Origin of the sequence: Pantoea agglomerans NBRC 102470 (assembly GCF_001598475.1) — a bacterium.
GTDB lineage: Bacteria > Pseudomonadota > Gammaproteobacteria > Enterobacterales > Enterobacteriaceae > Pantoea > Pantoea agglomerans.
Genome location: NZ_BCZA01000002.1, coordinates 113,298 through 170,968, shown reverse-complemented (window position 1 = coordinate 170,968; position 57,671 = coordinate 113,298). Strand labels below are relative to the sequence as shown.

The following is a 57,671-nucleotide window of genomic DNA, read 5'->3' as shown; positions in this document are numbered from 1 at the left end:
TATCTATCAGGTCTGGCCGCAGCAATATTCGATTCCGGGCTTTACCTATCGCGCCCGCAGCGGTAAATCGACCTACTACCGGCTGGAAACCTTCCTGATGGAAGGCAGCCAGGGTAATGACTTAATGGATTACAGCAAAGAGCAGGTGATCATCGACATACTGGATCAGTATGAGCGACACCTGAACTTCATCCATCTCAACCGTGAAGCGCCGGGCAGCAACATCAGCTTCCCAAGCGCTTAAATCAGGGCCCGTCAGTGAGCAATTGCTGGCGGGCTATTTTTTCGCTACCGTCGTCATGAACAATACCGCTTCACCTGCCGAAATCGACTATCTTTAGGGCTTTGCTGGCCTGATGCCTGAAAAGCGTAGACAGGGAGTCATATGGGAAAAATATTCAGTACGTTTCTGCCGCTCTATACCACTACGCTTCTGATGCTGCTGGGTTCCGGTTTACTGACTACCTACGTCTCGTTACGGCTGGCCAGTGAGCAGGTTAATGGTGCGCTGATCGGCGCGATTATTGCGGCCAACTATATCGGGCTGGTGATTGGCGGCAAAGTGGGGCACAACCTGATTGCCCGCGTCGGCCATATCCGTGCCTACGTGGCCTGTGCCGGGATCATTACCGCCTCGGTTGTAGGTCATGGGCTGACGGACTTTATTCCGCTGTGGGTCTTTCTGCGTCTGATTATCGGGCTCTGCATGATGTGCCAGTACATGGTGCTGGAGAGCTGGCTCAACGATCAGGCGGAATCTTCCCAGCGCGGCATGATTTTCGGCCTCTATATGGTCGCCACCTACCTTGGACTCAGTGGCGGACAGGTGATACTGAGCCTGCAATCGGGGTTTGGCGTGAGCACGCTGCTGATTGTGGCGCTCTGTTTCGCGCTCTGTCTGGTGCCGATTGCACTGACCACCCGCACTCACGTCCGGCCCATGACACCGGCGCCGATGGAGCTGGGCTATTTTATCCGCACCATTCCCAAACTGCTCGGCACCACCCTGGTGACCGGCATGGCGATTGGCGCGTTCTATGGCCTGGCACCGGTTTATGGCAGCAGCAAAGGCTTCACCACCAGCCAGACCGGTTATTTTATGAGTCTCACGATTTTTGCCGGGCTGGTGTCGCAGTTTCCGCTAAGCTGGCTCTCTGACCGCTACGACCGCCAGCGGCTGTTATTCATCATTGCCATGCTCTTTGCCGTGGCCTGCGTGCCGCTGGTGGTGCTGCCGCATCTGACCTTCCACTGGATGATTGGCATCGCCTTTGCCGCCAGCATGATGCAGTTTGCGCTCTATCCGTTGCAGGTGGCGCTGGCCAACGATCAGGTCGCCGCCGATCGTCGTGTCTCGTTAACCGCCTGTCTGCTGATGGCGTTTGGTATTGGCGCCAGTATCGGCCCGCTGGTGGTCGGTGCGCTGATGCAGCCGCTGGGCAGCAATATGCTCTATCTCTTCTTTATGCTCTGTGCGCTGGTGATTGGCGGACTGAGTTATGTGCGTGCGCCGGGTCCGCTTCCGACTACCGAAGTACCGTTGCCGCATGTGGTGATGCCTGACAGTCTGGCGACCTCGCCACTGGGTGCCGCGCTGATCCCGACGCTGGAAGAGGAGGTGATTCATGCGTCGATGGGCGGTCAGGAGCCGGAAGAGGAGAGTGCTGAGTTCGATGACACAGCTGACGAAGAGGATTTGCCCGATGACCTTCCTGAGGATCAGCGGCACAAATAGCAGCGGCAAAGCACCGCTGACTGCACCATTAAAGCAGGATGTCCGGATCTGACACACTCTTGTCCGGTTGCTGGCTCGACATTCGGGTCAGCAACCGCGAAGCTGGCGCATACCGCTTTTTTAAGGAGTCACACCATGCTGGAACTTCGCCCCAATTGTGAACGCTGCGACGTTGATCTGCCGCCATCTTCTCTGGCGGCACGCATCTGCTCGTTTGAATGCACGTTCTGCGCTGACTGTGCTGAGCATCTCACTCATCTTTGCCCCAACTGCGGCGGTGAGCTGGTGCGCCGTCCGGTGCGTCCGGCAGAGAAACTGCAGAAATATCCGGCTAAAATGCGTAGCTGATCCCAAATGACTACAGATATGGTTGGGGCAGAATAGCCTGTCGCGCCTGATCGCTTTATGATGTATTTCGTCCCTGACAGAGCTACCACCTTTACTGAGTGCCGGAGATAAGCGCCGGGAGGGACGTACCTTTCATCTCTCTTTAATCGCTTCGTCCGACCCCTTGCACCCTTTCAGCCAGCCTCCTTTGCATTCTGCTTGCCAGCGCGTCATGCCATTACAGGGTCAGCCCTGACTATACTCAGAAGATGGTTTCAGCAGACAAAGGCCGGGTGCAGCGATGTATTACCAATCCCTGAATGGCGCAGCGTGGCGACGGATCTGGGTGGTCGGCGATCTGCATGGCTGCCGCCGCGAACTGGATGCGCTGTTGCAACAGCACCAGTTTGACCCGCAGCAGGACTTACTGATTTCGGTAGGTGACATCATCGATCGCGGTCCCGACAGCCTGGGTTGTCTGGCGCTGCTGGAGGAGCCCTGGTTTCGCTGCGTGCGGGGGAATCATGAGGAGATGGCGCTTTCAGCATTACAGGGGCAGGAAATGGCGCTCTGGCAGATGAACGGTGGCGACTGGTTTTTTCGGCTGCGTGGTGCAGCGTTGATTGCGGCGCGTCACGCCTTGCAGCGTTGCCGCGAGTTGCCGCTGATTCTCCATCTGCAGCTCGATGAGCGAATTATTGTGATTGCTCATGCTGATTATCCGGCCCGGGAATATGCGTTGAATAAGCCACTCGACTGGCAGCAGGTGGTCTGGAGCCGTCAGCGGCTGGAGGCGATGGAGTCAGGCGAACGGGCGGGCATCCGTGGCGCTGACGCCTTTTACTTCGGACACACGCCGCTGAAACAGCCGCTGACGATTGCCAATCTGCATTACATCGATACCGGCGCAGTGTTTGGCAATCATCTGACGATGCTGCAAATAAAGTGACTCAGCGGAACAGGCGTCCGTCGCGCACAAGCTCCCGCGGATAGCTGTTCTTGATACGGCTGCCGACTTTTTTAGCCAGCCCCAGCGGCTGCTGCTGATAAGTGACAATCATCTCATTACGGGTAGGTTCCGTTTCCGGGTAGATATCCCGGCCGCGATACCACTCTTCCGCCTCTGCTGCGGTGAGCTCAAAAGTCTGCGCCGCATCCGGTTTTGCCAGCGCAATTACCGCTTCATGCTGCCAGCGATAGCCTTTAGCAAAGGTTTCTGCCAGCTTCAGGCCGATGCGCGAGAACCGCACTTTGCCCAGCAGCGGGGTGACGGCCTTCGGGAACAGCCAGATCTCTTTATCACGCTGCCACAGCTCCAGCGACGCATCCCATTTAAGAGAGACAGCGGCGGCGGCCTGGGCTATCTCACTTTCCAGCTTGCGGCTGAGGTGGGAGAAGGGCAGTTTACCCACTTTGTAGCCCGGCAGCGGTAAGGGCTCGACCGACGCGGTTTTACGCAGCCGCGCAACGAAAAAGCCTTCGCTGTCGAACATCTGCGGGAAGACATGCAGATAGCCCTCGGGCGTCGCGGCCTGTCCGGCACCCTCAAACAGCCCATCGAGCGCTACAACCTCAACAGCGTCCGGATAGCGCTCCAGCAGCCAGGCAATGACCTGCTGATTCTCAATCTGATTCAGGGTACAGGTGGAGTAAACCAGCGTGCCGCCGGGTTTGAGTGCATGAAAGGCACTGTCGAGCAGATCGCGCTGGGTCGCGGCGATCTCATGCGTACTTGCCAGCGTCCAGTTTTTCAGCGCATCAGCATCTTTGCGAATCACCCCTTCGCCGGAGCAGGGAGCGTCGAGCAGGATGGCGTCGAACTGTTCCGGCAGGGCTGGCCCGAAGACCCGCGCGTCAAAGTGCGTTAAGGCACTGTTGCTGACGCCGCAGCGGCTGATATTGGCGTGCAATACTTTTACCCGGCTGGAGGAGAATTCGTTAGCCAGGATAACGCCCTGATTGCCCATCCGCGCAGCAATCTGGGTCGTTTTAGAACCCGGTGCCGCCGCCATATCCATCACGGCGCTGACCTCTGGCTGAGCATCAAACAGGGCAGTGACCGGCAGCATGGAGCTGGCCTCCTGAATGTAGAACAGGCCACTGAGATGCTCAGCCACGCTGCCCAGCGGCAGGCTCTCATCTTCCCGACTGATCCAGAATCCCTCTTCGCACCACGGCACCGGCGTCAGCTGCCAGTCATAACGCGCGGTCTGACTCAGAAAGTCAGCCACGCTGATCTTCAGGGTATTGACGCGAATACTGCGGCGCAGGGGTTGCTGACTATACGCAATAAATTGCGCGAAGCTCGCCTCATCGGGCAGGCTCTGGCGCATTAACGAGAGAAAATCGGCGGGGAAAAGCGAAGAAGCATCTGACACGGGCACATTCCAGTTAAGGCAAAGGCGGCAGTGTACCATGAGGAAAGGAAACGGGCAGCCAGGCTGCCCGTTTGAGGGAGTGAATAAGGCGTATGATCTCTGAGCCGGTGCTGACTTTAAACGCCTAAAAGGGCAGAACAGTCTGCCCGTTTGAGATAGCGTTTAGTGCGGAGACGGGATCGCCGTTCCCCAGTTACGCCAATCTTTCGGCGCTTCATCCTGCAGCAGGAAGTGTTTATCCGGATTCGCCTGTGGCGCCAGCGGCACCGTCGGCGGCGTCGCAAACTGAATGCCACCGCGAATAAACTGCTGGAAGGTCCCGGTTTTCACTACGCCACCCACCAGACCGAAGTCCAGGTTATAGCCGGATGCCAGCCAGAACACCGAGTTATTACGCACCAGATGCTGGTACTTCTTACTGATGCGCAGGGCGATCTGCACACGATCCGCCATATTACCCAGTGAAGTGCCGGTCACGGTACCCACTTCCACACCACGGAACAGCACCGGCGTACCCAGCGACAGTGAACCGGCCTCAGTGGCATCAACATAAATGTTCAGGCCATTAAGGTAGCGGGAATCGGTAATGGTGCTCTCCTGCAGCTCAAACGTGCGCGCGGCGCCGCCTTTGCCTGGATCCACGTTGACGTAAGGCTGCAACAGGGTTTCCAGATGATTCACGCCGGTAGCGGAAATCTCCGGTGAGACCACCGAGAAACGGCTGCCGAGACGGGCGAAATCGTTCACATACTCCGGATAGAGTACCGCTTTCGCCACCACCTGATTGTTATCTTTGCTTAACGACAGTGACTCCACCTGGCCGACATTAATACCCAGATAACGAATCGGCATCCCGGCAGAGAGTTTGCTGGCGTCATAGGTGTGCAGCGTAATCTGGCTACCCACCGCGCGGGCGGCGGTTTCAGACGGATAGAGGACGCGTTTGGCCCCTTTGGCCGACTGTGCACCACTCATATTGTCGAAACTGATTGCGCCTTTCAGCGCGCGATTGAGCGGGGAAGCCTGCACCGTCAGGCCGCTGCCGTTAAGGCTGACGCGTGCGCCACCCTCAGCCCAGAACACGCTTTCGCTGGTCAGCAACTTGCGATATTCCGGTTGGATATGTACCGCAATATCAAAGGCGTCAGCGCGCGGCGTGACTTTGACAATCTCACCCACCTGAAATTTGCGGTAAAGCACGACAGAGCCGGCCTGCACGTCAGGCAGACTGGTGGCGGTCAGCATCAGCGTGGTAGAAGGGCCATCGCCGGTAATGCCTTCTTCCGCTTTTTCAGCATCGGCAAACAGCGGATAGGCACTTTTTGGCTCACCCTTTTTGCCCGGATCCAGCCGGATACCGCCATCCACCCATTCACGGGCGCTGGCACCTAATACCTGCATGCCATCAAGACCGAACTTCACATCCAGCCGACTGTTGACGATAAATTTGCTGTCGCCATGCACCAGATTGCGATTTTCAGGATTGACCGCCACCACGAAATTCACGCCATTTTCATCCAGCGTACGCGACATCACCTGACCAATCTGCATGCCGTGCAGCATCAGCGGCTGGCCCTGATCGATACCATAGCTCTCTGGCGCGCTGAGTTTTACCGTCAGCACATTGGGCTTCTGCAGCAGAGTCTCATTGGACGCCAGCACGGTGTAGTGCTGCTGCGGCTCGCCTTCACCTGGCACCAGTTCCAGCGTGTTGCCGGTCAGTAGCGCGCTGAGGCTGGTATCCGTCAGGCTGATTTTCGGGCTGTGCATCTCAATGCGGGTGCCGCTGCGCATCAGACCGACAACAGAGGGATCGATCGTCAGCTCGCCGGTGACCTTGCCGCCATCCTGCAGGTTCAGTTTGGTCAGCGTGCCGACTTCCAGTCCCTGATACATCAGCGGGGTGCTGCCCGCCTTGAGATTGTTGCCGTTAGGCAGATCCAGCGTGATCTGCACGCCGCGCTGACTATGCGCCAGATCGGGATAGAGCCGGTAATTCTGCTCAGCTTTGGCCGTTTCCGCACCCTGTGGTGAGTCAAACGCGATCGCGCCATTGACCAGCGCCGCCAGACTCTCCAGCTGCACTTTAGCCCCGCTCAGGCTGACGTCAGCATTCATGCCTGACACATTCCAGAAACGGCTGTTGGTTTTCACCAGATTGATAAAGCGACGGTCAATCAGCACATCAATCGACACGCCATCGGATTTGCTGTTAATGCTGTAGTCATAGACCCGGCCAACCGGAATTTTGCGGTAATAGACCAGCGAGCCGGTGTTGAGCGAGCCGAGATCGGGCGCATGCAGATGGATCATCAATTCGCCGGTATTCACCCGATATTTGGGCTGCGTATCCAGCGCGGTAAATGACTCGCTGGGTTTACCTTTACCTGGCATCATCCCGATGTAGTTACCACCGACCAGCGCATCCAGCCCCGACACACCCGCCAGCGAGGCTTTAGGCGTCACCAGCCAGAACTGCGTATCTTCACGCAGCGCATCGCGCATGTCGCTCTTGATGCTGGCTTTAATCTGAATGCTGCGATAATCATCACTGAGATTAATGCCCTGCACGGTGCCCACTTCCACGCCCTGATAGCGGATCGGGGTGCGACCCGGCACGATACCATCCGCCGTCTGGAAATTGATGGTGATGGTGGTGCCGCGCTCCTGATAATTGGTCCAGAGCAGCCAGCAGGCGATCAGCATCGCAATAATCGGCAGCAGCCAGAAGGGCGAAATTTTGCGCTTATTACGCAGCGTTGCGTTAGTCGGTGTAGTCGGCGTTTCCTGTTGCATGTGCATCCCAGAGCAGGCGGCTGTCCAGCCACTCAACAGACATAATGGTCAGGATGACGGCCGCGCCAAAAAACAGCGCCGCCGGTCCCATGGTAAAAGCCAGCAGCTGATCACGGTTGACCAGCGACATGGTTAACGAAATGACAAACAGATCGAGCATTGACCAGCGGCCAACCCAGGTGACAAACCGCAGCAAGCGGATGCGGGTTCTCAGCCCCTGTTCACAGCGAAAATGAATGCTGAGCAGCAGAGTCAGCATCACCAGCACCTTGATAAACGGCACCAGAATACTGGCGATAAAAACAATCGCCGCCACCGGAATATTGCCTTCGCCCAGCCCCAGGATACCGGAGAAGATGGTGTCCTCACGCCGTGAGCCATTAAGATAGACCACGGAGATCGGCATCAGATTTGCGGGGATCAACAGCACAATCGATGCGATGAGCGCGGCCCAGGATTTCTGCAGGCTGTGGCGGCGTCGGAAGTCGAGCGGCGTGTGGCAGCGCGGGCAGCGGCCCCGTTCATCGGGTATGCTGGTGTTGTGACAGTTCAGGCAGACCTGCATATCGTCACGGGCCATATTGCCAGGCGTCTGTGGGTAGAAATGCTCCCACAGCTGCTCCATATTCAGATGGATCAGTGTCAGCACGCTCAGCATCGTCAGGGCGATGTAAGCCGCCAGCCCGTAGCCAATCTCCAGCGAAGCATAGTCCTGCACTTTAATTGACGCCACGGCGATGCCGATCAGATAGATATCGAGCATCACCCACTCTTTCAGCTTCTCCAGCATCAGCAGCACGGGACGCAGGTTCATGCCCAGCCGGTGGCCGATACCGAGATAACAGATACCCGCCACCAGCGTCACCGGCGCGCCGATGGTGCAGAACGCCACCATTGAGGCCGTCAGTACATCACCCTGCTGGGTCATCTGGATGATGCCTTCCAGTACGCTGGCATTGATGCGCATGCCAAGCAGCCGGATATCTACCAGCGGCAGGGAGAAAGCAAAGGGCATTAACACAATCATGGTGGCGGCCATCGCCATAAGACGGGTCATTGGCCAGTCGCGACCACTGAGAATTTCGGCGTTACAGCGTGGGCAATGTGCCGACTGATGCGATTTCACATCCGGTAAGGAAAAAAGGGTATCGCATTGCGGGCAACGCTGATAACGTGCGTGAGGCAATGTCTGGCTGATAGCGTGAATTTTCATAGGGTGATGCAATCTTCGCTCTTCAGAAGTAACAGATATCGGTCATAAAGACATTGTCTGTGTGCCTGTCTCGGGCATCACGCTTCGATCCACAGAATGCTAAGGGTATAGCAACTAACGCTATGATTCACCTTGTGGCTCTGGATATTTAAAACTTATTTTTAACGAACGGTCTTTAATGCCCCGTTCAGATGTCATTGGTAACGGTTAAATAATGAACAAAACTGCCTTTTACGCCGATTTGAATCGCGATATGCGCGCCTTACTGGCGGGAGAAACGGCGTTCCTCGCCGCGATGGGAAACTTTAGCGCGCTGCTGTACGAACGTCTCGATGGCGTGAACTGGGCAGGTTTCTACCTGCTGACGGAAGCGGATACGCTGGTGCTGGGCCCGTTCCAGGGCAAAATCGCCTGTGTGCGCATTCCGGTCGGTAAAGGTGTGTGTGGCACGGCGCTGGCAGAAGAAAAAGTGCAACGCGTAGATGATGTGCATGCCTTCCCGGGCCACATCGCCTGTGACGCTGCCAGCAATGCTGAGATTGTGATTCCTCTGAAAGTGAATGGCACTGTGGTTGGGGTGCTGGACATCGACAGCGTGGCGTACAATCGCTTTGACAGCGACGACGAATCGGGGCTGGTCACACTGACTGATGGGCTTTGTGAAGTGCTTGCGAACAGCGACTTAGAAAAATATCTGCAGCTGACGCGCAGCTAATCGACTGGATCACATGGCATTTAGCGATGTTGTCATTATAATGTCGCCTGTTCATGCCTGCGCTGGTCGGCAAACCCGTTGTAATCAGGAAATTTCATGGAAAATCAACCTAAGTTGAATAGCAGTAAAGAAGTCATCACTTTTCTGGCGGAGCGCTTTCCGCACTGCTTTAGCGCTGAAGGTGAAGCGCGTCCGCTCAAAATCGGTATCTTTCAGGATCTGGTCGAGCGTGTTCAGGGCGAAATGGGTCTGAGCAAAACACAGCTGCGTTCCGCGCTGCGTCTCTATACGTCAAGCTGGCGTTATCTGTACGGCATCAAAGCCGGTGCTATCCGTGTCGATCTCGACGGTAACGCCTGTGGCGTGCTGGATGAGCAACACGTTGAGCATGCACGCAAGCAGCTGGAAGAAGCGAAAGCACGCGTCCAGGCGCAACGTGACCAGCAGCGCGCCGCGCGTCGTGAAGCAGGCGAAAGCGAAGAGGGCGCGGCACCGCGTCGTCCACGCAAGCCGGCGGCACGTAAGCCTGCAGAAGGCGAAGCCGCGCGTAAACCGCGTCCGCAGACCACTGCACCGCGTGCGACCGCCTCACAGCATCGCAAGCCAGCCCCACGTCCGGAGCAGGAAGCCCGACCCATCACTGATACCTCAACTTTGCAACCCGGCCAGAGTATTAAAGTTAAAGCAGGCAAAAGTGCGATGGACGCTACCGTTCTTGAAGTATCAAAAGACGGCGTTCGGGTCCAGCTCGCTTCCGGCATGGCAATGATTGTGCGCGCAGAACACTTGCAGTTCTGAAACGGAGGCTAACCCCGGCATGAACACCCTTTTTAAAGTTGGACTTATTGCGGGCCTGCTATTAGCAGGCCCAACCTTCGGCGCGGAGAACATTACCCGCGCCGATCAGATTCCCCAGCTTCACGAAGATCCGCAGGATCCGACGGTCAGTGAGCGCGTAACCTCGCGCTTTACCCGTTCCCACTATCGCCAGTTCGACCTGGATCAGAACTTTTCAGCGAAAATTTTTGATCGCTATCTGAACATGCTCGACTACAGCCACAACGTGCTGCTGGCGTCAGATGTGGCGCAGTTTGCCAGCAAAAAAACCACCGTCGGCGATGAGCTGCGCAGTGGCAAGCTGGATCTCTTTTACGATATTTATAATCTGGCGCAGAAACGCCGTTTTGAGCGCTATCAATATGCGCTGACGGTGCTGGCTCGTCCGATGAATTTCAGCGGCAATGACACTATCGACATTGACCGCGCGAAAGCACCCTGGCCGAAAGATCAGTCTGAACTGAATGCGCTGTGGGATGCCAAGGTCAAATACGATCAGCTGAGTCTGAAGCTGGCGGGCAAAGATGATAACGAGATCCGCGACGTTCTGACCAAGCGTTACAACTTTGCTATCCGTCGTCTGGCCCAGAGCAACGGTGAAGATGTTTTCCAGCTGGTGATGAACGCTTTTGCCCGCGAAATCGATCCGCACACCAGCTATCTGTCGCCGCGTAACACCGAGCAGTTCAACACCGAAATGAGCCTTTCCCTGGAAGGCATCGGTGCGGTTCTGCAGATGGATGACGACTATACGGTGATCAACTCGATGGTCGCAGGCGGCCCGGCCGCGAAAAGCAAAGCCATTACCGTTGGCGATCGCATCGTCGGTGTTGGTCAGCCAGGCAAGCCGATGGAAGATGTGATCGGCTGGCGTCTGGATGATGTCGTGGCAAAAATTAAAGGACCAAAGGGCAGCAAAGTGCGCCTGGAAGTTCTGCCAGCCGGTAAGGGCACCAAAACCCGTACTGTGACGCTGACGCGTGAGAAAATCCGTCTGGAAGATCGCGCGGTTAAATTGACCATCAAAAATGTCGGCAAGCAGAAAGTGGGCGTGCTCGATATTCCTGGTTTCTATGTCGGCCTCACCGACGACGTGAAAGTACAACTGCAGAAACTGCAGAAACAGAACGTCGACAGTGTGGTGATCGATCTGCGTACCAACGGCGGCGGCGCGCTGACCGAAGCAGTCTCGCTTTCCGGTCTGTTTATTCCGAGTGGTCCGGTGGTTCAGGTACGCGACAACAATGGTCGGGTTCGTGAAGACAGCGATAATGACGGCGTTGTCTACTACAAAGGACCGCTGGTGGTGCTGGTCGATCGCTTCAGCGCCTCAGCCTCTGAGATCTTCGCTGCCGCGATGCAGGATTACGGTCGCGCGGTGATTGTTGGCGAGCCAACCTTTGGTAAAGGCACCGTTCAGCAGTATCGCTCCCTGAACCGCATCTACGATCAGATGCTGCGTCCGGAGTGGCCTGCGTTAGGCTCCGTTTCTTACACCATTCAGAAGTTCTATCGCATTAACGGCGGCAGTACACAGCGTAAAGGCGTCACGCCGGATCTGCTGATGCCAACCGGCGTTGAAGCGGCGGAAACCGGTGAGAAATTTGAAGACAACGCACTGCCGTGGGACAGCATCAAAGCGGCGACCTATGTCAAAACCGGTGATGTGAAACCGCTGGTGGCGCAGCTGACTAAGCAGCATGCTGATCGCATCGCTCAGGATCGCGAGTTCCAGTACATCATGAAGGACATTGCCCGTTACAATGCCCTGAAAGATAAGCGCAACATCGTGTCGCTTAACCTCGCTCAGCGCGAGAAAGAGAACCACGAAGATGATGCGTCTCGTCTGGAGCGGATCAATGCGCGCTATCAGGCCGAAGGCAAAAAACCGCTGAAAAACCTGGATGAGTTGCCGAAAGATTATAAAGAGCCGGATCCGTATCTTGATGAGACGGTGAAGATCGCTAACGATCTTGCGCAGCTGGAGAAATCCCAGCCAGAGGCGCCAGCGGCTAAATAATTCGCTGTTGGCAGAAAAAGCACCGCTCAGCGGTGCTTTTTTTTTGTACTCAGAAAAGTTTCCAGTAAGCAATGATTAGCGCTTGTGAAGATGCCTGAAGGCTAGGCTCCTCATCAGGCGTGTCATAATGTAAAGTTATGTCTTTTTAGGCACTTAAACGTTAAGGTTGCTTGAAAAGCAGCCCAATGCCCATAGGATATGGATCCGCGTATAGGCGCGTGAACTACTGAGGAAGATTAACAAAAATGATGCGTATTGCTCTTTTCCTGATGACCAACCTGGCTGTGATGTTGGTATTCGGGCTGATTCTCAGCCTGACAGGGATCCAGTCAAGCAGTGTTCAGGGCCTGATGATCATGGCAGGCCTGTTTGGCTTCGGCGGTGCGTTTGTTTCACTGCTGATGTCGAAGTGGATGGCACTGCGATCGGTTGGCGGTGAAGTGATTGAACAGCCACGCAACGAAACCGAGCGCTGGCTGGTGGATACAATTGGCCGTCAGGCACAACAGGCGGGTATTGCGATGCCACAGGTGGCGATCTATCACGCACCTGACATCAACGCCTTTGCAACTGGCGCACGGCGTAACGCCTCACTGGTTGCTGTCTCAACCGGTCTGCTGCAGAACATGAGCCGTGATGAAGCGGAAGCGGTGCTGGCACACGAAGTGTCACACATCGCCAACGGCGACATGATCACCATGACGCTGATTCAGGGTGTGGTGAACACCTTTGTGATTTTCGTTTCACGTATTCTGGCGCAGATCGCGGCGGGCTTTATGTCCGGCAACCGTGATGGTGAGGAGAGCAGCAACGGCAACCCGCTGGTCTACTTTGCGGTGTCGATGGTGCTGGAACTGGTGTTTGGTATTCTCGCCAGCATCATCACCATGTGGTTCTCGCGTCACCGTGAGTTCCATGCCGATGCCGGTTCAGCGAAGCTGGTAGGTCGTGAGAAGATGATTGCGGCGCTACAGCGCCTGAAAACCAGCTACGAACCGCAGGAGCCGAGCAGCATGATGGCGTTCTGTATCAACGGTAAGGGCAAATCGTTCAGCGAGCTGTTTATGTCGCATCCGCCTTTAGATAAGCGTATTGAAGCACTGCGTAGCGGTCAGTATCTGAAGTAGCGTTCAGCAGAGCAAAAAAGGCGACCCTGGGTCGCCTTTTCTGTTTAGAAATCATAATCAGACTGAATCTGACAGCAATATCTTAGCTCAACATGCAGGGAACCCGGGCAGAGGAGGAAAGCGTCCCGCGCCATGGATGGTGCGGGCCGACCGTCATGGATGACAGAAGTCTTTCCGATCTGACCGGGTTCCCTGTGAAGGCTCGGCCTTACAGCGAATCGGGTCACACTCTGTCAGGTGGTCGCCTTTTCTGTTTCTGCCATCAGGCGCGGGTCTGCGTCATCCGCGACACACTGACCAGTGCGGCCACGGCGGCAAAGCTGCCCGCCAGCAGCAGCGAAGCGTGCGTCCCGCGTTCATCAAACAGATTAAACATCAGCGCGACCAGTGCAGCACCCATACTCTGGCCCAGCAGGCGCGCGGTGCCCAGCATGCCGCTGGCACCGCCGCTGCGATGACGCGGAGCGGAAGTGACAATAGTGTGGTTGTTGGGTGACTGAAACAGCCCAAAACCGGCACCGCAGAGCATCATGCGCCAGATTATATCGCCATCACCCGGGTTGGCCGGCAGCCAGGCGAGCAGAAACAACCCCAGGGCGAAAATGGCCAGCCCGATGCCGCCCAGCAACCCTGCATGCACCCGTTCAATCAGCCGGCCGGCAATCGGCGCAAATACCATGGTTGCCAGCGGCCAGGGCGTCAGCAGTAAACCGGTTGCCACCTCATCACGCTGCAGGACGTTTTGCAGAAAGAAGGGCAGCGACACCATCGCCAGCATCTGCGCGCAGAACGAACAGACCGACGTTCCCATCGACAGGCTGAAAATCGGGATACGCAGCAGATCAACCGGCAGCAGCGGCACCGCCATGTTTAACTGACGACGAATAAAGAACCAGCCCACAACCAGCAGAGCAATGACCTCCGATAGCACCAGCAGATGACTCTGTCCCTGTGCAAACCCGCTCAGCGCAGAGATGATCAGACCAAAGAACAGGGCGTTCATGATCGCGCTGGGAACATCAAATTTCTGCGCCGTCGCTTTCTGCGGATTATCAGGCAGCGTGCGCAGCGCCAGCCAGAGCGCAATGGCACCCAGCGGGACGTTAATCAGAAACAGCCACTTCCAGCTTGCCACCGAAAGAATCGCTGCGGCAACCGTCGGGCCTGCCGCGGTTGAAACCGCCACGACCAGCGAGTTGATCGCCATGCCGCGTCCCAGATGACGCTGCGGATAGATAATGCGTATCAGCGCGGTATTCACACTCATCAGCGCTGCACCCCCTAACCCCTGCAGCACGCGGGCGAAAGTCAGCATGGTCAGGGTGGTGGAGAAGGCGCAGAACAGCGAAGTGGCAATAAACAGCGCCAGGCCCGCCTGATAGACGCGGCGATAACCCAGCATGTCGCCCAGAAAGGAGAGCGACAGCAGCGAGACGATAATCGCAATCTGATAGGCGTTCACTATCCAGATCGACTGCGCCGGGCTGGCATTCAGTTCGCGCGAGATAGTGGGCAGGGCGACATTGGCTATCGCGCCATCCAACACCGCCATGGTCAGACCCAGCGCGATGGTGACGATTGCCATATAGCGCTGACGCGCGGGTAATCCATCCTGAGGAGGGGAGAGTGTCATAAGTTAATTACTAAAGAGGGTGAATATCATCATGCTAATGAAATTAACGCTGAAATACAGCGATCGGATGGATAAAAACTGTCTTTAAATATGACGTAATGGTTAAAGCATTGCTGCCTTCGTATGCCTCACTCTATACTGACAGTCCGTTCCATTTTTTTTGAAACAGGTTTAACAAGGTGCGCGATGTCCTCTGCTGAAAATGATAAACAGCCCGATTCCGTCTCTTCGGTACTTAAAGTGTTCGGCATTCTGCAGGCGCTGGGTGAAGAGCGCGATCACGGTATTACTGAGCTCGCGCAGCGCGTGATGATGTCAAAAAGCACCGTTTACCGTTTCCTGCAGACCATGAAGTCGCTGGGTTATGTCACGCAGGAAGGTGAGAGCGAGAAGTACTCACTGACACTGAAGCTGTTTGAACTGGGCGCTAAAGCGCTGCAGAACGTCGATTTAATCCGTAGTGCGGATGTGCAGATGCGTGAGCTTTCGCGTCTGACCAAAGAGACCATTCACCTGGGGGCGCTGGAAGAGGACAGTATTGTCTACATCCACAAAATCGACTCCCTCTACAACCTGCGTATGTATTCGCGCATTGGCCGTCGTAATCCGCTGCATACCACCGCAATTGGGAAAGTTCTGCTCGCCTGGCGCGATCGCAGCGAGGTTGAGGAGATCCTGCGGGATGTCGAATTCAAACGGAGCACGGCCAATACGCTGTTAAGCGCGGAGGCGTTAATTACGGCGCTGGATCAGGTAAGAACGCAGGGCTATGGTGAAGATAACGAAGAGCAGGAAGAGGGTTTACGCTGCCTTGCCGTGCCGGTATTTGACCGTTTTGGCGTGGTGATTGCTGGACTGAGCATCTCTTTTCCCACCATTCGCTTTTCAGAAGATGCCCGCCAGGATTACGTGGCCATGCTGCATCGGGCGGCGCGCTCGCTCTCCTCAGAGATGGGCTATCACGACTATCCGTTCTGAAAACAGCGGGCCATGTGGCCCGCTGTTTTGTTAATTATCGATCACTTCTCCGCTTTTCTTCAGCAACGGACAATCAGTCACGCCCACCACGCCACTGTCAGTATGCAGATACTGCGCACTGATCACACCGCGAGCGGTCAGATAGCTGCACTGCAGGCCAAGGCCGGCTGCATTTTTAGTACTGCCGGTTAATACGCCATAGCCGGTAAACAGCATCGCCAGCCAGATCACCGCCAGCAAGCCTACCGTACGAATAAACAGTTTCATTATGTCTCCTTGTGAAAGATAACTCAGCGCTCCACCTGGTGCCGCCGGTTATGATGATATCAGCATGCCTCGCTTTTCTGGTGGGATCGATCAGAGATAACTGAAACGGCAAATTCTGCATTGATGTTAACCCCATTATCTTTTGCGATGGCGACAGGTAGAATGGGCGGTTGCCATGTTCTGGCGTTTCCACTGAGTTTTACGAGGCAGTTATGAATGAGTTAGCCGCAAATTCGGGCCCACTGGTCAGCTATGGCTTGCTGGTCATTATTTTGATTGTGGCGTTTATCGCCTGGTTCTTTGTCAACCGCGCCAGTGTGCGCGCCGGTGAGCAAATCCGTTTACTGGAGTCTTTGCTGGAAGAGCAGAAGAAACAGAATCAGCTGCTGCGCCGTCTGATTGAGATGCAGCCAGGGGCAGAGAGTAAAAAAACCGATGACGATCGCGAGAAACGCGACTTTATCCGGTTGATTCCGGAACGATAATCACAGCAGAGAGGCGGGATGGTCTGGAAAAATCCGTGGTATGACAGCAGCAAAGCGCATCACACGCCCGAGGGATTCTGCAATCCTGAACCGGAACGGCGCAAGCCGGGCGATCTGCAGCGCTGGCGCAGGGATCGCAAAGCGCAGGGGCTGCCGCTGCCACCGCAGCAGGGCTACAGGGCTTTCACCGAACAGTGGTGGCAGCCCGCTGATATCAGCGGCAGTGACGATCGCATCTGGTGGCTGGGACATGCCGCCGTGCTGCTGCGGCTGAACCAGCAATATATCCTGATCGATCCCGCACTCTCGTCACGCGCCTCGCCACTCTCTTTTGCCGGGCCGCAGCGAAAAACGCCCGCACCGCTTAGCATCGCTGATCTGCCGCGTCTGGATGTCGTGCTTATTTCACATAACCATTACGATCATCTTGATCGGCCGACGGTTAAAGCGATCGTCCGGCGTTTTCCGCAGGCGACCTTCATTGTGCCGCTGGGCCTGGAAAAATGGTGCAGGGCGCGGGGCGTGAAACAGGTCCATCAGCTCGACTGGTGGCAACAGTTTACTGTCGGCGACCTCTGTTTTGATGCGGTGCCGGCACGTCACTGGAGTATGCGAACGCCGCGCGATCGAAACCGTTCGCTCTGGTGCGGCTGGGTCGTGCGTTCTGCCTCCGTGCGCTTCTGGTTCTCGGGCGACAGCGGCTACAGCGATAGCCTGCCGGAGATTGCTGCCCGACTCGGCCCGTTCAGCCTGGCGGCTTTGCCGATTGGCGCTTATGCACCTGAATGGTTCATGGCGGGCCAACATATGAATCCCGATCAGGCGGTGGCGCTATGGCAGGCAGCAGGCAGGCCGCTGACGCTGCCCATCCACTGGGGCGTGTTCGAACTGGCCGATGAGTCGCTTGATGCACCACCCAAAGAACTGGCGGATGCGCTGCTGCGGGCAAACGAGCAAAAGAGCGGTTTCGCACCGTGGCGAATAGGCGAAAGCCGCGGGCTGAATAAGGATACCCAGGAATTATCCTAAAACCTCAGAGTTAAAACAAAAACCCGTTTTTATTATCTGATATCAATTTTTCAAATCAAAAGTTAAATTCTTAATAAGTAAAATCGGGCTCAATGCTTTTATTTGGAGCAGGACGACTGTCTGGCTCCTGCTTTTGGTGCAAAAAAAGTGTTATCTGTACGAAATAAAAGGCGCTGTACAGGATTGACGCCGGATTATAGATATTTTCAACTTTTCGCGCTTCGCTTATTCATTCTGTTATTGCCATATTTGTGAAATATTAATTTCTTATGGTATCCATTGGGTTAGACCCGGCAACAGAGGCCGGAGAGGGGTCTGGCCAGAGAGCGTGCTTAATTTGCATCGGCATTTGTAAGCGCCGCAGAACAGGCAATGTGAGCCTTCTGGCAATTATGTGCGCAGGCTGGCTGAGGCCCTTAAAAATGGCTTGCCATTGTTTTTAGGATATGTGATAACAAATCCTGAGTTAAACGAGGTACAGTTCTGTTTATGCATGGCATCTTCTGTAAAGAAGTCTGTAAAGAAGAACGAGTAAAGACGTTGACGTTGAATACCGCTTCCTTGCCGAACCTTAATTAGTGCCTCATGCAGTAATGTCTCTGGTTTTTCTGTACGACAGCCTTCGGGCTAAATAAACATCTAAAGGAATTTGCAAAATGGCAAAGATTAAAGGTCAGGTTAAGTGGTTCAACGAGTCTAAAGGTTTTGGTTTTATCACCCCTGCTGACGGTAGCAAAGATGTGTTCGTTCACTTCTCCGCTATTCAGGGCAATGGTTTCAAAACCCTGGCTGAAGGCCAGAGCGTTGAGTTCGAAATTCAGGACGGCCAGAAAGGCCCGGCAGCCGTTAACGTTACGGCTATCTGATTCAACTCCGCCTCGGTGCATTGCACCCTGACATGAAATCTCAAAGCCCTGGCTTCTCAGCCGGGGCTTTCTTTATGCTTCCGATGCGTAAACGTTAAGGTTACACTGCGCCGCGTTATCTGATGCCGGAGCACCCTATGTCCCTGATTTGCCCTCTTTGTCACTCTCCTCTCGCCTTTACTGCGCGCAGCTGGTGCTGCGAGAATCGCCATCAGTTTGATCAGGCGAAAGAAGGGTATGTCAATCTGCTGCCCGTTCAGCATAAACGGTCGCGTGAACCGGGTGACAGTGCAGAGATGATGCAGGCACGACGCGAATTTCTTGAGGCAGGCTACTACCAGCCGCTGCGTGATCGGGTCGTCAGCCTGCTTGCGCCCGCGCTGAGCCAGCCGGAGTGCAAAATCCTGGATATCGGCTGTGGCGAAGGTTACTACACCGCTGCACTGGCTGACGCAGCAGGCGAGGCCGGGCAGGTCTATGGGCTGGATGTCGCCAGAATGGCGATTCGGCTGGCAGCAAAGCGCTATCCGGCGGTGCGCTTCTGCGTCGCCTCCAGCCAGCGCTTACCCTTTGCCGATCACGCGCTGGATGCGGTTGTCCGAATCTACGCACCCTGCAATGAAGCGGAACTGGCCCGCGTGCTGAAGCCGGGTGGTCTGGTACTGACCGTGACACCGGGCCCGCATCATCTGCAGCAGTTCAAGGCACTGATTTACCGCGAAGTGCAGTTGCATGTGCCGGAGCAGAAAGCGTATCCCGGATTCCGGCAGGTGGCGCAGCATGCGCTGCGTTACCCGATGGCATTAACCGGCACAGCCGCGACGACCCTGCTTCAGATGACGCCGTTCGCCTGGCGGGCGCGTGAAGAGGTCTGGCAGACCCTGCAGCAGAGCGAGCAGTTCAGCTGCGACGCAGACTTTACCCTGACTGTGTGGCAGCGCGACTAGCGCGCCTCGACCAGGGTGTTATAGATGCGCTCCAGATCGTCGAGTTGCTGCACCGCGATCAGCAGCCGACGCTGTTCCAGCTGAATCACCAGAATGCCATCCTCAGAGAGATTCATGCCCTGAATTCGCCGGTAATCGATCCAGACACCGGCGTAAAACAACCCCTCACTTTTCATCAGCAGCGTTGGCTTTCGCAGCCAGAATAGCCAGAACGCCAGAAAACTCAGCACCATCAGCAGTGAGGTGGTGAGCTGCGGGCCGTGATGGCTGACGTTGTTCCACAGCAGGATCAGCAGCAGGCCGATGAAAATCAGGCTATCCAGCTTATGCTGCCTGCGCAGCGTAACCCGTAAGCGGGTCGGACCGTGGCGACGCGGCAGAATCGCCTCATGATAAACGGCAAACCCCATCAGGGCGGCAATACAACACGCAATCAGCGCGTCGGTTAATGACATCACAGCTACCTCAAACAGGGTGAGCTCAGCCGGTTGTGGCTCAGCTCACCACGCTTAAAAGCCGGAAGCGCAGGCTCCCGGCCGGGTGAAATTACAGACCGAGCAGGCCGATCCAGTAACCAAAGATACCGATAGCAAAGAAGCCGACGATAATCCACAGCGCGTTCACTTTACGGCGTAACAGCCACATACAGCCAAAGGTCAGCAGCAGCGGCACCACGCCCGGCATCAGCTGATCGAGGATCGACTGTACGGTGGTGACGGTGGTTTTACCGGTTGAGTCGGTAATACGTGACACCACCAGCGGGATGTTAACGTGTGTCCACTTGTTGACCAGCGCCCCCATGACAAACAGGCCGAGAATCGATGCGCCCTCCGTGAGTTTCTGCAGGAAACCGCCGCCCATATCACTGACGATATCGATCCCTTTGCGATAGCCATAGGCCACGCCGTAGTAGCGGGTCAGCAGACGTGCCAGGTTAAACAGCACAAAGAAGAGCAGCGGACCCAGCAGACTGCCACTCATGGCGATACCGGCTCCCAGCGCGGCAAACACCGGGCGCACCGTACCCCAGAAGATCGGGTCGCCAACACCGGCTAGGGGTCCCATCAGGCCGACTTTAAGGCCGTTAATCGCGCCATCGTCGATCGGGGCGCCGTTAGCGCGCTGCTCTTCCATCGCCATAGTCACGCCCAGAACCGGCGCGGCCACATAAGGATGGGTATTAAAGAACTCCAGATGACGCTTGATCGCCTGCTTACGATCATCATTGTTCTCAGGATAGAGACGGCGGATCACCGGCACCATTGAGAAGCAGAAGCCCAGCGCCTGCATGCGTTCAAAGTTCCATGAACCCTGGAACAGATTAGAGCGCAGAAAGACGGCGCGAACATCACCGGGTGTCAGTTTCTTTTCGACTTTCGTAATATCAACCATGTGCTCACCTGTTCCTTAATCGAGTTCGTTATCAAGATCGTTTGCGGTCGCAGCACCTGTTGGTGCTCCCGCCACACGGTTGTATTTCGGGCTGAGCTGAATGTAGAGCACCGCCATGACCACGCCAATGACGCCCAGCGCTACCAGGTTAAAGTTGGTGAAGGCTGCGGTGACGAAGCCCAGGTAAAAGAACGGCATCAGGTAGCCTGCACGCATCATGTTGATGACCATCGCATAACCGACCACTACAATCATGCCACCGGCGATATTCAGGCCGTTGGTAACCACGTCCGGAATAGAGCTGAGTAAGGCGTGAACCGCACTGGTGCCGACCGAAATCGCCACAATCAGCGCCGGGATGGCGATACGCATCGCCTGTAACAGCAGGGCAGAGACGTGGATCCAGGAGATAGCCGTAAGGTTACCTTTCTCTGCGGCTTTGTCAGCCGCATGCTGGAAGGCGACGGTCAGCGTACGCACGATAATGGTCAGTACCTGTCCGGCGGCGGCCAGCGGAATCGCCAGCGCAATACCGGCACCCACACTTTGACCGCCAGCGATGACCAGGATGGTCGAGATAATGGAGGCGAGGGCGGCATCAGGCGCAACGGCGGCACCGATGTTCATCCAGCCCAGCGCAATCATCTCCAGCGTACCGCCGATAATAATGCCGGTTTTCATGTCACCCAGAACGATACCAATCAAGGTACAGGCGACCAGCGGGCGGTGAAACTGGAACTCATCCAGAATCGACCCCATACCGGCAATACAGGCGACAATAAAAATCAAAATAATTTGTAGCGAGGTTATTTCCATCATACTTCTTGTCCTCAGCAGGATAACCAGGAGCCCGGAAACGCAGGCGCATAAGTGCTTCTGTTACGCGTTAACTTTCGCGATCAGATCCATCATTTTCAGTTTCTGGTCACTGGAAACTTTACGCACTTCCAGTTCAATATTGCGTTCGTTGAGTTTGCGGAATGCGGCAATATCTTTTTCATCGACCGAGACCGCATTATTGACCTGGGTTTTCCCCTGGCGGAACGCCATACCGCCGATGTTGACGGTTTTAATATCAACACCCTGTTCCACCACGCGCAGTACATCGGTGGGGTTGGTAAACAGCAGCATCACGCGATCCTGACCATACTTCGGGTTGTTCCACACCCGCACCATCTTATCGACATCCACCACATGAGCCGTGACGCCGGGCGGAGCGACCTGTGTCAGCAGGGTTTTGCGCACATGATCGTTGGCCACTTCATCGCTGACGACGATAATGCGCTGAACGTTGGTCTCTTTTGTCCAGCGCGTCGCCACCTGCCCATGAATCAGACGGTCATCAATGCGTGTCAGCCCGATTTTCATATGGTCACCGGGCGCCATCGGCTTAGCCGGTTGCACCACAGCGGCCGGTTTTGCCGCGGCTGGCGCCGGCGCTTCTTCTTTGGCTTTCAGGGCTTTGACCCCTTCACGGCCGGTCTCCACCGCCACGGCGACCAGCTCGTCAAAACCGGGATTGTCATCGCGCGCCATCAGGGTTTCCACCAGCATCGGGATATTGACCCCGGCGATGACCTCATACTGGGGTTTGTCGACCACGATGCGGCTGGCCGCATTAAACGGACTGCCACCCCAGGTATCAACTAAAAACAGTACTCCCTGCGTCGTATCAAGTTCTGCCAGTCGTGCCTGATATTTTTCTATCAGCGTTTCTGCATTTTCACCGGGGACAAAATCTATCCAGCCGACATTGTCCTGCTCGCCCAACAGCATTTCTGCTGTTTTCAGCAGTTGTTCCGCTGCCCAGCCGTGTGTACCAATTACTATCGCAATGGTCACGTGCTACCTCCGTTCGCTAGAAATGCTCATCTGAGTCAATGAACTGTATTGAATTGCTTTGATGATCTGTTTAACCGGATGATTCGAATTATCGGTATAGCGTCGAAAAAACATGGGTTAACTACGTCAAGGCGGTAAAGTCGCGATTTATTTTAGTGATCGAAAAAATAAATTATGTGATGTCTGTCAGCTATTCATCCTGTGAAGCGGCCAGTAACCCTTTTTATGCGCCTGATCATCCGTCAGGCAGATTGTAAAAATAAGAAAATTTTTTGACGCAATTCACCGACCTGATACATTAACGTTCTGTTTATTACTCAGGAGTAACGGGCTTCAGCCCACCTTTATGGATCGTCACCGACGTCGCTTAATCTGTTCTTTGCGCCTGCTGGCGCGTCACCCTTCGCCTCACGGCGTTTCCACCGCTTTCCCGACTACCTGCCTGTCACGCTTTGCTGCGCTGATAAGCGGCACCGCGTTCTGTTCCCTGTTCTGGAGTCATAAATAATGGAATTTTTATTCGACCCCTCAATCTGGGCGGGTTTACTGACGCTTGTGGTGCTGGAAATTGTACTCGGCATTGATAACCTGGTATTTATTGCCATTCTGGCCGACAAACTGCCGCCGAAGCAGCGTGATAAAGCACGCCTGATTGGCCTGTCACTGGCGCTGGTCATGCGTCTGGGTCTGCTGTCGCTGATCTCCTGGATGGTGACGCTGACGACGCCTCTCTTTAGCGTAGGCGGTTTCAGCTTTGCCGGTCGTGATTTAATTCTGCTGGCCGGTGGTCTGTTCCTGTTGTTCAAGGCGACCATGGAGCTGCATGAGCGGCTGGAGAACCGGCAGCTCGACGGGTCCGGTAATCGGGGATATGCCAGTTTCTGGGCTGTCGTAACGCAGATTGTGGTACTGGACGCGGTCTTCTCGCTGGATGCCGTCATTACCGCCGTGGGTATGGTGAACCACCTGCCGGTGATGATGACCGCCGTGGTGATTGCGATGGGTGTGATGCTGCTGGCATCTAAGCCGTTAACCAACTTTGTTAACGCGCATCCGACTGTGGTGGTGCTCTGCCTGAGCTTCCTGCTGATGATCGGTCTGTCGCTGGTGGCAGAAGGCTTTGGTTTCCATATTCCTAAAGGCTATCTCTATGCGGCGATTGGCTTCTCGATTCTGATTGAGCTGTTCAACCAGGTTGCACGTCGTAACTTTATCCGCCATCAGTCAAATCGCCCGATGCGTGAACGCACCGCCGAAGCGATTTTACGCCTGATGGGGGGCCGCAACCGTGCCCAGACCGCCAGCAATGGCAACACCAGCAGCAGCGAAGAGGCTGCGCTGGCGGAAGCGATGCCGCAGGAAGCGTTTAAAGATGAAGAGCGCTATATGATTAATGGCGTGCTGACGCTGGCTTCCCGCTCGATTCGCAGCATCATGACGCCACGCGGTGAAATCTCCTGGGTCGATGCGAATCGTCCGGTAGATGAGATTCGCGGTCAGCTGCTTGATACGCCACACAGCCTGTTCCCGGTCTGTCGGGGTGAACTGGATGAAATTGTCGGTGTAGTGCGAGCCAAAGAGCTGCTGGTGGCGCTGGAGCACGGTGTGGATGTGGCAACGTTTGCGGCCAATACACCGACTATCGTGGTGCCGGAGACGCTGGATCCGATCAACCTGCTTGGCGTGCTGCGTCGTGCCAAGGGCAGCTTCGTGATTGTCACCAATGAGTTTGGTGTGGTTCAGGGTCTGATTACGCCGCTGGACGTGCTGGAAGCGATTGCGGGTGAATTCCCGGATGAAGATGAAACGCCCGATATCATTGCGGATGGTGATGGCTGGTTAGTGAAAGGGGGGACCGATCTGCACTCGCTGCAGCAGTTGCTCGACTTCCATGAACTGGTCGACCCGACAGAAGACCACGCCTCGCTGGCGGGCCTGCTGATTGAGCAGAAAGGGCAGTTACCGCTTCCTGGCGATGTAATTGATATTACTCCGCTACACTTCCAGATTATCGAAGCGACCGACTACCGTATCGATCTGGTGCGTGTCACTAAAGATAAACCGCATGACGAGGATGAAGAGGGCTAATCGTTCTCGTTGATGCAGAGGCGCTGCCGGGTTTACCGGCCGCGCTGAATTTCTCTGACAGCCGCTGGCTCATTGCCGCGGCTGTTTTTTTGTCTGTGGCGTAAGGTCATCAGGCAGGGCGAAACGGGGCTCAGGCGATTGTCACCTGCGGGCATCAGCCTGATGCTGCGCCAGCCACGCCGGGAAATCCTGCAGCGGCATCGGGCGGGCAAAATAGTAGCCCTGCAGATGATCCACGCCGCGTTCGCGCAGATAGGCCGCCTGCTCAGCCGTCTCCACGCCTTCGGCCACCAGACTGATATTCAGGCGCTGGGCCAGCGAAATCACCATATCCGTCACCGTGGCATTAATCGCGTCAGTGCCGATGGCTGCGGTGAAAATCTTGTCGATTTTCAGCACATCTGGCTGCAGATCTTTCAGGTAGGAGAGCGAGCTGTGACCGGTGCCAAAATCATCAATCGCCAGCCGGACACCGATGTCATGCAGTTGCGCAATCACCGACTGGTCCACGACCGGCAGGGCATCGCGCTCGGTGAGCTCTACTACCAGTTTCGGCACCGGATTGGCAGGCCACCACAGGTTGTGCAGATCTTCCAGAATGGCGTGGTCGCGGAAGTGGCTGGCGGCAACGTTAATGGCGATATGGAACGCGGGATCGTCGGGCAACTGCGGTAACTGTCTCACCACCTCATTCAGTACAAAGCGCGTCAGCGGTTTGATCAGGTTCTGTCGCTCGGCCAGGGGAATAAAGACATCCGGTGCAATCCAGCCCTGACGGGGATTATGCCAGCGCAGCAGTAACTCAATACCGTCGCACTCACCACTTTTGGTGTTGATCAGCGGCTGGCAATAAACCATAAACTCACGGGCCGTAATGCCATAACTGATTTGCCAGCTCAGGCTCATACGATTTGCGGTCGCCAGCCAGACGATGTAACCCATAAGCAGACTCAGCAGCAGCGCCAGCGGGAGCTGTGAGGGAAGCGTCGCCAGCGCCAGGCGGGTCGGAGAGGGGCCATAGAGAGTAAGCGTAAACGGATAGCGCAGCGAGCCCTGCTCATAGCTCACTTCGTCTTCTGACGGCACCGTGGGCTCGATCAGCGGATTGCCATACTCCAGGCTCTCCCCGTTGACGTTAAAGACAACGCGCTCCACCCAGGGCAACTGCGGCTCCAGCAGATAATTGCTCATCATTTCGATGTTGATCACCTGCAAAATTCCGGAGCGGTTATCCAGGCTCTTTGGCGTCCACAGCAGTAAAATGGGCGAGCCTTTCAGCAGGTACTCATCAGTTGCCAGCGTCATGCGCTGACTGTTAAAGGCTAAGTCAGGGTAAGTCTGGCTAAAGGGGATGGTGCGGGGCCCATAAATACTGGAGCAGTAGAGCACGTCGTTATCCACCAGCAGGATCGCCCGGACCGTCTGCAGGGAAGAGATTTTTTCGATGAGTGGAAAGCGAACATCCTGACAGGGAACGCCGACCAGACCCAGCGTATTATTGGCTGAAACCTCCAGCGGTGAAAACATCCGGTCAAACCGCATAATCGCTTTATCGGCGAAATCCATCGCCTGCTGCTCGATACGTGACTTCTCTTCGATATAGCGAAAGGCCAGGGTTAATATCAGCACCACGGTGGCGATCGACAGCGCTATCAGCACACGCTTGCGTCTGAATTGTCCAACAGATTGCTGGGCCATAAACATCTGTATTCACCTTCCCAAAAAGCCAGTAAAAAGCAAAACACAACGGGGTGAGTATCGGCACGGTCAGATCAACATTGAGGCCGGAATGCAGAAAAGCGGGTCTGGAAAGTTGCGTAAGCCGGACGGCTGCGCGGAAATCACTCTACCGGTTTAACCTGCGCTGAGATAGCGCAGGATGCGGATTTTATTACGTTTGCACGTTTTTTAGTCAGTTAATCGTTTCGCTTAATCACACTGAACTTTAATCGCCAGACCGCCACGCGAAGTTTCACGGTATTTGGCGTTCATATCTTTGCCGGTTTCATACATTGTCTCGATAACCTTATCCAGCGAGACGCGGGGTTCGCTGGTGCGTCTAAGTGCCATGCGCGCCGCGTTAATCGCTTTAACCGAGGCGATAGCATTGCGCTCAATGCAGGGCACCTGAACCTGACCGGCTACCGGGTCACAGGTCAGACCAAGGTTATGTTCCATGCCGATTTCAGCCGCCACGCAGACCTGCTCCGGACTGCCGCCCAGCAGTTCAGCCAGACCGGCCGCCGCCATAGAACAGGCGACACCCACTTCACCCTGACAGCCCACTTCCGCGCCTGAAATAGAGGCGTTCATTTTGTACAGCACGCCGATGGCGCCAGAGGCGAGGAAATAGCGCAGGAAAATGTCGGGTGTCACTGGTTCAATGAAGTGATCGTAGTAAGCCAGCACCGCAGGCACGATACCGCAGGCACCGTTAGTGGGCGCGGTCACCACGCGGCCTCCCGCGGCGTTCTCTTCGTTAACGGCCAGCGCATACATATTGATCCAGTCGATTACAATCATCGGATCGCTGGAGTGCTTGTCAGAGGAGGTCAGCAGACGACGCAGGGAGGCGGCGCGACGCGGCACGCGCAGTGGCCCTGGCAACACGCCTTCGGTATTCAGACCGCGGTCGATACAGGCCTGCATCGTCTGCCAGATGTTAGTGAAATAGGCATGGATCTCATCGCGGCTGTGCAGCGCCAGCTCATTTTTCATCACCAGACCTGAGAGTGACAGGCCGGTTTCACGACAGTGAGCCAGCAGATCTTTGGCGGAGTGGAACGGCCAGGGCACAGAGACTTCATCCAGTGCCGACTGCCCGAAGTGCTCTTCATCAACAATGAAACCACCGCCAACGGAGTAATAGGTTTTTGACAGAATCAGCAGGTCGCCCGCAAACGCGAGCAGGCGCAGGCCATTTTCATGCAGGGAGAGGTTTTCACTGCGAAATACCATGCCGCCTTCACGCGGGAAATCCACTTCATGTGCGCCTTTCGCCAGCAGCAGTCGCTCACGCTGCTCAACATCTTTAATAAAGGCGGGGATCGCATCAATATCCACCGTATCCGGCGATTCACCCGCCAGACCCATAATGATGGCGATATCAGTGTGATGGCCTTTGCCGGTCAGAGAGAGAGAACCGTAAACATCCACGGCGATCCGGGTGACCTCCTGCAGCTTTCCCTGTTCGCACAGCAAATCCACAAACTGTTTACCTGCTTTCATCGGGCCGACAGTATGCGAACTTGAGGGGCCGATGCCCACTTTGAACATGTCAAAAACACTAATCACAGGTGACACTCCTCACAATTATTCTCAGTCTGCCGGGGCAGTTTATGGCGCCCATAGTAATGGTCATGCACCAGGAAAGAGCAGCTTTTCGCATGAAATAAACTTATCAAAACTCATAGAAAAAATTATAGTGCAGCGCGCCAGTAACCTGACGGGCCTGAGAGAGGAAAAAACGAGAAAGGTCTCAGAATGCGATCTGAGTACTCAGTGAGCGGATAATACCCGCGGTCATGCCCCACACCAGATAATCCTGATAGCGCGACAGCCAGACCGGGTGGCGAACGCCAGCCCGATGCACCTCCAGCGCGCTGTAGCGGCTGAGCTGCAAAGCCTCGGCCAGCGGCATCTCAAAGGCGCTGCTTACCTCATCCGGATTAATCGTTAATCGCAGATCGGCCGGAATGATCCCCAGTACCGGCGTCACCTGAAAGCCGGTGCTGCTGGTCACGGCGGGCAGTGCGCCTAATACCTCGACCTGATGCGGCTCAATGCCAACCTCTTCCTGTGCTTCACGCAGTGCTGTGGCGATGAGCGATGCGTCAGTGTCATCCTGCATCCCGCCGGGAAAAGCGACCTGTCCGGCATGTTTGCGCAGGGCGTGTGAGCGCTGCGTCAGCAACAGACCGGGTTCAGGCCGTGCCACAATCGGCACCAGCACCGCCGCATGGCGCCCGGATAGCAATTGTGTGCTGCGGGCTGGCTGCTGCAACAGAAAACGGCTGCGAAAATCATCAAGCGTCAGGGCCAACTGAACCTCCGGTTTGTTCCAGTGCCGGTAAGATCCGGCTGACTTTGTCGAGTGTTTCCTGATACTCCGCTTCGGGATCGCTGTCTGCAACAAGCCCGCCGCCCGCCGCACAGTAGAGCTGCTGACCTTCAGCGATCAGCGTGCGAATGGTGATGCTGGTATCCATCCGGCCACACAGGCTGAGATAACCGATGCTGCCGCACCAGGCATTGCGCCGCTGCGGCTCCAGTTCATCAATAATCTCCATCGCCCGAATCTTGGGCGCACCGGTAATCGAGCCGCCCGGAAAACAGGCGCGCAGCAGATCGGTGGCCTGCAGGGTGTCAGGCAGCTGCGCCCGCACCGTGCTGACCAGGTGGTGCACGGCGGGGAAGGGTTCAACCACAAACAGTTCAGGCACCGTGACCGAGCCGGGTAGCGCCACGCGGCCAATATCGTTGCGCAGTAAATCGACAATCATCAGATTTTCGGCCCGATCTTTTTCTGCATGGCGCAGCGACTCAGCCTGTTGCGCATCAGCAATCGGATCGTCACAGCGTGGCCGGGTACCTTTGATCGGTCGGGTTTCGATCTGCTTATTATTCAGCGACAGAAAGCGCTCCGGCGACAGGCTGAGGATCGCGCTCTCCGGCAGACGCAGAAAAGCGCTGAACGGCGCGCGGTTAGCCGCATTGAGTATACTGAACGCCTGCCACTCATCACCCTGGTAACCGGCCTGAAAGCGCTGCGCCAGATTAACCTGATAACAGTCACCCGCCTGAATATAGGCCTGAACCGCCGCAAAACGCGCAGCGTAATCTGCATAGCTCAGGTTGGAGCGCCAGCGGCTGGTCAGTGAAAAGGGCACGGCCTCGCGCGCCGGCCATTGCGCCAGCCAGGCGGCGCGTTCTTCCGCGTTCTTTAACGCCACCAGCGTCAGGGTCTGCTGATGATGATCGGCAATCAATGCCCAGTCATAGATACCCACCGCCATGTCAGGCGTGGTGAGATCGGCTGCGGCCTGCTGAGGCAGCGACTCAAACCGGCGGCCCAGGTCATAACCAAACAGGCCCAGCGCACCGCCCTGAAACGGCAGGGCATCGCTGGCAGCCGGCGTCACGCCCAGCGCATCACACTGCTGCTGCACCAGCAGCAGGGGATCGGCGGTTGATTCGGTCGTGCCGGTCGGGTCGCTGAGCGTAGTCATCGCACCGCGGGTCACCAGAGTAGCGCGGGGATCGGCGGTCAGAATATCAAAGCGGTTGTCACTGTGGTTCGCCTGCGCGGAGGAGAGCAGCATCGCCCAGGGCAGATGGGCAATCGGGGCAAAACGCTGAGTCAGCGCATCCGGGGTATAATCAAGACTGAGGGTTTCAACAATCATCGGGCAGAGAAATCAGAGAGCAAAGAGGCGGTCAGACTGCCATATTTTTTCCTGACTGGCACCTGTTAGTTCCGCGTGGGATACTGTCTGCCCCAACGCAGGAGTGAAACATGTTTATAGGAATACCGGCTCTCTCTCATGAGCAGCAGCAGCAGGCCGTCGAACGTATTCAGGAATTGATGGCGGGAGGTTTGTCGAGCGGTGAAGCGATCACCCAGGTGGCGCAGGAGATCCGACAAAATTTCAAGGGCGAACGGATTCGGGCGCTATTCGAAGACGAAGATGAAGAAAACGAAGAGGAATAACGCCCGGCGTTTTAACGTGCAGCGATAATTTTAATTTCGATTTTGTACTTCGGATTCAACAGCCCGGCCTGTACCGTGCAGCGCACCGGCGCATTACCTGGAGAGACCCATGCGTCCCATGCGCGGTTCATCGCAGGGAAATCGGCCTTATCCACCAGAAACAGCGTCGCATCAAGGATTTTGCTTTTATCGCTACCGAGCCGTGTCAGAATCGCATCAATCACTGCCAGCGCATTGGCTGTCTGCGCTTCTGCGTCGGCATCCAGATTCTCAGGCACACTGGTGTAATAGATCGTGTCGTTGTGGATCACGGCTTCGGACATACGGTGTTCCGGGTCAATGCGGGTAATACTCATCGGTTTCTCCCTGGTTAATTGCGCATTAGCCTGGCACACTCCCGACATCGCTGTCACCCCTTACGCTTTACAGGCAGCGCTCAACAATCGCCTGTCTGTCCGCCATCACCTGAGGCGCCATCCGGAAAGTCGTGAAATATTTCACCTCAGCCCCTTTTCGGCGGGGCGACACATCCGCAAAAATCGAATCTTCCCAGGTAAAAACGCTGATCTCGCTGCCGTTGGGCTGGGTGTGGGTGGTGTTATCTCTGGCAATGACGCTGGTGGTGGACCAGCCGCGATAAATACAGTCGCTGAGCTGAGGGACGGTGCGGGTGCTTTGACCCTGAAAAACAGGCTGCTGCAGACGAGCCTGATCAGGCGTGGGTGCCTGGCAGCCGCAGAGCAGCAGCACGCCAGCCAGAGAGCCGATGCGGAAACAGTTCATACATTCCTCCGCCTGAGTCAGGCAGTCGGGTTAAGGCCATCTGTTTAACACCGCCTGAACGGCAATGTTAAACCAGTCTCAGCACGTCAGCCTACGGGTGCCACATCCCAACGGTAAGCTGATTTAATCATTATAATCCGCGCGTTTGTTTACTCGCTGCGTTCCTCTGCATTTGCTAACTGCATCACACTGTCTGCATCATGATAATGAGCCGCGGACGTTGTCACTGTTGCAGCCCTGCTGCACTAAAGCAGCATAAAGCGTCGAAAGAGCGGGAGAAGTGAGGGCACGCGCGGCATAAAAATGTTATAAAACAGCAGATAAATCGCGCTACGGATGAGGATTCAGGCATGGCGAATACGCAGTATCTTTTTTGGGTGATGGTCGGCGCACTGACGCTGCTGTTTATTGTGGTTTCGGCATTTGTTGGATTGTCCCGTGGCAGTAAGCAGGGCTTTATTACCTTCGCTATTCTGTTCATCGTTATGCTGGCGGGCGCGTTGTACGTCCGCTTATAAGCAGGTCGCAAGAGCAGCGTCGCCAATAATCGTGATATCAGGTCACCAGCCAGAAACAGATAAACGCCCTGTACCAGAATGAGCCGTATCTGGCTGAGCGGCCTGCTTTATTTGCCGCTTTTTATCTGGCCAGTGTTGAATCAACTCTGCTATTGCTACTCAAAAAACTCACCAGGCAAGCGTAGCGCTTACAGGGAAAAGTCGCCGTGATATTGATGGTGAGATCCTGCGGCGCCTCATCTGAACGTCGTCTGCATTATGTTCTGCTCTGGATTACCCGCTAACGGCTCGATATGTCTCCCCGCCAGCACGCCCATCTGTCCAGGCGGCGAATATCTGATAAAAGGTATTCGTCCAGCAGGCATAATTAACGTTATTTTTGCTAGTCGCTGGCCTCTGAAGTGAAAATGTAATAAGCGACATCAGCGGGGGCGATTCCTTCAACACGTTTTTGTGCAATACCCTGTTTTACAGATTCTGGAAAACGCAGGTAAATACGGTTGTCTTCACTGAATAAGGCTTTATCTATCTCTATCCCGTCATCTTTGAAACAGGATGCATAGGTGTCCCTGAATATTTTACTGACATTATCGATATCTCTGCTGAGTAAAATGACTTCATTTTTTTTCAGATAGTTGCTCTGAATGTTTTGACTCGCTGCAGGGTGGATTAAAAACGTTGCGCTGGGTAATGTTTCCCTTTGCGCCCCTGAGCAATAAATCAGGGTAGCCGCCGAACCCGTCATTGCGGCATTGATGGTTTTTATCGGAATCCTTGACCCCCTGACGGCCTGGCCGCCCATATAGCCAGCTTCCATGTCGCCGCCAAAGCTGTTTATATAAAGCGATATTTCTTTTACAGCAGGGTAACTTGCATTAATATCATCGATGCCTGCCATCAATTCTGCCACTTTAGTGCCATTAACCTCGCCAATGTAAACAATTTTTGCCGATTTTATCTCTTGCGCTTTCAGGGTGTTATTCATCACCACTGACGTTTTTGCTATGCAGCAAGCGGAAGTGACGCCCAATAATAGAAAAGTGAAATAACGCACCATAAAAAACTCCATTTAAGGGTGTGACACTGTCAGTTTAAGGATCAGTAATGTTTAAAAAGAAAATAGCCCGTTGTAACTTCCAGGGTGATGATATAGAAGATGAGTACGATGAATATCAATAATAAACTCGCTCTGGCGTAGTTTTTCTTTGAACGTTTAGTCCTTCGGTTTAAGGACCAGTAAAGCAGCATGAAAAGATTTAATACGGGTATGCCAGTTAAAATTAATGTGACAATCCAATCCCATAGGGAGACATCATCGACGTGTTGATTATTTTCCACAGTGTTTTTTACGCTATGTGAGTGGTGGAGTAACGACGTTAACTGCTACGACGTGCAGATCATTTTCTGACAGCTGACGAGTTTTTATTGATTCGCTGAGGATAAACGTCAGACCAGTCTGGTTGTTCGCCGGACATAATCGCGCGCCGCTGTGCAGGGCTGATCCCCTGGTTTATATGCGGCATGACAGGTTCACTATGTTGACCAACTGGGTTAAGTTTGACCTCATCGTTGGTAACGCAACCGCTCAGCGTCAGAATCACTAAGCTATACCGGGGTAATTTTGGGAACAATGATATTTCTCCTTGTTGAGATAATGGTGTCCATTTTGACGGATAGATGCAACAGGGTAGCAACAGCCAGATTACATCCCACTTAACTTATAATATAAAACCCCACTTCATTTACATTAACGGATATCTTTAGCGAGATAGTCTTAAACGGCCTTTTAAAGAGGACGGATGCCGTGGGGCATGGTTTCTATTGTGATGTGACTTATCCAGTGACAAGTTTTTATTGCCTGTGAAAGAAACATAATTTCTGAATTTTTAATTACCTCTCTACCATCTGTTAAGTCAGCCTGGCTGCATCAGAGGAAATATTCAATCCGCTAATGCTCACAGATTGCGTTTAAATTCTGTCTCTTTTATATCAGGGATTTTTTCTTATAACAACATAACGATGTTTAATGCTACTCCTGTTGAGTTTTTATTTAATGTTACCTTTCTTTGTGCATAATTGTGCTTTGAATCGCATCATTAACTTTTCGTGTCCCTGTATTATAGGCAGTTAAGTTCCGGCCTTTTATTCATTAAACGAGTAAGAGGTTTTTTTGAAAACAGAGTTTTTTCAGCGGCGAATTATTAAACCCGCTATCAGACTGACGTCAATGATAACGCGGCTGGGGGAGGCGAATGGGCATCCGATTAACCGGTACGCTATCAGCACCGGCTGTGACGCAAGGCTGTTTCACGCAGTGGCGAAGCAGAGTCTGCGGCAGCGCCCGCATTTCTGATATCTTTTGCGAGCCTTGCAAAACAGATGGCAGGAGTAAGCTACACTCAAAGGGCATAGCAAAATTGCTATCTGACACCGGAGGAAATTATGTCTGAACGCCCTGATTACGATGAGCCGCTGCCCGATGACGCTGAGATTTATCCTGAAGATGAGGAAGAAGATGAAGAAGAGGAACCATTAGAAAAGGATGTCTAGCGTCACCTGCATAATCTTTTATGACGCGTTATCGCGTTGCACCGCAAAACCGCCTGCGTGCAGTTTTGCGGTTTCTTACGTCGCCTGAATTTAGTGCAAAATTTCCCTCCCGGCTCGTTTCGACGATCAAAATGATAAATACAGAATAATGAAACTCTTTTATTCAGAGAGATTGATATCAACCCTTTACTGAAGTGCTTAAAAACGTCACATCGTGATGTTTGTTAATTAAATTAACATTGATTGTAATTATAAACTCTTTATTCGTTCTGATTTTGATTTAACGCATTTTGTCACCTTGCTGATTCAGTAGTCAGCGGAATAGTATCCCTGCCGCAAATAAGCTTATAAAGCAGGGATAAAAATGAAATTACCAAAAATGTTAAGTCTGGTTGTGGCGCTTTCTACCCTCAACGTAGCCGGTGCGGCGGAACCGCACTGGACGTACGAAGGCAAAGCTGGCCCGGAACACTGGAGCGAACTGACCAGCGACTTCCACATCTGTCACGAAGGTAAGTCCCAGTCGCCAATCAATATTAAAGATCCGATTGAGGGGCATTTACAGGCACTCGATCTGGCCTACCATACGTCGGCTGAGAAGGTGATTAACAATGGCCACACGATTCAGGTGACCGTTGATGAAGAAGATGATTTTGTACTGGATAGTGAAAAGTTCACGCTGCGTCAGTATCACTTCCATACGCCGAGTGAGAACCAGATCAATGGGCACACCTTTCCCCTTGAAGCCCACTTTGTACACAGCAAAGAGGATGGCGATCTGGCCGTGGTCGCGGTGATGTTTAAGGTCGGTGAAGAGAATCCGGCGCTGGCACCGTTGATCGACGCTATGCCGAAACAGGAAAACCAGCAGGTAACCATTAATCGCCAGGTAAATTTACGCGATCTCTTCCCGGAAGATCTGCACTATTATCGTTTCAGCGGCTCCCTGACGACGCCACCCTGCAGCGAAGGGATTCGCTGGCTGGTGCTGAAACAGCCGGTTTCGCTCTCTCAGGCGCAGCTCGACGCCTTTAAACAGGCGCTGAAAACCACCAATAATCGTCCGTTGCAGCATCTCAATGGGCGCATGATTGTAGAGTAGTCACAGCGATTTCTGCTGCCTTTCGCGGTGCAACTTTTCCATCAGGAATCCCGGTGCTGCGAGCGCTTCTCTTCAGGCGGCCACGTGCCGCCTTTTTCCCCATCTTTCAGACGCGATCCTGAGACACTGGTTGCCACACTCCCAACGGCTAAAAATAGATAAACTATTGATAATTATCAATTTTGCTTTGTTGATCCAATACTGACATAATTACAGTGTTTTTGCCGTTCTTAGTGAGGGTATGTGGCAGACGATTTTGCAGTGGATGGCGCGCTGGCGCTGGCGATCGCAGGCTTTAAGCCGCGTGAAGCACAGCGTGAGATGGCGCAGGCGGTATCTGAAGCCGTAAAACAGCAGGGTGAACTGGTGGTCGAGGCCGGTACCGGCACCGGAAAAACTTATGCCTACCTGGCTCCCGCTCTGCGGGCCGGTAAAAAAGTCATTGTCTCCACCGGATCCAAGGCGCTGCAGGATCAGCTCTATGGCCGCGATCTGCCTACGATGATCAAGGCGCTGGATTTCAAAGGTAAAACGGCTTTGCTGAAAGGACGCTCGAACTACCTTTGCCTGGAACGCATGGAACAGCAATCGATGGCGGGCGGCGATCTCACCGCGCAGGGGCTGACCGATCTGGTGACGCTGCGCAGCTGGTCATCGCAGACGGAAGATGGCGACATCAGCAGCTGTGCGGGCGTGACCGAAGACAGCCCGGTCTGGCCGCTGGTCACCAGCACCAACGATAACTGCCTCGGCACTGACTGCCCTCGCTATAAAGAGTGCTTTGTGGTCAAAGCGCGTAAGCGCGCTATGGACGCCGATGTGGTGGTCGTGAACCACCATCTCTTTCTTGCCGATCTGGTGGTGAAAGAGGGCGGCTTTGGCGAACTTATTCCCGAAGCTGATGTGATGATCTTCGATGAAGCCCATCAGCTGCCCGATATCGCCAGTCAGTATTTTGGTCAGCAGCTCTCCAGCCGCCAGTTACTCGATCTCGCCAAAGATATTATTACCGCCTACCGCACCGAGGTGCGTGATGCTCAGCAGCTGCAGAAATCCGCTGACCGCCTGGCGCAGTGCGCGCAGGATTTTCGCCTGTCATTAGGCGATCCCGGCTATCGCGGTAACCTGCGTGAACTGCTGAGCGATAAGAACATCCTGCGGATGTTTACGCTGCTGGATGATGCGCTTGAGCTCTGTTACGACGTTATCAAACTCTCACTGGGCCGTTCAGCCCTGCTGGATGCCGCCTTCGAGCGGGCCGCGCTCTACCGTGGCCGGTTAAAACGGCTGCGGGCGATTAACGAGCCGGGCTACAGCTACTGGTATGAATGTACCTCACGTCACTTTATCCTGGCGCTGACGCCGCTCTCGGTGGCAGAACGCTTCCGTGAAGTAATGGATAATCGTAAGGCTGCCTGGATCTTCACCTCAGCCACCCTGGCGGTGGATGAGAAAATGGCACACTTCGCCGAACGGCTGGGTGTGAATGCAGCAAAAAGCCTGATTCTGAACAGCCCGTTCGATTTTGCGAAGCAGGCGCTGCTCTGCGTTCCGCGCAATCTGCCTGAGCCTAACCGTCCGGGTGGTGCACGCCAGCTGGCCGCAATGATGAAGCCGCTGATTGATGCCAATAAAGGCCGCTGTTTCTTTCTCTGCACGTCGCACCTGATGATGCGTGAGCTGGCCGCAGAATTTCGCGCCTCAATGACGCTGCCCGTGCTGGTGCAGGGTGAAACCAGCAAGGGTCAGTTGCTGAAACAGTTCATCGATAAGGGCAATGCCCTGCTGGTGGCGACCAGCAGTTTCTGGGAAGGCGTGGATGTGCGGGGTGATGCGCTGTCGCTGGTGATCATCGATAAACTGCCGTTCACCTCACCGGAAGATCCGCTGTTGAAAGCCAGAATGGAAGATTGCCGGATTCGTGGCGGCGATCCCTTTACGGATGTGCAACTGCCGGATGCGGTGATCACCCTGAAGCAGGGCGTGGGACGTTTAATCCGCGATACCGACGATCGTGGCGTACTGGTCATTTGCGATCAGCGTCTGGTTTCTCGTCCTTATGGCGCGCTGTTTCTCAATAGCCTGCCACCGACGCCGCGCACCCGGGACATTGCCCGCGCCATCGCCTTTATCCGCCAGCAACCCGAACCAGACGCGTAATTTTATGCTAAGATGCGCGCCGTTTTCTTTCTTCTGAGGTAGTCATGTCAGCCCGAATTTTAGCGCTGGATACGGCGACAGAAGCCTGTTCAGCCGCCTTGCTGAATCAGCAACAGATTGATGCCCGATTCGAAATTGCCCCGCGCGATCACACCCAGCGTATTTTACCGCTGATCGAAGAGCTACTGCTGGCACAGCAGCTGGAACTGACCGACCTGGACGCGCTCGCCTTTGGTCGCGGCCCTGGCAGTTTTACCGGCGTGCGTATTGGCATTGGTATTGCGCAGGGACTGGCACTGGGCGCTTCACTGCCGATGATCGCGGTTTCCACGCTGGCCATGCTGGCGGAAGGCGCGTGGCGTCTGCACGGTGCTACCCGCGTATTAACCGCTATTGATGCGCGGATGGGCGAGGTCTACTGGGCCGAATATCAGCGTGATGAACAGGGTGCCTGGCAGGGTGAGGCCAGCGAAAGCGTGCTGTCGCCCGAAGCGGCACTGGCCCGGATGCAGGCGCTCTCTGGCGAATGGATGACCGCAGGCACCGGCTGGCAGGCTTATCCTGCCCTGCAGCAGGGACACGAACTTACCCTGAAAGCCAGTGACGTTACGCTGCCCGCTGCAGAAGATATGCTGCCGCTGGCGACCCTTGCGCTGGCGCAGGGGAAGACGCTGCTGCCGGAAACAGCGGAGCCCACTTATCTGCGTAATGAAGTCGCCTGGAAAAAATTACCTGGCCGGTAAAATGCACGCAACTTATTGTTATGCGTCCAGTCTAACTCTTTACCTAACGGGAGAACGTCTATGTCGTCAATGTGTGGTAAAGGGCTTTCAGGTCTGCTGCTGACCTGTGTGCTGGCGTTAACCGGTTGTGTCTCAATTCCTGACACGCTGCAGGGCAGCTCACCTCAGCCGCAGCAGGATCTGTTGCGGGTCATGAGCAATCCTTCGCTCTTTGTCGGGCAGGAATCGCGCTTTGGCGGCAAGGTAGTGAATGTCACTAACCTGAACGGCAAAACCCGGCTTGAGATTGCTGCACAGCCTCTGGATGATAGCGCCAGACCACGTCTGGGTGCGGCCTCGGTCGGTCGGATTTATGCCGATATCCGAGGTTTTGTTGATCCGGTGGATGTCAGAAATCAGTATGTGACGGTGCTGGGTACCCTGAAGGGGACGGAGCAGGGCAAAATTGGCGAGGCAGATTACAAATTTGCGGTCATCGATGTGCGCGGTTATCAGCGCTGGCGACTTACCCAGCAGGTGACAGCACCACCCCAGCCGATGGATCCCTGGATCTGGTATGGTCCGACCCGCCATCGCGGCGGATACTGGGGCCCGAATCCCTACTGGGGAATGATGAACAGTGGGCCGGCAGAGGTGCAGACCATCCTGACTGAGTAAGTGCAAAAAACATTTAAGTATCAGCCCGGTCGCGGTGCTCGCTGCCGGGCTTTTTATTTGCCTGTTTTATCAGCACGAAATTTAGTGATGCACTTCGCAACCTCAACATGCCAAAACAGGCAAACTGGTACAATCAGTTAAAATATTGTTAACAAACCAGATTGGCTGAGGCAGCGATGGAAATACAACATAATTATCGGGGTGGATCCTTGAATAAGGTTTGGCTGAAACGCTACCCGGCAGATGTGCCTGCCGAAATAAGTGCAGATCGTTATACCTCGCTGGTGGATCTGTTTGAGCAGGCCGCAAAACGCTACGCCGATCAACCCGCGTTCCTGAACATGGGTCAGAAGATGAGTTATCGTCAGCTGGAAGAGAAGAGCCGCGCTTTTGCCGCCTATCTTCAGCAACAGCTGGGCCTGAAAGCGGGTGACCGTGTGGCACTGATGATGCCGAATTTACTGCAGTATCCGGTGGCCCTGTTTGGTGTGCTGCGTGCGGGTATGGTGGTGGTCAATGTGAATCCGCTCTATACGCCGCGCGAACTGCAGCATCAGCTCAATGACAGTGGGGCCAGTGCGATTGTCATTGTCTCGAATTTTGCGCACACGCTGGAAAAAGTGGTGGCGAAAACCGCTGTGCGGCACGTCATCCTGACCCGGATGGGCGATCAGCTGGCGCCAATAAAAGCGACGCTGGTTAACTTTGTCGTTAAGTATGTGAAGAAGCTGGTGCCCAAATACCATCTGCCGGGGGCAATCTCATTTCGCCACGTACTGGAAGTCGGCGAAACGCTCAATTATCAACGCCCGACGGTCTCCAATAACGATCTCGCCTTCCTGCAATATACCGGTGGCACCACTGGCGTGGCCAAAGGGGCGATGCTGACCCATCGCAACATGCAGGCGAATCTTGAGCAGACCCGCGCGACCTACGGCAAAGTGCTGCGCGACGGTAAAGAGTGTGTTGTCACCGCGCTGCCGCTTTATCACATCTTCGCCTTAACGGTGAATGGCCTGCTGTTCCTGGAGCTGGGCGGTCAGAATCTGTTGATCACCAATCCGCGCGATATTCCCGGCTTTGTTAAAGAGCTGGGGAAATTTCCGTTTACCGCCATTACTGGCGTGAATACGCTGTTTAACGCGCTACTCAACGATGAGCAGTTTAATAAACTCGATTTTTCAACGCTGCGTCTTTCCGCCGGTGGCGGAATGGCTGTGCAGAAAGTGGTGGCCGAGCGCTGGGAAAAACTGACCGGACACTATCTGCTGGAAGGCTATGGCCTGACAGAGTGTTCTCCGCTGGTGTCGGTCAATCCCTATGACATCAGCTGTCATACCGGCAGTATCGGTCTGCCGGTGCCCTCGACCGATGTGCTGATTCTGGATGACGACGGCAATGAAGTTCCTCCGGGTGAACCGGGCGAACTTTGCATCAGCGGCCCGCAGGTGATGCTGGGCTACTGGCAGCATCCGGAAGCGACAGCGGAAGTGCTGAAAAATGGCTGGCTCCACAGCGGTGATATTGTTACCGTTGACCAGGAAGGCTTTATTCGCATCGTTGACCGCAAAAAAGATATGATTCTGGTATCAGGTTTTAATGTCTATCCGAATGAAATCGAAGACGTGCTGATGCAGCATCCTAAAGTGCGTGAAGCCGCGGCTATCGGTGTGCCCAGCGATCTTTCTGGCGAAGCGGTAAAAGTCTGCATCGTGAAAAAAGATGCATCGCTCACCAAAGAAGAGGTGCTCGATCACTGTCGCCGTCAGCTGACCGGTTACAAGGTGCCGAAAATCATTGAGTTTCGTGATGAGTTGCCTAAAACCAACGTCGGCAAGATCCTGCGGCGTGAGCTGCGCGACGAGGCGAAACCCGGCGCGAGCTGAATCCGGGCAGAAATTGAGGTTGAACGCCGGCATGTCCGGCGTTTTTATTGTTTTTAACATGGAGCGCCGCGCGTTGTTGGCTGCGGTGGAAATCAGACGTGAACTATTCCCTTATCGACCAGGATGATCAACTGGCAGACGTGTGTCAGAAAGCGCGCCAGCACGCGGCGGTGGCCCTGGATACCGAATTTGTCCGCACCCGCACTTACTACCCTCAGCTTGGCCTGATCCAGCTGTTCGACGATCAGCAACTGGTGCTGATTGACCCGCTGAATATCCGTGACTGGTCACCCTTTATTGCCTTGCTGACCGACACCCGCGTCACCAAATTCCTGCATGCCGGGGGTGAAGATCTGGAAGTCTTCCTGCACCGTTTCGGCGTGCTGCCGACGCCCATGATCGATACCCAGATTCTGGCTGCCTTTTCTGGCCAGCCGCTCTCCTGGGGTTTTGCCTCAATGGTGGCACATTTCACTCAGGTCGAACTCGATAAAAGTGAATCACGCACGGACTGGCTGGCGCGCCCTCTGACCCAGCGTCAGTGCGAGTATGCGGCGGCGGACGTTCACTATCTGTTGCCAATTGCGCGTCAGCTGATGATCAATACGGAAGAGGCCGGCAATATGTCGGCGGCACTCAGTGAGTGCGATAACCTGTGTCAGCGTCGTCTGGATAGCCTGTTGCCGGATGAAGCCTGGCGGGATATTACCAATGCCTGGCAGTTGCGCCCGCGTCAGCTGGCGGCGTTACAGCGACTGGCGGCCTGGCGTCTGAAGCTGGCGCGTGAAAAAGATATGGCCGTTAACTTTGTGGTGCGCGAAGAGCACCTGTGGAAAGTGGCGCGCTTTATGCCCGGCTCGCTGGGCGAGCTGGATCATCTGGGGCTGTCAGGCCACGAAATTCGTTTCCACGGCAAAGCGCTGGTGGCGCTGGTGGCAGAAGCTGAGGCGCTGGATGAGAGCGAACTGCCGGCTCCGCTGGGCAATCTGATTGACCATCCGCACTACAAGCCAGTGTTTAAAGCGATGAAAGCGCTGGTGCAGCAGGTGAGTGAGCAGAGTGGATTCAGTCAGGAGCTGCTGGCGTCACGACGTCAGATTAATCAGGTATTAAGTCAGCACTGGGGCCTGAAGCCACAGGGACGTCAGCCGGAGTTACTCACCGGATGGCGGGGCGAACTGCTGAAACCCGGCATTGAGGAGATTCTGGCGGGTTGTTAACCGGTTAAATTTCCCCTGCCAGAGCGCAGGGGAAATTCAGCAAACGGTCAGCGTCATTTAGTCACTTCATCCGTTTCCGGCAGCGTCACGTTCAGCTCCAGAATCGAGATATCATCACCTTTCTGGTCGAGCTGCACCGTTACCATTTCTGGATCGATCTTCACATATCTGCAAATCACTTCCAGAATGTCGCGCTTAAGTTGCGGAAGATAGTGGGGCTCACTGTCGCCCCTTCTCCGTTCTGCCACGATAATCTGCAGCCTTTCCTTGGCTATGTTGGCAGTGTTCTTCTTCCGGGATAAAAAGAAATCAAGTAATGCCATGGTTTATCCCCCGAACAGGCGTTTCAGGAAACCCTTCTTCTCTTCTTCGATAAAGCGGAAGGGGCGTACTTCACCGAGCAACCGTTCAACGGTATCGGCATAGGCTTTGCCAGCATCAGATTCGCCGTCAAGAATCACCGGTTCGCCCTGGTTAGAGGCACGTAACACCGATTGATCTTCAGGGATCACGCCGACCAGAGGAATGCGCAGGATCTCCAGCACATCTTCCATGCTCAGCATATCGCCACGGTTCACCCGGCCAGGGTTATAGCGGGTCAGCAGCAAATGCTCCTTCACCGGGTCCTGACTGTTTTCAGCGCGACGGGATTTCGATGAGATGATGCCGAGAATGCGGTCGGAGTCGCGGACAGAAGAGACTTCCGGGTTGGTGGTAATAATGGCTTCATCGGCAAAGTAGAGCGCCATCAGTGCGCCCGTTTCAATCCCTGCCGGTGAGTCACAGACGATGAAATCGAACTCCATCTTAGCCAAATCGTTCAGAACTTTTTCAACACCCTCACGGGTCAGCGCATCTTTATCACGGGTCTGCGACGCAGGCAGAATGTAGAGCTGCTCCGTGCGTTTGTCGCGAATCAGCGCCTGGTTCAGTGTGGCATCGCCCTGGATTACATTAACAAAGTCGTAGACCACACGGCGCTCACAGCCCATGATCAAATCCAGGTTACGCAGACCGATATCAAAATCGATCACAACTGTCTTTTTGCCTTTCTGCGCTAAACCGGTGGCGATGGCCGCGCTTGACGTGGTCTTACCAACGCCCCCTTTACCGGATGTAACTACAATAATGCGTGCCATAAATGTTGATTTCCTTAACAAAAGAAAAGGGGCCTAATTAAGTGTCTGGATAGTCAGCGCGCCATCCTGCAGGCACAGGCGCGCAGCTTTACCAAAAAATTCTTGCGGGATCTGATCCATGATCCAGTACTCTCCGGCAATCGAGACCAGCTCGGCAGCCAGGTTGGTACAAAAAATCTGGCAGTTGCGGTCACCGCTGGCACCCGCCAGGGCGCGACCGCGCATCATGCCGTAAATGTGAATATTGCCATCGGCGACCAGTTCAGCGCCGGCGCTGACGCTGCTGGTGATGATCAAATCGGCATCACGCGCATAAATCTGCTGGCCCGAGCGCACCGGGGTGTTCACGATGCGGGTTTTCGTTGCTACCGTTTCGGTTACAGCCGGCAGAGGTTCTGGTATCGGCTGCGGCGCGGCGGCTTGCGGTCTGGCCTCTTTACCTTCTGCCAGCACGGGCAGGCCGGCACGGGCGATCATACGTTTCAGCGCTTCATCTTTGCAGCCGCTTACGCCGACAATGCGTAAACCGGTGGCGAGAACCGCCTGTTGCAACAGTTTCCAGTTAACATCGGCACTTAATGTCGAGACGTTAAGTACCACCGGCGCGTTTTTCAGGAAATCTGGAGCCTGGTCAATCTTGTCCTGGAGTGCCTTGCGAATCACCGCAGGGTCATGGTGATGCAAATGGACGACAGACAGGGTGAAACTGCTACCTTTGAATTCGATTGGCGTTTGCGACATCTGTCCCGACTCAGTCCTGTTTTCACTACCGAAAGCCTGGCGATGATAAAATCATCGTGGAAGCGCTAACGGTGAATATTCGAAGTTCTGCAAGCATGTTATAGTTACAGCTATATTCAGACAAGCCTCAACGCCGGTTAATTCGAGTAAAAAATATGTTTTGTGTGATCTACAGAAGCCCGTTACGTGACCAGACTTATCTCTATGTTGAAAAAAAGGACGATTTCTCGCGCGTTCCGGAAGAATTGCTGAAAGGCTTTGGCAAGCCGCAGCTGGCGATGGTGCTTAAGCTGGCGGGGCGGGACAGGCTGGCTAATGCGGATATCAATAAAGTTAAGCAGGGATTAAGCGAGCAGGGCTATTATTTACAGCTCCCTCCGCCGATTGAAAGTCTCCTCAACATTCATTTACAGGCCGATAAAAAACTTTAACTCGGATTCTTCTGTAAATATAAATCCTGTCGGTGCGATCCTGGCAGGATAATATTGCCCTGATGCTGCGCAAAATTAACGGTGCAGCTTATCTGTTTCACCCCTTTTTAAATTCCCTGCTCAATTTTTTCTCCTGATTTGTACGATTATTCAGCACTTCAACGCCTGCATTTACGCTTTCTGACAAATTACGCACCCCGGACCGTTAAAAGGATCTTATTATCACGCTATGAGGTTGGCATTTCGATCAACGCATGAGCAAACATCAACCCGCCAGCAGCGCTGGCATCACACCTAACCTGAACAGGGGATGAGCATGTATCAGCATCGTAACTGGCAAGGCGCTCTGTTAGATTTTCCGGTCAGCAAAGTGGTTTGCGTCGGGAGTAATTATGCAAAGCACATTAAAGAGATGGGCAGCGCAACCCCAACCGAACCGGTGATCTTTATCAAGCCGGAAACGGCGCTGTGTGATTTGCGTCAGCCGCTCTCTATTCCCGACGCGTTTGGCGAGGTCCATCATGAAGTTGAACTGGCGGTGCTAATCGGCGCGACACTGAAGCAGGCGACCGATGCGCATGTGGCTAAGGCGATTGCAGGTTATGGCGTGGCGCTGGATCTGACACTGCGTGACCTGCAGGCCGGGCTGAAAAAAGCGGGCCAGCCGTGGGAAAAATCCAAAGGCTTTGATAACGCCTGTCCTGTCTCCGGTTTTATCCCGGTGACGGAATTCAGTGGCGATCCACAGAACGTCGAGCTTAAATTGCTGGTGAACGGTGAAGTGCGTCAGCACGGCAATACCGAAGACATGATTCATAAAATCCTGCCGCTGATTGCCCATATGAGCCACTACTTTACGCTGCGTGCAGGCGATGTGATTCTGACCGGTACGCCAGAAGGGGTAGGCCCGATGCGCTCGGGTGATCAGCTGGAAGTTTCACTGGCGGGTCACGGCATCAGCACGCGCGTACTCTAAAAACTTGCATCACCGCCGCATAGGCTTTATAAGGTGCGGTTTAGGCACAATCCGGACAAATCATCATGACTGACACCCCTTTCTGGCAACAAAAACGCCTGGCACAAATGAGCGATGAGGAATGGGAATCCTTGTGTGATGGTTGTGGACAGTGTTGCCTGAACAAATTGCAGGACGCCGACACCGATGAGATCTACTTCACCAATGTCGCCTGTGATCAGCTCAATATTAAAACCTGCCAGTGCCGCAACTATGAGCGCCGCTTCGAGCTTGAAGAGGATTGCATCAAGTTAACGCGCGAAAATCTGACGACCTTCAACTGGCTGCCGCGCACCTGCGCCTACCGGCTGCTGGGTGAGGGCAAAGATTTACCCGTATGGCATCCGCTGCGGGCCGGTTCGAAAACAGCGATGCATGCGCAGCGTATTTCGGTGCGGTATATTGCGGTGCGTGAGAGTGAAGTGCGGGACTGGGAAGATCACATCATTGATCGCCCCGATCGCAACGGCTGAGTGCCGCGCTATCAATCGGAACAGAAAAAAGGCTGCCAGTGGCATAATGCTGGTCAGTTAAGCGACAGGTGATAACGCAGTCTGGTCCCGGGCAGGGGCTGGCGGTCCTCGCGCCGCTTCGCGGTTCCTTCACTTCATTCCTCTGCCTGACGGACCGCCGGGGATGGCACATCCTGTGCCGCCCCGCCTTTCGCCCGCGTCCTGCGGGCTCTCCTGGCAGACTCATTCTGTTCAGCGCTGCGGATTGCCTGCTCCTGCCCGGCACCGGCCTGCTCTGAAACTTCAGTGTGAATGGTTAAAAAGGGCACGAGAGTGGAGGCCTGAGCGCCTCTGCTGCTGAAAGGGCTATCCGCAGCGCTGAGGCGTGACGGTGGGCCAGAAGTCCACGCCGGGAAGCGTGGACAGTTCGGGGCCGGCCAGGGAGGGCCGATCCCCGAACGGTTCGTCGGCGCGCCGTCAAAGCCGAAGGTACCGCGTGAGCGGCGCGAGGACGGCCCGGCAGCAGCAGAGGTGCGCTGGCCCGCACTGCGGCTAGCTCGCCCGGAAAAAAAGCTGCCACGTCTGACCGTGACAGCCTTTACAACTCTAATCTTAACTGACCAGCATTATGCCAGTGGCAGCCTTTTTTGATCTCAGCGACCAAAGAGATCGCGGCGTTTAGGTTTCAGCGGCTGGGCTATCAGCACCAGCGCCGCGACCAGCAGATAACCGGCGAACACCACAATCATCCACTGCGGCATGCTGAGCGTCAGGAAAGTCCAGCTGCGTTCTGCACAGTCACCGCTGGCAAGAAACACCGACGGCAGCCACTTATCCAGCGGTAAGCCGCTGGGGAAGCGGGCAGCAAAATCACAGGTGGTGAAGGGGTTAGGGTGCAGCTGAATCATGGTATGTTCATAAGAGAGACGCAGACCTTCCCAGGCACTGTAGATCCACAACGCCAGCGCCGCCAGACGCAACGGCGATTTTGGCGCAATCGCACCAACCAGACCCGCGCCCAGCACACCAAACAGCGCATTGCGCTCATAAATACACATCACGCAGGGCTTCAGGCCCATTACGTGCTGAAAAAAGAGAGCTGTTAATTCCAGTGCAAGTGCAGTCAGTGCCAGTAGTAACCAGGCTCCGCGACCACGTGAGCATTGATTCAGATATCGCAACATATTGCATTCCCTGTAAACGTTAATGCCACGCAGTGTAAACCAAAAGCGTTTGCAAACCAGCCAGGGACAGGGAAAAATCGTGTGCAAACATGACCTGATTCTGATCCAGAGCAGGTTAAATGAGGATAAGCCAGACCTTATCGGCAGAACGCCGGTCAGTGAAGAGCGGGGAGAGCCGCAGTGGCGACAGAGGTGATCGCATGCGGCAGGAGGCGAAACGGCAGGCGCGGGTTATATGCTGCCAGCGTTCAGCGCTTTCAGGGCGGCTGTACGCTGACACTCCGCGGTGCTGTGGCACGCGCCATTTCAGCGCAGAAAGTCGTTCAGCCCGCCCGTGATCCTGAAGCCGCTGATACTGCGGTCAGCCATGCTGAAATATGCGCCTGCGCCCGGTTTTAATGGTTACGCAGGCTATATCCGCTATAGGGCGTCTGGTATGATGAGTGCCCATCATGATTAGAAAAGCAACGAGAACACATTGCTATGGTTATAAAGGCTCAGAGTCCAGCGGGATTTGCTGAAGAGTATATTATTGAAAGCATCTGGAACAGTCGCTTTCCGCCAGGGTCGATTCTTCCTGCTGAGCGTGAGCTTTCTGAATTGATTGGGGTGACGCGCACCACCTTGCGTGAAGTGCTGCAGCGCCTGGCGCGCGATGGCTGGCTGACTATTCAGCACGGTAAACCGACGCGGGTGAACGATTTCTGGGAGACGTCCGGCCTGAATATTCTGGAAACGCTGGCCCGTCTCGATCACGACAGCGTTCCGGTGCTGATCGACAACCTGCTGTCGGTACGCAGCAACATTTCATCGATCTTTATCAGCCGTGCGCTGCGCCATCATCCGGACAAAGCGCGCGAAGTGCTGGAAACGGTCAGTGCGGCTGCCGATCAGGCTGATGCCTATACCGAGCTTGACTACCGGGTGTTCCGTGGTCTGGCGTTTGCGTCAGGTAACCCGATTTACGGTCTGATTCTGAATGGCCTGAAAGGCCTCTATACCCGCGTTGGCCGCCACTATTTCTCTAATCCGGAAGCCCGTCAGGTCGCTCGCGATTTCTATCTCAAACTGCTGGAACTGTGCGACAAAGAGCCCGGACAGGATGAGATTGTGGACGTGGTGCGCAACTACGGCCGCCGCAGCGGTGAAATCTGGCACAGTATGCAGAAAAATCTGCCTGACGATCTCGGCAGTAAGCGTTGAAAAAAAACCGGACATCGCGTCCGGTTTTTTGTTTTTATCCCATCAGAGTGATGAACCGCGTGGTGGATTACGATCCAGCAGCTCTACGCTGCCATCCTCGTTCTGCTGTTCCAGAATCACATCAAATCCCCACAGACGATGCACATGCTTCAGCACCTCGCGACGGCTCTTATCCAGCGGCGTGCGGCTCTGCGGCACATAACGCAGGGTCAGGGAACGGTCACCGCGCAGATCGACGTTATAGACCTGAATATTCGGTTCGAGATTACTCAGGTTATACTGCGCGGAGAGCTGCTGGCGAATTGCCCGGTAGCCCGCCTCATCGTGGATCGCGGCGATTTCGAGATAGTTGTTGCGGTCATCATCCAATACGGTAAACAGACGGAAATCGCGCATGACTTTCGGCGACAGGAACTGGCTGATAAAACTCTCATCCTTGAACTCGCGCATCGCAAAATGCAGGGTTTCCAGCCAGTCGGAACCGGCGATATCCGGGAACCAGTAGCGATCCTCTTCGGTCGGCGACTGACAGATACGCTTGATATCCTGCATCATCGCGAACCCTAAAGCATAGGGGTTGATGCCGTTATACCACTGACTGTTATAGGGCGGCTGAAACACGACGTTGGTGTGGCTGTGCAGGAACTCCATCATAAAGCGTTCCGACACTTTGCCTTCATCATAGAGGTGATTGAGGATGGTGTAGTGCCAGAATGTCGCCCAGCCTTCATTCATTACCTGGGTCTGTTTCTGCGGATAGAAATACTGGCTCACCTTGCGCACAATGCGCAGGATCTCACGCTGCCATGACTCCAGCAGCGGGGCGTTTTTCTCCATAAAATAGAGCAGGTTTTCCTGCGGCTCAGAGGGGTAGCGCGCGGCTTCAAAGGTCACGGCCTCTTTCTCACGCCGTGGCAGCGTTCGCCAAAGCGTGTTCACCTGACTTTGCAGATACTCTTCACGGCTTTTCTGCCGCGCCTTCTCCTCCTGCAGAGAGATCTTCTGCGGGCGCTTATAGCGATCGACGCCATAATTCATTAAGGCATGGCAGGAGTCGAGCAAGCGCTCTACCTCTTCGACGCCATAGCGCTCTTCGCAGTCACTGATATAGTTTTTGGCAAATAACAGGTAATCGACAATCGACCCGGCATCCGTCCAGCTGCGGAACAGATAGTTATTTTTAAAGAAAGAGTTGTGGCCATAGCAGGCATGCGCCATCACCAGCGCCTGCATGGTCATGGTGTTCTCTTCCATCAGGTAGGCGATGCAGGGATTAGAGTTGATGACAATCTCATAGGCCAGACCCTGCTGACCATGCTTATAACGCTGTTCAGTCTCGATAAACTTTTTGCCGAATGACCAGTGTGAATAGTTGATTGGCATGCCGACGCTGGAGTAGGCATCCATCATCTGTTCAGAGGTAATCACTTCGATTTGGTGCGGGTAGGTATCAAGCCGGTAGAGTTTAGCCACCCGGTCGATCTCGGCTAAGTAGACATCAAGCAGTTCGAATGTCCAGTCTGGTCCGTCATTGAGTCGTTTGCTGTCTCTGATGGCTTCGTCAAAGATTGTCGTCATAGCGCACCTCTTTTTTGCAAACCGGCTGACCCGAAAGACAACCCGTTCTGGTTATTTAAGGCTTCATCCTGAAAAAGGGAACCCGAAAAAAACTGAGCGAACACAACAATGATAGCCCACTGTCGCTTATCCGAAATGCGAACTCAAACGAATTCTTTGGCACAAAATCATTAAGAGCGGTGCGGCAGAGAATTTAACAGCCTTTCATACTGTTCTTATTATAAATTGCGGAATCTAATCCTGTTTATAAGCGGAATGTATGGGGTTGAATGAATCTCCTGCAACAGGCAGATTTAACTGCCTTCGTTGTCATTTATTTCTGTATTTAAGGATTAAGACGCATAAAGCGCTGAAATTGGCCGTGCGACAAGATTTTAGTTACCTGAAAAGTAAAAAAGATGTGAAATGGATGGTGAAATTCTGTGGTGGTGTCCGCTATGTAAATCCGCTGACTATCATCAGTTGAACAGTGAATTATGCTTTTACAGGTCGGGTGGGGGAGCTATGCACGTTGTAATTCTTGGAAGTGGTGTGGTCGGGGTGGCGAGTGCCTGGTATCTGGCGCGTGCCGGACATCAGGTGACGGTCATTGATCGTCAGCCCGCCGCAGCGATGGAGACCAGTGCAGGGAATGCCGGTCAGATCTCTCCGGGTTATGCCGCACCCTGGGCAGCGCCCGGCGTGCCATTGAAAGCGGTGAAGTGGATGTTTCAGCGCCACGCGCCGCTGGCTATCCGGCTGGATGGCAGTAGTTTTCAGCTGGAGTGGATGTGGCACATGCTGCGCAACTGCGACATCAATCACTATCAGCAGAACAAAAGCCGCATGGTGCGGATTGCTGAATATAGCCGTGACTGTCTGAAAGCGTTGCGCAGTGAAACCGGCATCGCCTATGAGGGCCGTCAGGGCGGGACGCTGCAACTGTTCCGTACCCAGCAGCAGTTCGACAGCGCCAGCAAAGATATTGCGGTGCTGCGCGACGCGGGCGTGCCCTATGAGCTGCTGCAGGCGCATGAACTGTCTCGCGCTGAACCGGCACTGGCGGCAACCCAGCATAAACTCACCGGCGGATTACGCCTGCCCAATGATGAAACCGGCGACTGTCAGCTCTTTACTCAGCGGCTGGCAAAAATGGCCGAAGAGGCGGGCGTGGTCTTCCGCTTTAATACTCCGGTCGACCACCTGCTGCGCGATGGCGATCGCATCTATGGCGTGAAGTGCGGTGATGAGATCATCAAGGCGGACAGCTATGTGGTGGCGTTTGGTTCCTACTCGACCGCGCTGTTAAAAAATGTCATCGATATTCCGGTCTATCCGCTGAAAGGCTATTCACTCACTATTCCGATTAAAAATCCTGATGCCGCACCGGTTTCAACTATCCTGGATGAGACCTACAAAGTGGCGGTGACGCGGTTTGACGATCGTATTCGTGTCGGCGGGATGGCGGAAATTGTTGGTTTTAACACCAAACTCACCGAAGCGCGGCGGGAAACGCTGGAGATGGTGGTCAGTGATCTCTATCCTGAAGGCGGTCATCTCGCGCAGGCGAGTTTCTGGACCGGTCTGCGTCCGATGACGCCAGACGGTACGCCGATTGTGGGTGCCACACCCATCTCTAATCTCTGGCTCAATACCGGTCACGGTACGCTGGGCTGGACGATGGCGTGTGGTTCTGGTCAGTTGCTGGCCGATCTCATCTCCGGTAAAAAGCCGGCCATTGCGGCGGATGACTTAGCGGTGTTCCGCTACTTACCCGGTTTCGCGGCGACCTCATCGCCGCTGCGTAACGCCAACGCAACTCGTTAAGTATTCAGGGAGAGAGAGGATGTCACGTCCGATTGTCGCTACCATCAACCAGCAGGCGTTACGTCATAACCTGACTGTTGTTCGCCAGGCGGCACCCGCCTCCCGCGTCTGGTCAGTGGTGAAAGCTAATGCTTATGGCCATGGCATTGATCGCGTGCGCGAGGCGTTATCTGCCACTGACGGCTTCGCGCTTCTTAATATGGAAGAGGCGATCCAGCTGCGCGAACAGGGCTGGAAAAAGCCGATTCTGCTGCTGGAAGGTTTCTTCCAGCCAGAGGATCTGCAGCTGATTGACCGTTATCGTCTCACCACCAGCGTACACAGTAACTGGCAAATCAACGCGCTGGCCAGTGCCAGACTTGCAGCACCGGTTGATATCTATCTTAAAATGAACAGCGGGATGAACCGGCTGGGTTTTCGCCCGGAACAGGTCAACGGTGCATGGCAAAAGCTGCGGGCGCTCAGTACGGTAGGTGAGATGACGCTGATGGCCCATTTTGCCGATGCGGAAAATCCGCAGGGTCTGATTGCGCCACTGCAGCGCGTAGAGCAGGCGGCTGAGGGGCTGAACTGTCCGCGATCGCTCTCCAACTCCGCCTGCACCCTGTGGCATCCTGAAGCGCACTTTGACTGGGTCCGTCCCGGCATCATTCTGTATGGCGCGTCACCCAGCGGTGACTGGCAGGACATTGCAGGCAGTGGCCTGAAGCCGGTGATGACCTTAAGCAGTGAGATTATTGCGGTCCAGCAGCTACAGGCGGGCGATGGCGTGGGTTACGGCTACCGCTATCACGCCAGTGCAGCGCAGCGAATTGGCGTGGTGGCCTGTGGCTACGCGGATGGCTATCCACGGCATGCCCCGACGGGTACGCCCGTCTGTGTCGATGGCGTGATGACTCAGGTGGTTGGTGCGGTTTCGATGGATATGATCACCGTCGACTTGACCCCCTGTCCCCAGGCCGGTATTGGCTCAGCCGTGGAGCTGTGGGGTGAGCAGGTGAAAATCGATCAGGTGGCAAAAGCGGCCGGAACGGTAGGGTACGAGCTGATGTGTGCGCTGGCACCCCGCGTTCCGGTAACCGTTATTTAAGCGCGGTCAGGCTGCCGCGCATCTTTCTGCTGCAGCGCCAGGCGATAAAGGCCAGCGCTGCACCCAGCAGCATCATCAGACTCAGCGACAGCTTCTCCGCCACCGGCAGCGCCACAATGACCAGGCTGCCTGACGCGCCACCGGCCATCTGAATGAATCCCTGCAAGGCGGACGCCACGCCCGCCTGTTGCTGATAGGGCTCCAGCGCATAGCTGGTGGCCGGTCCCACCGTAAAAGCCAGCCCGGCAACTGAAACGGCCACCGGGAACATGTAAAGCGCCCAGTGCGTCTGCATCTCCGCCGGGAAGATCTGCATCCCCGCTACCAGCAGCACCGCGCCCAGCAGCATAGTGAAGAATCCCATCGCCAGGCAGAAAGGGCGACCCGCTTTGCGAATCGCTTTATTCACGAACATGCTGACAAACATGATCCAGAAACCGTTGGCGCCAAAAGCAAAAGAGAACTGGATTGGCGTCAGCCCGCCTTCGGTCATTAATACCTGCGGTGCCAGCGACACGTAGGTCAGCACCATGCCCAGCGCACCAGCGTTTGCGAACGCGAACGCCAGAAAGCGCGGCTGACGCAGGATCGCGGCATACTGTTTAATCGGTAATCCTTTCACCCGCAGGGTATCCGCCGGGCGCGTTTCTGGCAGCCAGATAATCACCAGCAGCGTAATCAGCACGCCGTAGGCGCAGAGAAACCAGAAGGGTGCGCGCCAGTCAAAGGCGCTGGCCAGCAAACCGCCCAGCAGCGGAGCCAGGGCCGGAACGATGTTTAATGCACCATTCAGGAAGCCATACGCACGGGCGGCATCATCACCGCTCAGGCGGTCACGCACGCCGCTAAAGGCCACGACCGCGCTGCAGCAGACGCCACAGCCCTGCACCAGGCGGGCAAGGACGAATAGCGGGAATGAGGTGGCGGTGGCGGCGATGGCACTCCCCGTGATGTAAAGCGCCAGGCCCAGCAGGGCAATCGGCTTACGGCCATAGTTATCCACCAGCGGGCCGGTCACCAGTTGTCCCAGCCCCATGACCAGCAGAAACAGTGGAATGGTGGTCTGCACCAGATTAACCGGCGTATCCAGCCCTTCTGCGATTTGTGGCAGCGTGGGCAAATAGAGATCGATGCCTAAGGGTGCCAGCAGCACCAGGCTTAATAACAGCAGAGTAAATTTTTGCATAACAACCAGAGGGTAAGCGTTCTGTTTAAAAACGATCGCAGAGGGTAATGATTCAGCGGCAAAAAAGATAGAGGAAGTCGTGCGGAAAGTGCGATGCCTGCTGTAAACAGGCATCGCAGAGGTCTGATTAGTAAGCGCCGTCGCGGCGTAACACCACGCCTGCGGTTTTGAACAGGATCGCAATATCGGTCCAGAGCGCCCAGTTTTTGACATACCAGGAGTCAAAATAGACGCGGGTATCATAGTCGATATCGTTACGTCCGCTGACCTGCCACAGACCGGTCATACCCGGCTTGGCCATCAGGTAGTAGTCGACATCACCGGCATAACGCTCCAGCTCAGCTTCAATCACCGGACGCGGACCAACCAGGCTCATCTCGCCACGAATCACGTTCCACAGCTGCGGCAACTCGTCGAGGCTGGTTTTACGCAGGAAACTACCAATCCGGGTCACGCGCGGGTCATTCTTCAGTTTGAAATCTTTGTCCCACTCAATTCGTGCCTCTTCGCTGGTTGCCAGTAATTTCTCCAGCACCTCTTTGGAATTGGTCACCATGGAACGGAATTTCAGACATTTGAATTTTTTGCCATTCTGGCCCACACGCTCGTGACCATAAATGGCATTGCCACCATCACGTTTCACCATATAGCAGAGCAGGGCGAAGATTGGGCCGAGAAACAGCAGCAGCATCGACGCCACCACGATATCAAAGGCGCGCTTCATGAAACGGGAGGAGTGTTTCGCCAGGTTGTTGCTGACGCGCAGAATCATCACTTCATGGCTGAAGATAAAGGACATGTCGGTGCCGTAAAGTGGCACGCCGCGCAGCGTCGGGATCACTGAAACTGAACGGCAGTTCATCTTCGACAGGAATTTCAGCCAGCGATCGCGCATCGGCTGCTGCTCATACTCCATAGCCACAATAAACTGCACGTTGTCACGGTCAATGGTCTGCCAGTTAATATCTTTCCAGGTGATCACCGGCACGCCATTCACGCTCTGTTGAGCCGGAACATCATCGACCGAGATAAAGGCCTGTACGTTGTAGCCCAGAATCTCTTCACTCTGCAGCGCCGCGTAAGCTTCGGTGGCGTTTCTGCCGGAGCCAATAATGATGGTCTCTTTCTGCCACTGACCCGCCTTGTGAATGGCGCGTTTAACCAGAGCACGCATCAGCGGCAGCAGCAGCAGGGCATATGTCCAGCTGAAGACCCACACCATGCGGGAGAAATCCCATTTAGAGAAGGCGATCAACGCGAGGTCGAGCAGCGAGAAAACAAATAATGTTTTAATGATCTCTTTCAGCTCAAACCAGAAGGGTTTGCGATAGGTATAGTGACGCAGGCGTACCCAGAACCATCCGGTACACATGACTGACATAATAAACTGTGCCACAAAACGATATTCAATTTGATGAGGTGGAATAAAGGTATCCAGCTCGCCCCAAATACCCTGTATCGTCGCGGCAGATAAAAACAGTGCGAGGTTAAGTGCAATCAGATCGGAAAAGCTCAGGGCGAATTTCACGATGATATTTTTACGCGTGCCGCTCCACGAGCGGCTCGGGCTATTCATTATCAATGTACTTGCCATAAAACCTGCTCTCTTTCTCAAGTAAAAGATGGCCTGACCAGAATCATGTACGCGCTCAGGGGTGGGCTTCTGAAAAATTAAAAAATAATTTTCAGTCTGTTGCAGTCAGTAAAGCCAGTGCAGCTGCAAAAAAGATAACGGCTAAAGCGTGATAGTACTCACGAAATGTTGCAGCATTGAGAATGAGTATGCAGGAGTTATTTGACAGAGTTAATACGGAAAAAATCTGAAAACATCAAAAGTGATTAAAGTTTTAAATGGCTAAGTTTTGGTTTTTACTGGATAAAATAAGGCGGGGGTTGGTTATAACCAAACTGTTTAAGACGCTTTTTAGGAATTACCGCCAAATCTTACGACTGGCGGTAGTGATAACGGACTCAGGCAGGTTTTTTTAAAATCCAGCGGTCCTGCTGTTTATCGTAATGACCAATCTGCAGATCCACCGGTTCTCCGTCAATCCATGCCGGAACGCTGGTATCGCGATCCCAGCCATCAAGTTGGGTAATTAAGCCGGGATTGGTGTGACAGGGGATGCTGACGGTGTCGAGGTTCTCACTGTCAAGATCGGCATCAACAATCTCATAACGACCAATTTTAACCACGTGTCCCATTCATTTCTCCCGTTTTTGCTGGCATAGACTTTTAAGCTTAGCGTATCGACAGAAAATAACGTGGCTGAATGATTAGGATTATTCCTTCTCTTCAGCCGGACGGACACCAATCTTCACAATACGGTTATCCTCTTTCTCCGCGACGGTCCACGTCAGCTGATTCCACTCAACCTGATCGCCAACCACCGGCGCGCCGCCCAGCATACTCAGCACCAGTTGTCCCAGCGACTGCTGATCGTTGGTGTTCTCATCCAGTTCCAGTCCGTAAATCTGCGCAATATCGCGCAGGCGAGCTTCAGCATCCAGAATAAAGTCACCAAAGAAACGCTGGTCGAGGGAAACCGGCGGCGACTGGCTGAACATCTTACCCAGCGCCGGCAGATCGCGCTCACGGCCAATCACGCAGATGACGTCGTTCTCCCTGAGACGCGTCCCATCATTCGGATGCATCAGCACATTGTCACGGAACAGGGCGGCGATGCGGGTCTCACGCGGCATCTGCAGGTCACGCAGTGCGGCACCGATGCACCACTTGTCAGCGCTGAGCTGGTAGACAAACTGCTCCCACGGATTTTCGGGGTGGATATCCAGACCGATACGGCTGATAGGCGATGCGGTAGGCGGCACCACCACTTTGGCTTTTTTCGCTGCAAAGCCCAGCGAGGTGCCCTGCAACATCAGGGAGACCAGCACCACAAAGAAGGCGATATTAAAATAGAGCGACGCGTTTTCTAATCCGGCCATCATCGGGAAGACAGCAAGGATAATCGGTACCGCGCCGCGTAAACCGACCCAGCTAATAAAGACGCGTTCGCGGGTGGTAAAACTGCGAAACGGCAGCAGACCAATAAACACCGACAGTGGGCGCGCCACCAGAATCAGCCACAGTGAGAGGATCATCGCCGGAACTGCGATATGCCACAAATCAGACGGGGTTACCAGCAGTCCCAGCACGATGAACATGCCAATCTGACTCAGCCACGCCATGCCGTCAAAGGTCTGCAGAATGCCGTGACGGTTGCGAATCGGCCTGTTGCCCAGTAAAAAGCCGCACAGATAGACCGCCAGGATGCCGCTGCCCTCTAATACTGTGGTCAGGGCGAACACCAGAATGCCGCCACTCAACGCCAGCAGCGGATAGAGCCCACCGGCCAGACTGATACGGTTAATCAGCTGCTGCAGCGCCCAGCCGCCGCCCAGACCCAGCACGATACCCAGACCAAACTGCTGCACCAGATGCACCAGGAACATCCAGTCAAGGCCGCTGCGGCCCTGCTCGATCATTTCAATCAGCGTAATGGTCAGGAACACCGCCATCGGATCGTTACTGCCCGATTCAATCTCCAGCGTGGAGCTGACGCGCTCATTCAGGCCTTTGTCACCCAGCAGGGAGAAGACGGCGGCGGCATCTGTGGAGCCGATAATCGCGCCAATCAGGAAGCCCTGCATCATATCCAGGTTAAACAACCAGGCGGCGACCACACCGGTTAAGCCTGCGGTAATCATGACCCCGACGGTTGCCAGCGACAGCGCTGGCCCCAGGGCAACTTTAAATGAGCTGGCTTTGGTCCGCATGCCGCCATCCAGCAGGATAATCGCCAGCGCCAGGTTTGAGATTAAGTAAGCCGCCGGATAGT

At 54.7% G+C, this 57,671-nt stretch carries 53 protein-coding genes (2 of these 53 cut by a window edge); 28 read left to right on the top strand and 25 right to left on the bottom strand.

All coding sequences use genetic code 11. The annotated features are described in order from the left end of the window. The 4 genes from PAG01S_RS04385 to PAG01S_RS04370 form a co-directional block, all read left to right on the top strand. Positions 1-244, top strand: partial view of a choline transporter gene (locus PAG01S_RS04385; protein WP_010258753.1) — the end only. It extends 1,787 nt beyond the left edge of the window; the window shows 244 of its 2,031 coding nt (coding positions 1,788-2,031); its start codon lies beyond the left edge, outside the window; its stop codon occupies positions 242-244. 141 nt (positions 245-385) lie between these two features. Further along, positions 386-1,735, top strand: coding sequence for an MFS transporter (locus PAG01S_RS04380; protein ID WP_010258755.1), 1,350 nt, complete (start codon positions 386-388; stop codon positions 1,733-1,735). Positions 1,736-1,870: 135 nt separating this feature from the next. Then, positions 1,871-2,083 (top strand): DUF1272 domain-containing protein, encoded by a 213-nt coding sequence (locus PAG01S_RS04375; RefSeq protein WP_010258758.1) that lies wholly within the window; start codon positions 1,871-1,873, stop codon positions 2,081-2,083. A 280-nt stretch (positions 2,084-2,363) separates the two neighbouring features. Continuing rightward, entirely contained in the window at positions 2,364-3,011 is a 648-nt protein-coding gene (locus PAG01S_RS04370; protein WP_062757813.1) for a metallophosphoesterase, read from the top strand. A gap of 1 nt (position 3,012) precedes the next feature. On the opposite strand, the gene rsmF is transcribed toward PAG01S_RS04370, so the two are convergent. The 3 genes from rsmF to yebS all read right to left on the bottom strand — a co-directional run bounded on the left by rsmF (position 3,013) and on the right by yebS (position 8,449). Continuing rightward, positions 3,013-4,440 (bottom strand): 16S rRNA (cytosine(1407)-C(5))-methyltransferase RsmF, encoded by a 1,428-nt coding sequence (rsmF, locus tag PAG01S_RS04365; RefSeq protein ID WP_212685916.1) that lies wholly within the window; start codon positions 4,438-4,440, stop codon positions 3,013-3,015. A 162-nt stretch (positions 4,441-4,602) separates the two neighbouring features. Next, entirely contained in the window at positions 4,603-7,236 is a 2,634-nt protein-coding gene (locus PAG01S_RS04360) for a PqiB family protein (protein ID WP_062757809.1), read from the bottom strand. Further along, complete coding sequence (gene yebS, locus PAG01S_RS04355; protein WP_062757807.1) at positions 7,205-8,449, bottom strand: membrane integrity lipid transport subunit YebS; 1,245 nt, start codon at positions 8,447-8,449, stop codon at positions 7,205-7,207. Before yebS ends, PAG01S_RS04360 begins: the two co-directional genes overlap by 32 nt. 214 nt (positions 8,450-8,663) lie before the next feature. Here yebS and msrC point away from each other — a divergent pair, with 214 nt between their 5' ends. The 4 genes from msrC (at position 8,664) to htpX (ending at position 13,148) form a co-directional block, all read left to right on the top strand. After that, positions 8,664-9,164 carry a free L-methionine (R)-S-oxide reductase MsrC gene (gene msrC, locus PAG01S_RS04350; protein WP_010258773.1) on the top strand — a complete coding sequence of 167 codons (501 nt, stop codon included), beginning with the start codon at positions 8,664-8,666 and terminating at the stop codon, positions 9,162-9,164. A gap of 96 nt (positions 9,165-9,260) precedes the next feature. Then, positions 9,261-9,962, top strand: a complete 702-nt coding sequence (proQ, locus tag PAG01S_RS04345) for an RNA chaperone ProQ (RefSeq protein ID WP_010258776.1) — start codon at positions 9,261-9,263, stop codon at positions 9,960-9,962. A gap of 19 nt (positions 9,963-9,981) precedes the next feature. Continuing rightward, positions 9,982-12,021 (top strand): carboxy terminal-processing peptidase, encoded by a 2,040-nt coding sequence (gene prc, locus PAG01S_RS04340; protein WP_010258779.1) that lies wholly within the window; start codon positions 9,982-9,984, stop codon positions 12,019-12,021. A 245-nt stretch (positions 12,022-12,266) separates the two neighbouring features. Continuing rightward, positions 12,267-13,148 carry a protease HtpX gene (gene htpX / locus PAG01S_RS04335; protein WP_003852678.1) on the top strand — a complete coding sequence of 294 codons (882 nt, stop codon included), beginning with the start codon at positions 12,267-12,269 and terminating at the stop codon, positions 13,146-13,148. A 262-nt stretch (positions 13,149-13,410) separates the two neighbouring features. On the opposite strand, the gene PAG01S_RS04330 is transcribed toward htpX, so the two are convergent. Continuing rightward, positions 13,411-14,781, bottom strand: coding sequence for an MFS transporter (locus PAG01S_RS04330; protein ID WP_061901379.1), 1,371 nt, complete (start codon positions 14,779-14,781; stop codon positions 13,411-13,413). Between the two features lie 186 nt (positions 14,782-14,967). On the opposite strand from PAG01S_RS04330, the gene kdgR reads away from it, so the two are divergent. Then, on the top strand, positions 14,968-15,759 hold the full coding sequence (kdgR, locus tag PAG01S_RS04325) for a DNA-binding transcriptional regulator KdgR (RefSeq protein WP_062757806.1): 792 nt from the start codon (positions 14,968-14,970) through the stop codon (positions 15,757-15,759). 30 nt (positions 15,760-15,789) lie between these two features. On the opposite strand, the gene PAG01S_RS04320 is transcribed toward kdgR, so the two are convergent. Beyond that, positions 15,790-16,026, bottom strand: a complete 237-nt coding sequence (locus PAG01S_RS04320) for a YobH family protein (protein WP_010258788.1) — start codon at positions 16,024-16,026, stop codon at positions 15,790-15,792. A 212-nt stretch (positions 16,027-16,238) separates the two neighbouring features. Here PAG01S_RS04320 and PAG01S_RS04315 point away from each other — a divergent pair, with 212 nt between their 5' ends. From PAG01S_RS04315 to rlmA, 4 genes are all read left to right on the top strand, one after another. Further along, positions 16,239-16,511, top strand: coding sequence for a YebO family protein (locus PAG01S_RS04315; protein WP_010258793.1), 273 nt, complete (start codon positions 16,239-16,241; stop codon positions 16,509-16,511). 18 nt (positions 16,512-16,529) lie between these two features. After that, positions 16,530-17,540: an MBL fold metallo-hydrolase gene (locus tag PAG01S_RS04310; RefSeq protein WP_062757804.1), complete on the top strand. Its 1,011-nt coding sequence runs from the start codon at positions 16,530-16,532 to the stop codon at positions 17,538-17,540. A 656-nt stretch (positions 17,541-18,196) separates the two neighbouring features. After that, positions 18,197-18,406 (top strand): transcription antiterminator/RNA stability regulator CspE, encoded by a 210-nt coding sequence (cspE, locus tag PAG01S_RS04305; RefSeq protein ID WP_003852684.1) that lies wholly within the window; start codon positions 18,197-18,199, stop codon positions 18,404-18,406. 137 nt (positions 18,407-18,543) lie between these two features. Further along, positions 18,544-19,353 (top strand): 23S rRNA (guanine(745)-N(1))-methyltransferase, encoded by an 810-nt coding sequence (gene rlmA, locus PAG01S_RS04300; protein ID WP_062757802.1) that lies wholly within the window; start codon positions 18,544-18,546, stop codon positions 19,351-19,353. Here rlmA and PAG01S_RS04295 read toward each other — a convergent pair. The 4 genes from PAG01S_RS04295 to manX all read right to left on the bottom strand — a co-directional run bounded on the left by PAG01S_RS04295 (position 19,350) and on the right by manX (position 22,587). Continuing rightward, positions 19,350-19,808 carry a DUF986 family protein gene (locus PAG01S_RS04295; protein WP_062757800.1) on the bottom strand — a complete coding sequence of 153 codons (459 nt, stop codon included), beginning with the start codon at positions 19,806-19,808 and terminating at the stop codon, positions 19,350-19,352. The two genes, rlmA and PAG01S_RS04295, sit on opposite strands and share 4 nt — an antisense overlap. A 91-nt stretch (positions 19,809-19,899) precedes the next feature. Further along, on the bottom strand, positions 19,900-20,745 hold the full coding sequence (locus PAG01S_RS04290) for a PTS mannose transporter subunit IID (protein WP_010260523.1): 846 nt from the start codon (positions 20,743-20,745) through the stop codon (positions 19,900-19,902). Positions 20,746-20,760: 15 nt separating this feature from the next. Then, positions 20,761-21,561, bottom strand: coding sequence for a PTS mannose/fructose/sorbose transporter subunit IIC (locus tag PAG01S_RS04285; protein ID WP_062758066.1), 801 nt, complete (start codon positions 21,559-21,561; stop codon positions 20,761-20,763). A 63-nt stretch (positions 21,562-21,624) separates the two neighbouring features. Next, positions 21,625-22,587, bottom strand: a complete 963-nt coding sequence (gene manX / locus PAG01S_RS04280) for a PTS mannose transporter subunit IIAB (RefSeq protein ID WP_062757798.1) — start codon at positions 22,585-22,587, stop codon at positions 21,625-21,627. A 507-nt stretch (positions 22,588-23,094) separates the two neighbouring features. Here manX and PAG01S_RS04275 point away from each other — a divergent pair. Further along, on the top strand, positions 23,095-24,675 hold the full coding sequence (locus tag PAG01S_RS04275; protein WP_010260533.1) for a TerC family protein: 1,581 nt from the start codon (positions 23,095-23,097) through the stop codon (positions 24,673-24,675). A 141-nt stretch (positions 24,676-24,816) separates the two neighbouring features. On the opposite strand, the gene pdeD is transcribed toward PAG01S_RS04275, so the two are convergent. The 4 genes from pdeD to pabB form a co-directional block, all read right to left on the bottom strand. After that, a complete protein-coding gene (gene pdeD, locus PAG01S_RS04270; RefSeq protein ID WP_050679593.1) occupies positions 24,817-26,379 on the bottom strand; it encodes a cyclic di-3',5'-guanosine monophosphate phosphodiesterase PdeD in 1,563 nt (520 codons plus the stop codon). 225 nt (positions 26,380-26,604) lie between these two features. After that, positions 26,605-27,969 carry an L-serine ammonia-lyase gene (locus tag PAG01S_RS04265; protein WP_062757796.1) on the bottom strand — a complete coding sequence of 455 codons (1,365 nt, stop codon included), beginning with the start codon at positions 27,967-27,969 and terminating at the stop codon, positions 26,605-26,607. Between the two features lie 184 nt (positions 27,970-28,153). After that, complete coding sequence (locus PAG01S_RS04260; RefSeq protein ID WP_010670763.1) at positions 28,154-28,717, bottom strand: CoA pyrophosphatase; 564 nt, start codon at positions 28,715-28,717, stop codon at positions 28,154-28,156. Beyond that, positions 28,701-30,080, bottom strand: coding sequence for an aminodeoxychorismate synthase component 1 (gene pabB / locus PAG01S_RS04255; RefSeq protein ID WP_022625546.1), 1,380 nt, complete (start codon positions 30,078-30,080; stop codon positions 28,701-28,703). The genes PAG01S_RS04260 and pabB overlap by 17 nt, the downstream gene beginning before the upstream one ends. 110 nt (positions 30,081-30,190) lie before the next feature. Between pabB and PAG01S_RS04250 the strand changes: the two genes are divergently transcribed. Then, positions 30,191-30,385 carry a YoaH family protein gene (locus tag PAG01S_RS04250; RefSeq protein ID WP_010260545.1) on the top strand — a complete coding sequence of 65 codons (195 nt, stop codon included), beginning with the start codon at positions 30,191-30,193 and terminating at the stop codon, positions 30,383-30,385. 11 nt (positions 30,386-30,396) lie between these two features. Here PAG01S_RS04250 and PAG01S_RS04245 read toward each other — a convergent pair whose 3' ends face one another. Both PAG01S_RS04245 and PAG01S_RS04240 read right to left on the bottom strand, forming a co-directional pair. Then, a complete protein-coding gene (locus tag PAG01S_RS04245; RefSeq protein WP_003852699.1) occupies positions 30,397-30,741 on the bottom strand; it encodes a RidA family protein in 345 nt (114 codons plus the stop codon). Between the two features lie 67 nt (positions 30,742-30,808). After that, complete coding sequence (locus PAG01S_RS04240; protein WP_010260549.1) at positions 30,809-31,168, bottom strand: hypothetical protein; 360 nt, start codon at positions 31,166-31,168, stop codon at positions 30,809-30,811. 350 nt (positions 31,169-31,518) lie between these two features. On the opposite strand from PAG01S_RS04240, the gene PAG01S_RS22390 reads away from it, so the two are divergent. After that, a complete protein-coding gene (locus PAG01S_RS22390) occupies positions 31,519-31,686 on the top strand; it encodes a hypothetical protein (RefSeq protein WP_010260551.1) in 168 nt (55 codons plus the stop codon). Between the two features lie 382 nt (positions 31,687-32,068). On the opposite strand, the gene PAG01S_RS04235 is transcribed toward PAG01S_RS22390, so the two are convergent. Further along, entirely contained in the window at positions 32,069-32,743 is a 675-nt protein-coding gene (locus PAG01S_RS04235; RefSeq protein WP_062757794.1) for an ATP-dependent Clp protease proteolytic subunit, read from the bottom strand. Between the two features lie 1,857 nt (positions 32,744-34,600). Between PAG01S_RS04235 and PAG01S_RS04230 the strand changes: the two genes are divergently transcribed. The 6 genes from PAG01S_RS04230 (at position 34,601) to rnd (ending at position 42,004) form a co-directional block, all read left to right on the top strand. Then, on the top strand, positions 34,601-35,338 hold the full coding sequence (locus PAG01S_RS04230; protein WP_022625550.1) for a carbonic anhydrase: 738 nt from the start codon (positions 34,601-34,603) through the stop codon (positions 35,336-35,338). Positions 35,339-35,581: 243 nt separating this feature from the next. Beyond that, on the top strand, positions 35,582-37,498 hold the full coding sequence (gene yoaA, locus PAG01S_RS04225; protein ID WP_062757792.1) for a DNA repair helicase YoaA: 1,917 nt from the start codon (positions 35,582-35,584) through the stop codon (positions 37,496-37,498). 44 nt (positions 37,499-37,542) lie between these two features. Further along, positions 37,543-38,241: a tRNA (adenosine(37)-N6)-threonylcarbamoyltransferase complex dimerization subunit type 1 TsaB gene (gene tsaB, locus PAG01S_RS04220; protein ID WP_062757790.1), complete on the top strand. Its 699-nt coding sequence runs from the start codon at positions 37,543-37,545 to the stop codon at positions 38,239-38,241. A gap of 60 nt (positions 38,242-38,301) precedes the next feature. Further along, positions 38,302-38,898, top strand: a complete 597-nt coding sequence (locus PAG01S_RS04215) for a Slp family lipoprotein (RefSeq protein ID WP_010260563.1) — start codon at positions 38,302-38,304, stop codon at positions 38,896-38,898. Positions 38,899-39,107: 209 nt separating this feature from the next. Beyond that, the gene (gene fadD / locus PAG01S_RS04210) at positions 39,108-40,784 is read left to right on the top strand and encodes a long-chain-fatty-acid--CoA ligase FadD (RefSeq protein WP_140417628.1); all 1,677 of its coding nucleotides are present in this window, start codon (positions 39,108-39,110) and stop codon (positions 40,782-40,784) included. A gap of 98 nt (positions 40,785-40,882) precedes the next feature. Next, on the top strand, positions 40,883-42,004 hold the full coding sequence (gene rnd, locus PAG01S_RS04205) for a ribonuclease D (protein ID WP_062757786.1): 1,122 nt from the start codon (positions 40,883-40,885) through the stop codon (positions 42,002-42,004). 53 nt (positions 42,005-42,057) lie between these two features. On the opposite strand, the gene minE is transcribed toward rnd, so the two are convergent. The 3 genes from minE to minC are packed head-to-tail and all read right to left on the bottom strand — an operon-like array spanning position 42,058 to position 43,884. Continuing rightward, positions 42,058-42,327, bottom strand: a complete 270-nt coding sequence (minE, locus tag PAG01S_RS04200) for a cell division topological specificity factor MinE (protein WP_008925314.1) — start codon at positions 42,325-42,327, stop codon at positions 42,058-42,060. A gap of 3 nt (positions 42,328-42,330) precedes the next feature. After that, a complete protein-coding gene (gene minD / locus PAG01S_RS04195) occupies positions 42,331-43,143 on the bottom strand; it encodes a septum site-determining protein MinD (RefSeq protein ID WP_010260569.1) in 813 nt (270 codons plus the stop codon). A 33-nt stretch (positions 43,144-43,176) separates the two neighbouring features. Continuing rightward, complete coding sequence (gene minC, locus PAG01S_RS04190; RefSeq protein ID WP_010260571.1) at positions 43,177-43,884, bottom strand: septum site-determining protein MinC; 708 nt, start codon at positions 43,882-43,884, stop codon at positions 43,177-43,179. A gap of 155 nt (positions 43,885-44,039) precedes the next feature. Here minC and PAG01S_RS04185 point away from each other — a divergent pair, with 155 nt between their 5' ends. The 3 genes from PAG01S_RS04185 (at position 44,040) to ycgN (ending at position 45,803) form a co-directional block, all read left to right on the top strand. Further along, positions 44,040-44,315 (top strand): YcgL domain-containing protein, encoded by a 276-nt coding sequence (locus PAG01S_RS04185; RefSeq protein WP_010260572.1) that lies wholly within the window; start codon positions 44,040-44,042, stop codon positions 44,313-44,315. A gap of 316 nt (positions 44,316-44,631) precedes the next feature. Next, positions 44,632-45,291, top strand: coding sequence for a fumarylacetoacetate hydrolase family protein (locus tag PAG01S_RS04180; RefSeq protein ID WP_010260576.1), 660 nt, complete (start codon positions 44,632-44,634; stop codon positions 45,289-45,291). Between the two features lie 65 nt (positions 45,292-45,356). Then, the gene (gene ycgN, locus PAG01S_RS04175) at positions 45,357-45,803 is read left to right on the top strand and encodes a cysteine cluster protein YcgN (RefSeq protein WP_010260578.1); all 447 of its coding nucleotides are present in this window, start codon (positions 45,357-45,359) and stop codon (positions 45,801-45,803) included. A 632-nt stretch (positions 45,804-46,435) separates the two neighbouring features. Here the strand turns inward: ycgN and dsbB are convergent. Then, entirely contained in the window at positions 46,436-46,966 is a 531-nt protein-coding gene (gene dsbB, locus PAG01S_RS04170; RefSeq protein WP_010260580.1) for a disulfide bond formation protein DsbB, read from the bottom strand. A 483-nt stretch (positions 46,967-47,449) separates the two neighbouring features. Between dsbB and fadR the strand changes: the two genes are divergently transcribed. Beyond that, a complete protein-coding gene (gene fadR, locus PAG01S_RS04165) occupies positions 47,450-48,169 on the top strand; it encodes a fatty acid metabolism transcriptional regulator FadR (protein ID WP_010670276.1) in 720 nt (239 codons plus the stop codon). 42 nt (positions 48,170-48,211) lie between these two features. On the opposite strand, the gene PAG01S_RS04160 is transcribed toward fadR, so the two are convergent. Next, entirely contained in the window at positions 48,212-49,747 is a 1,536-nt protein-coding gene (locus PAG01S_RS04160; protein WP_022625556.1) for a SpoVR family protein, read from the bottom strand. A 504-nt stretch (positions 49,748-50,251) separates the two neighbouring features. Here PAG01S_RS04160 and PAG01S_RS04155 point away from each other — a divergent pair. After that, positions 50,252-51,553 carry a D-amino acid dehydrogenase gene (locus tag PAG01S_RS04155; RefSeq protein WP_062757784.1) on the top strand — a complete coding sequence of 434 codons (1,302 nt, stop codon included), beginning with the start codon at positions 50,252-50,254 and terminating at the stop codon, positions 51,551-51,553. A gap of 19 nt (positions 51,554-51,572) precedes the next feature. After that, entirely contained in the window at positions 51,573-52,643 is a 1,071-nt protein-coding gene (dadX, locus tag PAG01S_RS04150; protein WP_010670275.1) for a catabolic alanine racemase DadX, read from the top strand. Here the strand turns inward: dadX and PAG01S_RS04145 are convergent. From PAG01S_RS04145 to PAG01S_RS04130, 4 genes are all read right to left on the bottom strand, one after another. Beyond that, positions 52,636-53,829: a multidrug effflux MFS transporter gene (locus tag PAG01S_RS04145; RefSeq protein ID WP_010260592.1), complete on the bottom strand. Its 1,194-nt coding sequence runs from the start codon at positions 53,827-53,829 to the stop codon at positions 52,636-52,638. The genes dadX and PAG01S_RS04145 overlap by 8 nt on opposite strands. A gap of 127 nt (positions 53,830-53,956) precedes the next feature. After that, positions 53,957-55,423: an undecaprenyl-phosphate galactose phosphotransferase WbaP gene (wbaP, locus tag PAG01S_RS04140; RefSeq protein WP_029519111.1), complete on the bottom strand. Its 1,467-nt coding sequence runs from the start codon at positions 55,421-55,423 to the stop codon at positions 53,957-53,959. Positions 55,424-55,800: 377 nt separating this feature from the next. Then, a complete protein-coding gene (locus PAG01S_RS04135; protein ID WP_010260598.1) occupies positions 55,801-56,034 on the bottom strand; it encodes a DUF1480 family protein in 234 nt (77 codons plus the stop codon). A gap of 78 nt (positions 56,035-56,112) precedes the next feature. Continuing rightward, positions 56,113-57,671, bottom strand: the 3' portion of a protein-coding gene (locus tag PAG01S_RS04130; protein WP_010670274.1) for a potassium/proton antiporter. The gene runs 169 nt beyond the window's last position; the window shows 1,559 of its 1,728 coding nt (coding positions 170-1,728); its start codon lies beyond the right edge, outside the window — the gene reads right to left on this strand; the stop codon is at positions 56,113-56,115.

Bases quoted from the DNA above. Each gene is read 5' to 3' on its own strand.
- PAG01S_RS04380 (WP_010258755.1), top strand. From the start codon at position 386: ATGGGAAAAATATTCAGTACGTTTCTGCCGCTCTATACCACTACGCTT.
- PAG01S_RS04375 (WP_010258758.1), top strand. From the start codon at position 1,871: ATGCTGGAACTTCGCCCCAATTGTGAACGCTGCGACGTTGATCTGCCG.
- PAG01S_RS04370 (WP_062757813.1), top strand. From the start codon at position 2,364: ATGTATTACCAATCCCTGAATGGCGCAGCGTGGCGACGGATCTGGGTG.
- PAG01S_RS04360 (WP_062757809.1), bottom strand. From the start codon at position 7,236: ATGCAACAGGAAACGCCGACTACACCGACTAACGCAACGCTGCGTAAT.
- yebS (WP_062757807.1), bottom strand. From the start codon at position 8,449: ATGAAAATTCACGCTATCAGCCAGACATTGCCTCACGCACGTTATCAG.
- msrC (WP_010258773.1), top strand. From the start codon at position 8,664: ATGAACAAAACTGCCTTTTACGCCGATTTGAATCGCGATATGCGCGCC.
- proQ (WP_010258776.1), top strand. From the start codon at position 9,261: ATGGAAAATCAACCTAAGTTGAATAGCAGTAAAGAAGTCATCACTTTT.
- prc (WP_010258779.1), top strand. From the start codon at position 9,982: ATGAACACCCTTTTTAAAGTTGGACTTATTGCGGGCCTGCTATTAGCA.
- htpX (WP_003852678.1), top strand. From the start codon at position 12,267: ATGATGCGTATTGCTCTTTTCCTGATGACCAACCTGGCTGTGATGTTG.
- PAG01S_RS04330 (WP_061901379.1), bottom strand. From the start codon at position 14,781: ATGACACTCTCCCCTCCTCAGGATGGATTACCCGCGCGTCAGCGCTAT.
- kdgR (WP_062757806.1), top strand. From the start codon at position 14,968: ATGTCCTCTGCTGAAAATGATAAACAGCCCGATTCCGTCTCTTCGGTA.
- PAG01S_RS04320 (WP_010258788.1), bottom strand. From the start codon at position 16,026: ATGAAACTGTTTATTCGTACGGTAGGCTTGCTGGCGGTGATCTGGCTG.
- PAG01S_RS04315 (WP_010258793.1), top strand. From the start codon at position 16,239: ATGAATGAGTTAGCCGCAAATTCGGGCCCACTGGTCAGCTATGGCTTG.
- PAG01S_RS04310 (WP_062757804.1), top strand. From the start codon at position 16,530: ATGGTCTGGAAAAATCCGTGGTATGACAGCAGCAAAGCGCATCACACG.
- cspE (WP_003852684.1), top strand. From the start codon at position 18,197: ATGGCAAAGATTAAAGGTCAGGTTAAGTGGTTCAACGAGTCTAAAGGT.
- rlmA (WP_062757802.1), top strand. From the start codon at position 18,544: ATGTCCCTGATTTGCCCTCTTTGTCACTCTCCTCTCGCCTTTACTGCG.
- PAG01S_RS04295 (WP_062757800.1), bottom strand. From the start codon at position 19,808: ATGTCATTAACCGACGCGCTGATTGCGTGTTGTATTGCCGCCCTGATG.
- PAG01S_RS04290 (WP_010260523.1), bottom strand. From the start codon at position 20,745: ATGGTTGATATTACGAAAGTCGAAAAGAAACTGACACCCGGTGATGTT.
- PAG01S_RS04285 (WP_062758066.1), bottom strand. From the start codon at position 21,561: ATGGAAATAACCTCGCTACAAATTATTTTGATTTTTATTGTCGCCTGT.
- PAG01S_RS04275 (WP_010260533.1), top strand. From the start codon at position 23,095: ATGGAATTTTTATTCGACCCCTCAATCTGGGCGGGTTTACTGACGCTT.
- pdeD (WP_050679593.1), bottom strand. From the start codon at position 26,379: ATGTTTATGGCCCAGCAATCTGTTGGACAATTCAGACGCAAGCGTGTG.
- pabB (WP_022625546.1), bottom strand. From the start codon at position 30,080: ATGATTGTTGAAACCCTCAGTCTTGATTATACCCCGGATGCGCTGACT.
- PAG01S_RS04250 (WP_010260545.1), top strand. From the start codon at position 30,191: ATGTTTATAGGAATACCGGCTCTCTCTCATGAGCAGCAGCAGCAGGCC.
- PAG01S_RS04245 (WP_003852699.1), bottom strand. From the start codon at position 30,741: ATGAGTATTACCCGCATTGACCCGGAACACCGTATGTCCGAAGCCGTG.
- PAG01S_RS04240 (WP_010260549.1), bottom strand. From the start codon at position 31,168: ATGAACTGTTTCCGCATCGGCTCTCTGGCTGGCGTGCTGCTGCTCTGC.
- PAG01S_RS22390 (WP_010260551.1), top strand. From the start codon at position 31,519: ATGGCGAATACGCAGTATCTTTTTTGGGTGATGGTCGGCGCACTGACG.
- PAG01S_RS04235 (WP_062757794.1), bottom strand. From the start codon at position 32,743: ATGGTGCGTTATTTCACTTTTCTATTATTGGGCGTCACTTCCGCTTGC.
- PAG01S_RS04230 (WP_022625550.1), top strand. From the start codon at position 34,601: ATGAAATTACCAAAAATGTTAAGTCTGGTTGTGGCGCTTTCTACCCTC.
- tsaB (WP_062757790.1), top strand. From the start codon at position 37,543: ATGTCAGCCCGAATTTTAGCGCTGGATACGGCGACAGAAGCCTGTTCA.
- PAG01S_RS04215 (WP_010260563.1), top strand. From the start codon at position 38,302: ATGTCGTCAATGTGTGGTAAAGGGCTTTCAGGTCTGCTGCTGACCTGT.
- minE (WP_008925314.1), bottom strand. From the start codon at position 42,327: ATGGCATTACTTGATTTCTTTTTATCCCGGAAGAAGAACACTGCCAAC.
- minD (WP_010260569.1), bottom strand. From the start codon at position 43,143: ATGGCACGCATTATTGTAGTTACATCCGGTAAAGGGGGCGTTGGTAAG.
- minC (WP_010260571.1), bottom strand. From the start codon at position 43,884: ATGTCGCAAACGCCAATCGAATTCAAAGGTAGCAGTTTCACCCTGTCT.
- PAG01S_RS04185 (WP_010260572.1), top strand. From the start codon at position 44,040: ATGTTTTGTGTGATCTACAGAAGCCCGTTACGTGACCAGACTTATCTC.
- PAG01S_RS04180 (WP_010260576.1), top strand. From the start codon at position 44,632: ATGTATCAGCATCGTAACTGGCAAGGCGCTCTGTTAGATTTTCCGGTC.
- ycgN (WP_010260578.1), top strand. From the start codon at position 45,357: ATGACTGACACCCCTTTCTGGCAACAAAAACGCCTGGCACAAATGAGC.
- dsbB (WP_010260580.1), bottom strand. From the start codon at position 46,966: ATGTTGCGATATCTGAATCAATGCTCACGTGGTCGCGGAGCCTGGTTA.
- fadR (WP_010670276.1), top strand. From the start codon at position 47,450: ATGGTTATAAAGGCTCAGAGTCCAGCGGGATTTGCTGAAGAGTATATT.
- PAG01S_RS04160 (WP_022625556.1), bottom strand. From the start codon at position 49,747: ATGACGACAATCTTTGACGAAGCCATCAGAGACAGCAAACGACTCAAT.
- PAG01S_RS04155 (WP_062757784.1), top strand. From the start codon at position 50,252: ATGCACGTTGTAATTCTTGGAAGTGGTGTGGTCGGGGTGGCGAGTGCC.
- dadX (WP_010670275.1), top strand. From the start codon at position 51,573: ATGTCACGTCCGATTGTCGCTACCATCAACCAGCAGGCGTTACGTCAT.
- PAG01S_RS04145 (WP_010260592.1), bottom strand. From the start codon at position 53,829: ATGCAAAAATTTACTCTGCTGTTATTAAGCCTGGTGCTGCTGGCACCC.
- wbaP (WP_029519111.1), bottom strand. From the start codon at position 55,423: ATGGCAAGTACATTGATAATGAATAGCCCGAGCCGCTCGTGGAGCGGC.
- PAG01S_RS04135 (WP_010260598.1), bottom strand. From the start codon at position 56,034: ATGGGACACGTGGTTAAAATTGGTCGTTATGAGATTGTTGATGCCGAT.